The sequence below is a fragment of the Staphylococcus sp. GDX8P80P genome, assembly GCF_017893095.1.
GTDB lineage: Bacteria > Bacillota > Bacilli > Staphylococcales > Staphylococcaceae > Staphylococcus > Staphylococcus borealis.
The window spans coordinates 1-57,671 of sequence record NZ_JAESMI010000081.1 but is presented as its reverse complement, the minus strand read 5'-3'; the positions used below and the strand labels follow the sequence as shown (position 1 = coordinate 57,671).

General features: G+C 33.3%; 54 protein-coding genes and 1 pseudogene (1 of these 55 running past the window's edge). 15 read left to right on the top strand and 40 right to left on the bottom strand.

The genetic code is table 11. The annotated features are described in order from the left end of the window. Positions 1-848, bottom strand: the 5' portion of a protein-coding gene (locus KA858_RS08040; RefSeq protein WP_210135404.1) for an L-lactate permease. The gene continues 754 nt to the left of window position 1, outside the view; the window shows 848 of its 1,602 coding nt (coding positions 1-848); the start codon lies at positions 846-848; its stop codon lies off the left edge, out of view. A 375-nt stretch (positions 849-1,223) separates the two neighbouring features. On the opposite strand from KA858_RS08040, the gene KA858_RS08035 reads away from it, so the two are divergent. After that, on the top strand, positions 1,224-2,912 hold the full coding sequence (locus tag KA858_RS08035) for a CDP-glycerol glycerophosphotransferase family protein (RefSeq protein ID WP_210135403.1): 1,689 nt from the start codon (positions 1,224-1,226) through the stop codon (positions 2,910-2,912). Positions 2,913-2,988: 76 nt separating this feature from the next. Here KA858_RS08035 and KA858_RS08030 read toward each other — a convergent pair whose 3' ends face one another. Then, complete coding sequence (locus KA858_RS08030) at positions 2,989-3,504, bottom strand: GNAT family N-acetyltransferase (protein ID WP_210135402.1); 516 nt, start codon at positions 3,502-3,504, stop codon at positions 2,989-2,991. A gap of 161 nt (positions 3,505-3,665) precedes the next feature. Here KA858_RS08030 and KA858_RS08025 point away from each other — a divergent pair, with 161 nt between their 5' ends. Both KA858_RS08025 and tatC read left to right on the top strand, forming a co-directional pair. Continuing rightward, positions 3,666-3,899, top strand: coding sequence for a twin-arginine translocase TatA/TatE family subunit (locus KA858_RS08025; RefSeq protein WP_107629235.1), 234 nt, complete (start codon positions 3,666-3,668; stop codon positions 3,897-3,899). After that, positions 3,841-4,596, top strand: coding sequence for a twin-arginine translocase subunit TatC (gene tatC, locus KA858_RS08020; protein ID WP_210135401.1), 756 nt, complete (start codon positions 3,841-3,843; stop codon positions 4,594-4,596). Before KA858_RS08025 ends, tatC begins: the two co-directional genes overlap by 59 nt. Positions 4,597-4,662: 66 nt before the next feature. On the opposite strand, the gene KA858_RS08015 is transcribed toward tatC, so the two are convergent. From KA858_RS08015 to efeO, 3 genes and pseudogenes are all read right to left on the bottom strand, one after another. After that, on the bottom strand, positions 4,663-6,408 hold the full coding sequence (locus tag KA858_RS08015) for an FTR1 family iron permease (protein ID WP_210135400.1): 1,746 nt from the start codon (positions 6,406-6,408) through the stop codon (positions 4,663-4,665). Next, positions 6,389-7,615 carry an iron uptake transporter deferrochelatase/peroxidase subunit gene (efeB, locus tag KA858_RS08010; RefSeq protein WP_210135399.1) on the bottom strand — a complete coding sequence of 409 codons (1,227 nt, stop codon included), beginning with the start codon at positions 7,613-7,615 and terminating at the stop codon, positions 6,389-6,391. Before efeB ends, KA858_RS08015 begins: the two co-directional genes overlap by 20 nt. Continuing rightward, positions 7,612-8,471 (bottom strand): annotated as a pseudogene (gene efeO, locus KA858_RS08005) (iron uptake system protein EfeO). Before efeO ends, efeB begins: the two are co-directional and overlap by 4 nt. Positions 8,472-8,804: 333 nt before the next feature. Between efeO and KA858_RS08000 the strand changes: the two are divergent. Next, the gene (locus tag KA858_RS08000; RefSeq protein WP_210135398.1) at positions 8,805-9,800 is read left to right on the top strand and encodes an acrylyl-CoA reductase family protein; all 996 of its coding nucleotides are present in this window, start codon (positions 8,805-8,807) and stop codon (positions 9,798-9,800) included. A gap of 56 nt (positions 9,801-9,856) precedes the next feature. Here KA858_RS08000 and KA858_RS07995 read toward each other — a convergent pair whose 3' ends face one another. The 8 genes from KA858_RS07995 to KA858_RS07960 form a co-directional block, all read right to left on the bottom strand. After that, positions 9,857-10,258, bottom strand: a complete 402-nt coding sequence (locus KA858_RS07995; protein WP_075108086.1) for a GNAT family N-acetyltransferase — start codon at positions 10,256-10,258, stop codon at positions 9,857-9,859. Positions 10,259-10,279: 21 nt separating this feature from the next. Beyond that, the gene (locus KA858_RS07990; protein WP_053028662.1) at positions 10,280-11,311 is read right to left on the bottom strand and encodes an NAD(P)/FAD-dependent oxidoreductase; all 1,032 of its coding nucleotides are present in this window, start codon (positions 11,309-11,311) and stop codon (positions 10,280-10,282) included. Between the two features lie 196 nt (positions 11,312-11,507). Further along, positions 11,508-11,924, bottom strand: coding sequence for a DUF2871 domain-containing protein (locus KA858_RS07985; protein ID WP_107629020.1), 417 nt, complete (start codon positions 11,922-11,924; stop codon positions 11,508-11,510). A 207-nt stretch (positions 11,925-12,131) separates the two neighbouring features. Further along, positions 12,132-12,743 carry a YcnI family protein gene (locus KA858_RS07980; protein WP_210135397.1) on the bottom strand — a complete coding sequence of 204 codons (612 nt, stop codon included), beginning with the start codon at positions 12,741-12,743 and terminating at the stop codon, positions 12,132-12,134. A 14-nt stretch (positions 12,744-12,757) separates the two neighbouring features. Next, the gene (locus KA858_RS07975; protein ID WP_210135396.1) at positions 12,758-14,005 is read right to left on the bottom strand and encodes a copper resistance protein CopC; all 1,248 of its coding nucleotides are present in this window, start codon (positions 14,003-14,005) and stop codon (positions 12,758-12,760) included. A 415-nt stretch (positions 14,006-14,420) separates the two neighbouring features. Beyond that, entirely contained in the window at positions 14,421-15,776 is a 1,356-nt protein-coding gene (locus KA858_RS07970; RefSeq protein ID WP_210135395.1) for an MATE family efflux transporter, read from the bottom strand. Positions 15,777-15,888: 112 nt separating this feature from the next. Beyond that, positions 15,889-16,317, bottom strand: coding sequence for a MarR family winged helix-turn-helix transcriptional regulator (locus KA858_RS07965; protein ID WP_210135394.1), 429 nt, complete (start codon positions 16,315-16,317; stop codon positions 15,889-15,891). 160 nt (positions 16,318-16,477) lie between these two features. Further along, positions 16,478-17,755: a YhgE/Pip domain-containing protein gene (locus tag KA858_RS07960; RefSeq protein WP_210135393.1), complete on the bottom strand. Its 1,278-nt coding sequence runs from the start codon at positions 17,753-17,755 to the stop codon at positions 16,478-16,480. 165 nt (positions 17,756-17,920) lie between these two features. Here KA858_RS07960 and KA858_RS07955 point away from each other — a divergent pair, with 165 nt between their 5' ends. Further along, positions 17,921-18,535 carry a TetR/AcrR family transcriptional regulator gene (locus KA858_RS07955; RefSeq protein ID WP_210135392.1) on the top strand — a complete coding sequence of 205 codons (615 nt, stop codon included), beginning with the start codon at positions 17,921-17,923 and terminating at the stop codon, positions 18,533-18,535. 31 nt (positions 18,536-18,566) lie between these two features. Next, the gene (locus KA858_RS07950) at positions 18,567-19,508 is read left to right on the top strand and encodes a magnesium transporter CorA family protein (RefSeq protein ID WP_210135391.1); all 942 of its coding nucleotides are present in this window, start codon (positions 18,567-18,569) and stop codon (positions 19,506-19,508) included. A 47-nt stretch (positions 19,509-19,555) separates the two neighbouring features. On the opposite strand, the gene KA858_RS07945 is transcribed toward KA858_RS07950, so the two are convergent. Then, entirely contained in the window at positions 19,556-20,998 is a 1,443-nt protein-coding gene (locus tag KA858_RS07945; protein ID WP_107629026.1) for a sucrose-specific PTS transporter subunit IIBC, read from the bottom strand. Positions 20,999-21,178: 180 nt separating this feature from the next. Between KA858_RS07945 and KA858_RS07940 the strand changes: the two genes are divergently transcribed. From KA858_RS07940 to KA858_RS07925, 4 genes are all read left to right on the top strand, one after another. After that, the gene (locus KA858_RS07940; RefSeq protein WP_107629027.1) at positions 21,179-21,556 is read left to right on the top strand and encodes a YbgA family protein; all 378 of its coding nucleotides are present in this window, start codon (positions 21,179-21,181) and stop codon (positions 21,554-21,556) included. An 870-nt stretch (positions 21,557-22,426) separates the two neighbouring features. Beyond that, the gene (gene rsp, locus KA858_RS07935; protein ID WP_210135390.1) at positions 22,427-24,532 is read left to right on the top strand and encodes an AraC family transcriptional regulator Rsp; all 2,106 of its coding nucleotides are present in this window, start codon (positions 22,427-22,429) and stop codon (positions 24,530-24,532) included. 67 nt (positions 24,533-24,599) lie between these two features. Beyond that, complete coding sequence (locus KA858_RS07930) at positions 24,600-25,022, top strand: pyridoxamine 5'-phosphate oxidase family protein (RefSeq protein WP_107629028.1); 423 nt, start codon at positions 24,600-24,602, stop codon at positions 25,020-25,022. A 209-nt stretch (positions 25,023-25,231) separates the two neighbouring features. Beyond that, positions 25,232-25,585 (top strand): DUF4889 domain-containing protein, encoded by a 354-nt coding sequence (locus tag KA858_RS07925; RefSeq protein ID WP_210135389.1) that lies wholly within the window; start codon positions 25,232-25,234, stop codon positions 25,583-25,585. 154 nt (positions 25,586-25,739) lie between these two features. Here the strand turns inward: KA858_RS07925 and KA858_RS07920 are convergent, their stop codons facing one another. Both KA858_RS07920 and KA858_RS07915 read right to left on the bottom strand, forming a co-directional pair. After that, positions 25,740-27,017, bottom strand: coding sequence for a cation:dicarboxylate symporter family transporter (locus tag KA858_RS07920; protein ID WP_107629029.1), 1,278 nt, complete (start codon positions 27,015-27,017; stop codon positions 25,740-25,742). Between the two features lie 162 nt (positions 27,018-27,179). Further along, positions 27,180-27,539, bottom strand: coding sequence for a DUF3139 domain-containing protein (locus tag KA858_RS07915; protein ID WP_053028693.1), 360 nt, complete (start codon positions 27,537-27,539; stop codon positions 27,180-27,182). Positions 27,540-27,821: 282 nt separating this feature from the next. Between KA858_RS07915 and KA858_RS07910 the strand changes: the two genes are divergently transcribed. Both KA858_RS07910 and KA858_RS07905 read left to right on the top strand, forming a co-directional pair. After that, a complete protein-coding gene (locus KA858_RS07910) occupies positions 27,822-28,265 on the top strand; it encodes a MarR family winged helix-turn-helix transcriptional regulator (protein WP_070854657.1) in 444 nt (147 codons plus the stop codon). A gap of 223 nt (positions 28,266-28,488) precedes the next feature. Next, positions 28,489-28,905 carry an Hsp20/alpha crystallin family protein gene (locus tag KA858_RS07905; RefSeq protein WP_210135388.1) on the top strand — a complete coding sequence of 139 codons (417 nt, stop codon included), beginning with the start codon at positions 28,489-28,491 and terminating at the stop codon, positions 28,903-28,905. A gap of 68 nt (positions 28,906-28,973) precedes the next feature. Here KA858_RS07905 and KA858_RS07900 read toward each other — a convergent pair whose 3' ends face one another. From KA858_RS07900 to KA858_RS07810, 19 genes are all read right to left on the bottom strand, one after another. Next, the gene (locus KA858_RS07900) at positions 28,974-30,131 is read right to left on the bottom strand and encodes a nitrate/nitrite transporter (protein ID WP_210135387.1); all 1,158 of its coding nucleotides are present in this window, start codon (positions 30,129-30,131) and stop codon (positions 28,974-28,976) included. A gap of 367 nt (positions 30,132-30,498) precedes the next feature. Next, complete coding sequence (gene nreC, locus KA858_RS07895; RefSeq protein WP_011274985.1) at positions 30,499-31,152, bottom strand: nitrate respiration regulation response regulator NreC; 654 nt, start codon at positions 31,150-31,152, stop codon at positions 30,499-30,501. A gap of 21 nt (positions 31,153-31,173) precedes the next feature. Further along, positions 31,174-32,208, bottom strand: coding sequence for a nitrate respiration regulation sensor histidine kinase NreB (nreB, locus tag KA858_RS07890; RefSeq protein WP_053028697.1), 1,035 nt, complete (start codon positions 32,206-32,208; stop codon positions 31,174-31,176). 9 nt (positions 32,209-32,217) lie between these two features. Then, the gene (nreA, locus tag KA858_RS07885; protein ID WP_107629236.1) at positions 32,218-32,667 is read right to left on the bottom strand and encodes a nitrate respiration regulation accessory nitrate sensor NreA; all 450 of its coding nucleotides are present in this window, start codon (positions 32,665-32,667) and stop codon (positions 32,218-32,220) included. A gap of 23 nt (positions 32,668-32,690) precedes the next feature. Beyond that, positions 32,691-33,374, bottom strand: a complete 684-nt coding sequence (narI, locus tag KA858_RS07880) for a respiratory nitrate reductase subunit gamma (RefSeq protein ID WP_070854659.1) — start codon at positions 33,372-33,374, stop codon at positions 32,691-32,693. Beyond that, positions 33,367-33,942, bottom strand: coding sequence for a nitrate reductase molybdenum cofactor assembly chaperone (gene narJ, locus KA858_RS07875; protein WP_481906470.1), 576 nt, complete (start codon positions 33,940-33,942; stop codon positions 33,367-33,369). Before narJ ends, narI begins: the two co-directional genes overlap by 8 nt. Continuing rightward, positions 33,935-35,488 carry a nitrate reductase subunit beta gene (gene narH, locus KA858_RS07870; RefSeq protein ID WP_204193540.1) on the bottom strand — a complete coding sequence of 518 codons (1,554 nt, stop codon included), beginning with the start codon at positions 35,486-35,488 and terminating at the stop codon, positions 33,935-33,937. Before narH ends, narJ begins: the two co-directional genes overlap by 8 nt. After that, on the bottom strand, positions 35,478-39,161 hold the full coding sequence (locus KA858_RS07865) for a nitrate reductase subunit alpha (RefSeq protein ID WP_210135385.1): 3,684 nt from the start codon (positions 39,159-39,161) through the stop codon (positions 35,478-35,480). The genes narH and KA858_RS07865 overlap by 11 nt, the downstream gene beginning before the upstream one ends. A gap of 207 nt (positions 39,162-39,368) precedes the next feature. Then, a complete protein-coding gene (cobA, locus tag KA858_RS07860; RefSeq protein ID WP_210135384.1) occupies positions 39,369-40,313 on the bottom strand; it encodes a uroporphyrinogen-III C-methyltransferase in 945 nt (314 codons plus the stop codon). Next, on the bottom strand, positions 40,304-40,618 hold the full coding sequence (gene nirD / locus KA858_RS07855) for a nitrite reductase small subunit NirD (RefSeq protein WP_011274977.1): 315 nt from the start codon (positions 40,616-40,618) through the stop codon (positions 40,304-40,306). The genes cobA and nirD overlap by 10 nt, the downstream gene beginning before the upstream one ends. A gap of 3 nt (positions 40,619-40,621) precedes the next feature. Further along, a complete protein-coding gene (gene nirB, locus KA858_RS07850) occupies positions 40,622-43,033 on the bottom strand; it encodes a nitrite reductase large subunit NirB (RefSeq protein ID WP_210135383.1) in 2,412 nt (803 codons plus the stop codon). 248 nt (positions 43,034-43,281) lie between these two features. Continuing rightward, on the bottom strand, positions 43,282-43,998 hold the full coding sequence (locus KA858_RS07845) for a sirohydrochlorin chelatase (RefSeq protein WP_193839007.1): 717 nt from the start codon (positions 43,996-43,998) through the stop codon (positions 43,282-43,284). Positions 43,999-44,204: 206 nt separating this feature from the next. Further along, complete coding sequence (locus KA858_RS07840) at positions 44,205-45,026, bottom strand: formate/nitrite transporter family protein (protein ID WP_075108105.1); 822 nt, start codon at positions 45,024-45,026, stop codon at positions 44,205-44,207. A 142-nt stretch (positions 45,027-45,168) separates the two neighbouring features. After that, entirely contained in the window at positions 45,169-45,351 is a 183-nt protein-coding gene (locus KA858_RS07835) for a hypothetical protein (protein WP_053028706.1), read from the bottom strand. Between the two features lie 59 nt (positions 45,352-45,410). Continuing rightward, the gene (locus KA858_RS07830) at positions 45,411-45,890 is read right to left on the bottom strand and encodes an SRPBCC family protein (protein WP_075108107.1); all 480 of its coding nucleotides are present in this window, start codon (positions 45,888-45,890) and stop codon (positions 45,411-45,413) included. 158 nt (positions 45,891-46,048) lie between these two features. Next, positions 46,049-46,564 (bottom strand): YceI family protein, encoded by a 516-nt coding sequence (locus KA858_RS07825; protein ID WP_053028707.1) that lies wholly within the window; start codon positions 46,562-46,564, stop codon positions 46,049-46,051. 136 nt (positions 46,565-46,700) lie between these two features. Further along, the gene (gene adcA / locus KA858_RS07820; RefSeq protein ID WP_210135382.1) at positions 46,701-48,251 is read right to left on the bottom strand and encodes a zinc ABC transporter substrate-binding lipoprotein AdcA; all 1,551 of its coding nucleotides are present in this window, start codon (positions 48,249-48,251) and stop codon (positions 46,701-46,703) included. Positions 48,252-48,694: 443 nt separating this feature from the next. Next, entirely contained in the window at positions 48,695-49,288 is a 594-nt protein-coding gene (locus KA858_RS07815; RefSeq protein WP_075108110.1) for a DsbA family protein, read from the bottom strand. 22 nt (positions 49,289-49,310) lie between these two features. Next, positions 49,311-49,670, bottom strand: coding sequence for a DUF4467 domain-containing protein (locus tag KA858_RS07810; RefSeq protein ID WP_053028710.1), 360 nt, complete (start codon positions 49,668-49,670; stop codon positions 49,311-49,313). A gap of 254 nt (positions 49,671-49,924) precedes the next feature. Between KA858_RS07810 and KA858_RS07805 the strand changes: the two genes are divergently transcribed. Beyond that, positions 49,925-51,169, top strand: a complete 1,245-nt coding sequence (locus tag KA858_RS07805; protein WP_210135381.1) for an aminoacyltransferase — start codon at positions 49,925-49,927, stop codon at positions 51,167-51,169. 73 nt (positions 51,170-51,242) lie between these two features. On the opposite strand, the gene KA858_RS07800 is transcribed toward KA858_RS07805, so the two are convergent. From KA858_RS07800 to KA858_RS07785, 4 genes are all read right to left on the bottom strand, one after another. Beyond that, positions 51,243-51,974: an amino acid ABC transporter ATP-binding protein gene (locus KA858_RS07800; RefSeq protein WP_210135380.1), complete on the bottom strand. Its 732-nt coding sequence runs from the start codon at positions 51,972-51,974 to the stop codon at positions 51,243-51,245. Next, positions 51,971-52,690 (bottom strand): amino acid ABC transporter permease, encoded by a 720-nt coding sequence (locus KA858_RS07795; RefSeq protein WP_210135379.1) that lies wholly within the window; start codon positions 52,688-52,690, stop codon positions 51,971-51,973. Before KA858_RS07795 ends, KA858_RS07800 begins: the two co-directional genes overlap by 4 nt. After that, positions 52,671-53,471, bottom strand: coding sequence for a transporter substrate-binding domain-containing protein (locus KA858_RS07790; RefSeq protein WP_053028713.1), 801 nt, complete (start codon positions 53,469-53,471; stop codon positions 52,671-52,673). Before KA858_RS07790 ends, KA858_RS07795 begins: the two co-directional genes overlap by 20 nt. A gap of 267 nt (positions 53,472-53,738) precedes the next feature. Continuing rightward, positions 53,739-55,187 carry an MDR family MFS transporter gene (locus KA858_RS07785; protein WP_210135378.1) on the bottom strand — a complete coding sequence of 483 codons (1,449 nt, stop codon included), beginning with the start codon at positions 55,185-55,187 and terminating at the stop codon, positions 53,739-53,741. Positions 55,188-55,354: 167 nt separating this feature from the next. Between KA858_RS07785 and KA858_RS07780 the strand changes: the two genes are divergently transcribed. Beyond that, positions 55,355-55,468, top strand: coding sequence for a putative metal homeostasis protein (locus KA858_RS07780; protein WP_107629047.1), 114 nt, complete (start codon positions 55,355-55,357; stop codon positions 55,466-55,468). 94 nt (positions 55,469-55,562) lie between these two features. Here the strand turns inward: KA858_RS07780 and KA858_RS07775 are convergent, their stop codons facing one another. Then, entirely contained in the window at positions 55,563-56,249 is a 687-nt protein-coding gene (locus tag KA858_RS07775; protein WP_070854671.1) for a 2,3-diphosphoglycerate-dependent phosphoglycerate mutase, read from the bottom strand. Positions 56,250-56,761: 512 nt separating this feature from the next. Here KA858_RS07775 and KA858_RS07770 point away from each other — a divergent pair. Then, positions 56,762-57,283 carry an aggregation-promoting factor C-terminal-like domain-containing protein gene (locus KA858_RS07770; RefSeq protein ID WP_210135377.1) on the top strand — a complete coding sequence of 174 codons (522 nt, stop codon included), beginning with the start codon at positions 56,762-56,764 and terminating at the stop codon, positions 57,281-57,283. The last annotated feature ends 388 nt before the right edge of the window (positions 57,284-57,671 follow it).

Sequence of the window (57,671 nt, the reverse complement as noted above, 5' to 3'; positions counted from 1 at the left end):
TCCACATCTTTTTGCACTCTGAAAATATGTTTTGGTTGGAATTTTCTTGAGAATAAAGCTAAAGCACCCATTGTTACTAATGGTGGGATGATATCAGCTAATTCAGGTCCGTTGAACACTGTTAATAATCCTTGCAATAATGTATAAGTTACTGATACAACTAAGATAGCTGGTAATGTTTCTTTAACACCTTTTAAACCATCAATGATAAAGATAAGTAAGAATGGTATAAAGAAGTTAATAATTGCTAATGTTAATGTAGATGTTTGTGATACACCCATTGCATGAACGCCACCTGGTAAGTGAAGTGTATCTACCACACCAACTGGAATTCCGATGGCACCAAAAGCACCTGAAGCAGCATTAGCTACTAAACATAACATTGCAGCTTGTAATGGTCTAAATCCTAGTTGAGCAAGTAATAACGCACAAATTGCGATTGGTACACCAAATCCAGCTGCACCTTCTAAAAACGCATTGAACGCAAAACCAATTAATAATAATTGGATACGTTGGTCTTGTGAAATACTTGTAATACTATCTTGAATCGTATTAAATTGTCCAGATTCTTGAGTGATTTTGTAAAGTAATACTGCCATCATGACAATATAACCAATAGGTATAATACCTTGATAGAAACCTTCTACAACGCCACCTGTTGCAATACCAAGTGGTAATTTAAAGAACGGGATGGCAATAAATAATGTAACAACCAAAGTTGTGATTGCAGCGTAAATACCTTTCATTTTAAATACAGTTAAGCATAATAAGAATAGAATAATAGGTACTGCTGCGATTAAGCTAGATAATACCAAATTATCAAATGGATCAAATGTTTGAACTAACATAATTTTGACTCTTCTTTCCTTTAGTTTGTATTAATGAACATTCTAGCGATTTAACAATTGAAATGTGAGCATATTTCTAACTGTTATAAGGTTAATTAGTTTGTCGACAAGTTAATCATGCTAGATTTCACAAATTTAAGTCTTGTGAACTTTTTCACAATAAAAATATACCATCTTTCCACTTAAATGACAATACTATATAGTACTTTTTATAAAATTTTTGTTAAATTTTTAACAAATTAAAAATCCTCTTTTTTCAACAAAATTTCCCAAACTTTTTAATTAATCAATGATGCCATTTTTGTAAATATGAATTTTTCTTAGTCACATGGTAAAATATATTTAAGAAATTTAAGAGTTAAAGGACAATGTATGATGATTAAACAAATAAATATTTCAAATATGCGCCATCTTGCATTACAACTAAACAAAGCGAAATCAGCTGGTTATTCACATTTCATTCCTTATTCAAATGATATTAAAATCAATCATGATATGTTGGAAGCTGTAGCTGCAACACATAATTCAATCGCAGTAGACTATACGTTAAATGACTTATATTTAAATGACTGTCGCTATTTTGGCGATGATACATTAACTTTTTTATCATGGATGAAAAATATCAATCATTACCCTAATATCATTTTCAATATTGAACGTGCTTTATTCCATTTATCTAAATATGATATCCATTCTATTATGGATTTAGCCGTCGTTACTGTTTTGAAAGATGAAATCGATATTGATAATCATGTCGTTTTTAATTTTATTCATGAATGTCCGACAAGTAATGCATTTTGGAACTCCTTAGATACATTTGATATTAAAAAAATTAATCACTTTGATTTAAATAAATTAGCCTATATTCATGGACATCCTATTCCATATTCTAAGTTTAAATATCCGGGTAAAGAAGATGAAATGCGCTTTGTAGATAGTTGGCTTATCACTACTAAATTTAAATTACCCAAATGGATTTATAGAAAGATGCAAAATCATGCATTAAAAAAGCATCGTAATCTAAGCTATGTATATGATAAAGATCCTTCAAAAGTTAAAAATCATGTTGTGTTTTTAGGATTTGATTATGGTTATAGAGGTAACTCTAAATATTTATTCAATTATTTTGTGAAGAGAAACCCTACTACTGAAGCTTATTTCATCACAAATGATCGACGTGGACCATACTTCTTACCTACCGATGCAGAAAATAATAAAGAATTAATAGAAACTGCCAAAATTGTCGTTATTGAAAGTTATATGCCCGATGAATTTAAACCAAATGGCACTGTGATTCAATTATGGCATGGAACACCAATCAAAAAGCTCTTCTTAGATAGCAAAGAACCAGACCAAAATAAAAATATCTACAATTATAAGGCACGTAAATATAATAAATGGCTAAAACAAGACTACCTTTTAACAGATTCCGAGGCAGCTACGGGCTTATTTGAAACGGCATTTCCAAATCAACATACGGAACTGATTTCATATGGTTATCCAAGAATAAGTTATTTATGCCACTATCAAAATGATAAAAATCATCAGAAGAAAATTAAAGATGCCTTAAATGTGGATCGAACAAAGCCAATTTTATTATATGCACCTACGTGGCATGCAGATAAAGATGCTACAGAATTAATGACCATCTCTCCAGAATTATTGGAAGCATACCATGTTATTTTCAAAGGTCATGTTGAAGATGATATGATCCTTCCTGAAGGTGCAATTGAAGCACCAAGTCATATTGAAACACAAGATTTATTATTAATATCGGATGTTGTAATTACCGATTATTCTTCGATTATCTTTGATGCTTTAACGATTGGCAAAAAGGTATGCCTTTATACACCAAACCATGCGGCTTATCAACAAGAACGTGGTGTATATGATGATGTTATGAATAGTTTAGCTAAAGTTTGGTATACGGATGAGGCATTATTGCACAATAATTTAATACATCATTCATTAACTGATATTTCTAACCATCCACTCGTAAACGATAATAATATGTCGTTAAAAAAATTAACGCAATTGATGCGAGATATCATTAATCATAAATAAGTATGATAAGGGAGTGGGACAGAATTCTTTTAAATTCGTCGTCCCACTCCCTTATCTAGTTTCAACAAATGCTATGCTAAACCTTTCTTTCCATGATTAAATCTATATCAACGACATCACCAGTTATAAATTCATGTTGCCCAGTCACTTTGAATCCATGTTTCTTATAAAATGACAATGCTTGTTGATTGTGTTCCCACACACCTAACCAATCTTTACTTTTACTGAGTTCTCGAGCTTTATCGAGTGCCAGTTGGATAAATGTGTGCCCTCTTCCTCCACCTTGATAGGTTTTATAGAAGTAAATCCTTTGAATTTCTAAATAGTCCTCACCCATTGTTTCTGTTTGCGCGTCACCAATATTAAGCTTCAAATATCCAGCAATTTGATTATCTACTTTATAAAAGTAATGAAACGAATTAGGATTATTCAATTCATTTAATAATACAGTTTCGTTATAACTTTTCTTAAAAAATTGTTCGAAATCATCCTCAGTGTATTCACCCTCAAATGTATCGTAAAACGTAGTTTCTGCAATTTGTCTTAAATCACTAACATCTGTACCTTGAATCATCGTTATTTGTTCTGTCATCATTCAATCCCCCTCATTCATCATGAATTACGTATTTTTATTGTATAAATTTTCCCTATAATCGTCTCGCTATTCAATAAATTCGTTTAATTTGTGAACGGCGAAAATTCCTATTGATAATATTTATCAATGAGTATAAAGTAAAGATGATATTATTATATATGATGAGTGAGGTTATAAACATGTTTGTATTAGGAATTACAGGACCAACCAGTTTAGTTGTGATTAGCATCATTGCTTTGATTATATTTGGGCCTAAAAAGTTACCACAATTTGGCCGAGCAATTGGTAGTACTTTGAAAGAATTTAAGTCCGCTGCAGAAAATATAGATACAGATGAAAGTCACGATACGCCCAGTAAAGAATCTAAACAACAACGAGAACATACAAAATAGCAATACGCTTTTAGGACACTTTGATGAATTACGATCTCGTCTCGTCAAAGTGTTTATCGCCTTTATTGTTGCAACAATCATTGTATATATTTCATCACATTGGTGGATGAAACCATTTATACATTATATTAAACGCGCACACGTAACATTACATGCCTTTTCTTTTACAGAAATGATTCAAATTTACATTATGATTATCTTTTTTGTGGCGTTATGTTTAATCATACCCATTGTGTTTTACCAATTGTGGGCGTTTATTGCACCAGGACTTCATGCGTATGAACGTGGCTTTATCATTAAATACAGTTTATGGTGTGCGTTATTATTTATCATTGGAGTTGCTTTTGCGTTTTTTATAGGCTTTCCATTGATTATTAATTTCTCTTTGACATTATCTGCCATTTTAAGCATTGAACCAGTTATTGGATTTAAGGCTTACTTACATGAATTAATACGATGGCTACTCATTTTTGGCATTTTATTTCAACTTCCTACGTTATTTATGGGACTTGCTAAATTTGATTTAATAGATGTAAAAGCACTTAAGCACTATCGTAAGTATATTTATTTTGGTTGCTTTGTAATAGCGAGTATTATCGCACCGCCAGACATCACTTTAAATTTACTCTTAACACTACCACTAATCATCCTGTTTGAGTTTAGTATGCTTATTGCCAGACTATCACATCGCGCCTAAACACAAATAAACCTCAAGCCCTTGATACATACAAGACTTGAGGTTTTATTTGATTATTAATATATCTTAATGATGCTCAGAATTATTTTGTTTGTGCTGACGATTTTTGAAAATGAAGAACACAATCAATATAATGTAGATTAATTGCGCTACAATTGACTCAACATTAGGATAAAATCCTATAAAACCAATTGTAGGTAAGCCTTCAATGCCATGTTGTGGTAATGTTCCTAACAATTGAAGTTTTTGAATACTTACACCAAGCATTTTAAATGCCATTACAAAAATCAAAATCGAAAGCACTCTAAAGATGTAATAAATAGGTATAAGTTTGACTATGAATCTAAATAGTAATGCAAAAATGATCAATATAACAATCGCTAATGCAATACCAATCACGAAATCCATCGTCGTAATGCTACCTATCATACCCATATAGAAAATGATAACTTCTACACCTTCACGCAAAACAGAAATCAAACCAATTGTACCTAACAATACTAGGTTGCCATTACTTATCGCATTTTGGTACATATTTTGAATCATGTCATTCCAACGTTTAGCACTTGAACGTCTATGCATCCAAATACCAACCACATACATTAAAATAACTGCAATAATGCCAAGTGTAGCTTCCATGCCTTCACGTAATAAACCATTATTTCCAAGCGTTTGAATGAAGACTACGGCTAAAGTAATACTTAGAATTAATCCCAATATCGCGCCACCAATAACACTAGCTGTACCTTTATTGTCCTTAACATTGCGTGTCATAGTCGTTAATGTCATAATGACTAACAATACTTCTAATCCTTCACGTAAGAAGATGATCATGACATCTACAAATGTATAGCCTTCTTGACCAACAGTGTCTTTAATATCTTTATTAATATCTTGTAAGCCTTCTTTAACGCGATCTTTATTGCTTTGATCTAAAATACTTTGGTAATAAGGTATCTTATCTTCAATTGTCGTATATAATGTGCCATTTTTAGTTTGAATTTTACCCTCTACATACGGCCAAATTTGAACAAATTTAGATAATGCTGCATCAGTTTGATCTAAGTGATTATCTTCTATCCCTTTAATCGCTTTGTCTAACTCATCATTAAGTTGTGTTACTTTATATTTTCCATTATCTGCGCTAGATTGTTTTTGATCCACTGTATCAATACTTGTTTTGAATGTTGTCCAAGCATTGTCTACTTTTTTAGTATCTAATGGTTCTTTTTGAATCGCAACACGTAACTGCATTAAATTAACTTCAATTTGACCGTATTTACCTTCGTCATAATTTCTGATGGCAGTTTCATGTGTTGTCCAAATTTGATTCAAACTATTATTAATTGATTGTAATTCGGCATCATTTTTATGTTTAATCGCCTTCTTGATTGGTTCATCTTTAGCATCAACTTGTTGCTTTAATGTTTTAATTTCACCGCTAATATCTTTCGTAGAGACTGCTTCTTCATAAGCGATTAATGATTTTGTTAAATCAGAAAGTTTGTCAGCTTTCGCTTCAGTTGAAGATGCTTTATCGACCGCTTCTAATTTTGACTTTACGTCTTTACCTTCTTTGTTATCTTTAATATTTAAAGATTTCACTTTTTCTTTAATATCAGCGAGTGCATTTTGCTTTTCTTGATTGCTCTTACCTTTATCTTCTATCGTTGATTTTGCATCAGTTATCGCCACATACACATCACTGATTTTACTATCATCTGCAGCACTAACTTGATGTAGTGGAACCGTTCTAATAACGGTGAGAATAAGGATTAACACAGCGATTAATTTAATTAAATAAGGTTTCACCGATGTAACCTCCCTTTTTGACACCTGGCAATACAAGGAAGGATGCAGAACCTCGATGTGTAATATATTCATTTAGCTTATCACTATGACCTAAATTATTTTGAATATCTATAAACTGTTGTGTTGATTTTTGGAAACAAATGAACATTAAGCCTGTTTCTAACGCGCCAGTTTTCGCATTTGTTCCATCATTATAATTATAGGCACGACGTTTAATTGATGTTTTAACTTCACGTGCTAGACGCGCGTGCGCATTAGGATCGATAACATATTGGCCACTGCTATCTTTCGCATCTAAATCAATATTGTCGAATTCTTTTTTTCCAGTTAATGGTGCACCTGATGCACGTTTACGACCAAATGTTGCTTCTTGTTCTTCTAATGACGTTCGGTCCCAAGTTTCAATATGAATTTGAATACGACGAATAATACAATATGTACCATTTTTAGCCCATCCATCATCGATAAACACATACTTTTTAAGTTCCTCATTTTTTCGTGGATTCACTGTACCATCTTTAAATGCCATTAAATTCCTTGGTGTTTCTTCAAGCTTTCCAGATACAAAGCCATTCTGAGACCACTTCATTTTAACTACATCTCTAAATGGTCGAATCAAGTTGTGAATTGCATGAAAAGTAACTTGTGGATCGTTTGAACATGCTTGAATCATGATATCGCCATCACTGTACTCATCATCTAACTGGTCATTTGGAAAATGTGGTAAGTCCTTAAATCCTGCTGGGATTTTAGATGACATACCGATTTTCTTTAGAAATGATTTACAAATACCAAACGTTAATGTTAATTTACTAGCCCCTAATCCTATTGATTCGCCAGTATCTACGGGTGGTAATAATTCGTTCTGACTATCTTTAGCAGCTGGCGCACCATCTGTCATGTTTACTGACATTTGCGTCCATTTTTTAAACATATCTTTAATTGCATTTTTATCTTTTGTTTTTAAATCTAATGCGACAAAGTTACAATTTTTTTGAGTTGGCGTTGTGATACCTGCTTGTACACGACCATAAAATTCGAAAGCATCTTTGTCTTCATTCTCAGGTGTATCGAACATCGATTTAAATGAAAGGATACTACCTGCGCCACTAGCACCAATCACAACACCGGCGCCACCTATACCAAGCATTTTTAAGAATGAACGGCGGGAAACTTGGTCATTTTGTTTATCATCTACATTACTCATTCTGTAACCACAGCCATTTTACTTAGTGGTTCACCAAGTGAATTGACAGCATCTGATAATGCTTTTCTATCTTCTTTGGTTACTGCACTATAGTCTTTATAACCGTCGCCATCTTTATACTTATCTAGCAATTGATTAACTTTATCGAAATTCTTTTGAATGTCTGAACTTAATTTTTTATCTTTTTTATCCAATTCTGGTTTGAATAATTCATAGATCTTTTGTGCGCCTTCAATATTTGCTTTGAAATCATATAAATCGGTATGAGAATAAATTTCTTCTTCCCCAGTTATTTTAGAAGTTGAAACTTCATTTAATAAATCAACTGAACCTTGTAGCATTAATTTAGGTGTAATATCTAAAGTATCTGCTTTCGCATCTAATTCTTTAGCATCTTTTAATAATTGATCAGCATCTTTTTTAGTTGTTTCATCTATTTTATTGTCTTGATAAAGTGACTTTTCAATTTTATGATAGCCTGTCCATTGATCTTCTTTTTTCTCTTCTTTCATATCTGCTAAACGCGCATCAATCTTAGGATCTAAATCACCAAAAGCTTCTGCGACAGGTTCTGATCTTTCATAATACATACGCACTTTAGGATATAATGCTTTAGCTTTATCCATATCATCTGCTTTAATTGCCGCAACAAATTTTTCTGTGCCTTCTAAGAATTTATCAAGTTGGCCATCCGTATATTTTTCATATTCTTTGGTAGCCTTTTGTAAAGCAGCTTTGTTCTCACCTTTACTGCTTTGTGACTGCTTGTCTTTGCTACTGTCGTCACTGTGACCATTATTGCCCAAGCAGCTAAAAGTAACGATGATGCGAGTAAAATAGTTGGTAATTTTTTCATTATGTATTCACCTCAATATAGTTTAGGCGATTATCATTTGAAGATGATTCGTGTTGGTAACCTTACGCTATATTTAACACCAACTCACAATCATGGTTATAACGTCTTTTATATTCATATAAACACTTATAATTTTCAATTGATAATCATTATCAAATTTATTATAGATTTACCCCCTTGATGTGTCAACAACAATTCAAATACAATTTTAACTTAAATTTTTTTTATTTTTTAAGTTATTAATCTTTACTCATTTAACTAAGAGAAAGTATAGAACAATTGAGATGCGGGTATTATATACTTATGAAGTTTAATATAAAGGAGTCACATAATATGAAAGAACAATTTAAAGCTTTTATAGTAGATAAAAATGAAGATGGAAGTGTGAAACCTGACTTTACTCAAATAACTATGGATGATTTACCAGAAGGTGACGTCTTAATCAAAGTTCATTATTCTGGAATTAATTATAAGGATGCCTTAGCTACAACAGATAATAATCAAATTTTAAAATCATACCCGATGGTACCTGGTATCGATTTAGCAGGCGTTGTAGTAAAATCAGAGGATCCAACAATTGATGAAGGCGAAGAAGTGATTGTTACAAGCTATGATTTAGGTGTCAATCATTATGGTGGTTTCAGTGAATATGCACGTGTAAAATCCGATTGGGTCGTTCAATTACCTGACAATCTGTCGTTAGAAGAGGCTATGATTTATGGTACCGCAGGTTATACAGCTGGATTAGCAATTGAGAAATTAGAAAAAGCTGGTTTTATGACATTAGAAGGCGGTAAAGTCCTTGTACGTGGGGCATCTGGTGGTGTTGGTGCATTAGCTGTTCTGATGTTATCTAATTTAGGATATCACGTTGTTGCTAGTACTGGTAATAAGCATGCTATAGATAAATTAGAAACCTTGGGGGCAAATGAGATTATTGATCGTATTACACAAAACGATGATAAGCCACTTGGTTCGAGAACTTGGCAAGCTGCCATTGATCCAATCGGCGGAAATGGTACACCTTATGTCACAAAACGTATCAATAATAATGGTGGTGTCGCATTGATTGGGTTAACCGGTGGTGTGTCATTTGATGCAACTGTTTATCCATTTATTTTGAGAGGTGTCAGCCTTGTCGGAATTGATTCTGTATTTACACCTATGAAACTCCGTGAGCGTGTTTGGAGACGTTTAGCGACGGACTTAAAATCTAATCAACTACATGATATTAAGCAAATCATCACATTTTCAGAATTACCAGAAGCGATTGAAACCGTATTAAATCATGACAATTTTGGTCGTATTATCATCGATTTTAATGCATAAAAAACAAACACTAGGACAATCAAGTATGATTTGATTCGTCCTAGTGATTTTCATAATTAAAATACGATATACATACCACCTGATTTTGGCTCTGTTGATGTAAACCCGAATTTTTTATAGAGTTGATCGGCTGGGTAATCCGCAATCAAACTAACGTAAGTCCCCTTTTCAGCGACGGAATGTAAATATGACATAATTTGCTCTAATATGATTCTGCCACAGCCTTGGCCTTGATAGTCTGGATCGACGGCTATATCTACAATTTGAAATGCCGTTCCACCATCACCAATGACTCTGCCCATGCCTATCAGTTGTTGGTCATCATAAATGGTAATATTAAAACAACTATTAGGTAATCCTTTGCGCGCTGCAGCTATTGACTTTGGGCTCATACCTGCCTTAACTCTTAAATGACAATACGCCTCAGCTTCTGGTGCTTCATGAGAATATCTAATCATCGTCTTCCCCCTTGGTTAATTTTATAAATATTGTTTAATAACAGCCTTATTGGATTCTTTAAATACGTCATTATGACTTGAAACATATCCTTCTTTGTATGCATCAGGGTCAATATACGTTTTAGCTAGATTCGCTGCATTTCCAGCATCACTAAAAGCACTTGCGATAAGATGCACTTTAGCATCATGGTGTACGATATCGCCACAAGCAAAGATGCCAGGAATACTCGTTGTTGTATTACCAAACCCTTTAACACGATAGTCATCATACAAATCAAGTTTAGATGTACAATCTGTTAATAGTGGATTCTCATGATCAAAGCCATGACTAATAATAACGTCGTCAAAAGCTCGAGTGATTACTTCACCAGTCTCACTATTCTCAAGTGTCACTTCTTTGATACATTCACATTGATTATCACCAATTAACGCTTTAATTTGTGTTTTAGGCATTAATGTCACATTTAATGATTCAAGGACTTGAATCATCGCTTCGTACCCTTTAATATCTGACTTTCTATAAACTAATGTAATTGAATTGGCGATATTTGCTAAATCTCTTGCCCAGTCTAAAGCCGTGTTACCACCACCAGAAATCAATATATCTTTACCTTTAAATTTAGAAAATGATTGAACAACATAATGTAAATTCGTTAAACGGTACCGTTCAGCATCTTTAATTTGAAGTGGTTTCGGATTAATTATGCCACCACCAACTGCAAATATGACAGATTTTGATTCATAGATGTGTCCACGATCTGTTTCAACTTCAAAATGTCTTTCGGCTATTTTACGTATATCTGTGACACGTTCATTTAAATTCACTTTAGGGTTAAAATGTAATCCTTGGTCGATCAAGTCTTTAATAATCTCAAAGCATGGTTTCGGAGCGACGCCACCAATATCCCAAATAATCTTTTCTGGATAGATTTGCATTTTACCACCTAGTTTATCTTGCACGTCAATAATTCGCACTGACATACCTCGTAGTCCCGCATAGAAACTTGCAAATAACCCAGCAGGTCCGCCTCCAATAATTGTTACATCTTGCATCATTTATCCTCCCAAGATTGTGTCCCTTTTCAAATGATAATAATTATCATTATTTTGCCTATATTATACAATATGTGCATATATTATTGAAGAAAATCATATTTTCAAATCATCGTAACAATACTTTATTTATAAAAAAGACTTTTCATACATAACACTCACGTGCTATTTATATGAAAAGTCTCCCTATTATCAATTAATCTCTTGGTTCTTTTAAGGCGGCTTGTCGAATTAAGAAAAATAATAATAATAATCCGGCTAGCATACCTGTATGACCGATACCGGCAAACCCAGCAAATGCTTCCGGGGAAAAGCTTTTTCCTAATACTTGGAAAGTGCCTTTCGTTACCATCATACCAATCGTTACAATGACACTGATGTTATAAACATAGTAGAACCAGTTAAATAAGTAATAACTACTTAATTTGAATACCTTCTCTAGTGGTATAAGAATTAAAAACATAAACATACCTAAAATAAGTGTATGCGTATGTACAATAGATAATTGTGTATCGCCCGTAAAATCATGTGCTTTTGTCAACTCTCTATAGTAGAACCCACTAATGAGTCCTAAAATCATGTAGACTAAAAACGCATATAATAATCGTCGCATAAATAATGCCTCCCTCACACTAATATTATAATTTATTATCATCAACTTTAAAGTGACAATATATGCAATATTGCGTTACATCATTGTCAGTGCAGTAGCGTTTAGGGAGCGGGACTAGAACAGACAAATTTTAAAGTAACGCGCTTAAGTGTTTAGTTAGTTACTTTAAATTGACTAAGTATCCTTTTGTCCTTGACTCACTTAACATTATTTATTTCTTGAATGTTTAAATAATGCTACTAATGATAATATAATGGCAATAATTGAAACGATCCATAAAGCAATTGAACCACCTGAAGATTGTTGCGCATTAGCAGTATCTTGTGATTTTTCATCTTTCGTTTCTACTGCATTAGCATTCTTTTTAACTTCTAACGTTGGCGCTGGGTGTTCACTATCTTCTTTACCAGTCCATTTGACTTTATCATCATTATCATAAGTTTGAATGGCTTTAAATTCATACTTGCCTTCATCTTTAGGACTAGCTACAACAATTGGGAAATCCATAAATTCATCAGGACCAATCCCTTTACCTTTAGCTGTCCAAGTAATTTTAGTGATATTACCTTTTTTATCTTTATCTATTTTATGTTTATAACCATCCACTGGTTGAATATTAACAACTTGTACTTCTTTTGGAACTTCTAATTCCACTTTTTCAGTATGATCTTTTTGTTCTACTGGCACTCTTACATCTACTTTTTCATAGGATTCAGGATCCACTGCTTTAGGATTCAAAGTGACGTGTGCGTCTGCTACTTTAAAGAAACCTAGTGCAAAAAAGAATATGAAACTTGTCGCTAATAATTTTTTAATCATCTTTTTTCTCCTTTTTATGGAATACTAATTTGACTCATAATTACGCCGATCAAAATAAGCACAATACCAATGACAACTTCTATAATAAGTGAAGATTTATTGACTCTATGACGTTTGTTAAGTGCACGTGTTGTTTGCAATAATCCTAGTATCATCATGATGAACGTACCAATGACTTTAACTAATAAGAATACCGTCCACGTTTGCATATTTGTCCAAATTGATAAAATCTTTGTTTGATCAATAGACATTAACACGCCTGAAATAATGATAATCCCTACTGCTGCAGCATTAACTTTAAACAATATTTCACGTAATAAATCTACAGCGTCTTTCTTACGTGTAAATACTGAAATTAATAAATAACATAGTGCGCCTAACCATAAACTGATGCCTGTTAAATGAAGTGTTCTAAGTATAATTGACCATAATGGCACACTTTGTGACCATGCATGACCTGACATACTCATTGCTAAAATCATAGCAATAGAAATCATCCAATACCATGATTTCTCCATATTTCTTAAGACGAATAAGCCACTTAATACGATTAACGCTATGGCACTTAATATATATGGAAATTGCGTTATCACGCTAGGTTGAAGTGATAATATGTCATCTAGCACATCTGAAGATAATGTCATTAAATAGAGTATAAGCGACATTAAATAGGCCATCATCATGATTAAAGATACTGCAATATGTCTAGGAAAAACATCAAATGTTGATAAATTATTACGACGTGCAATACCATTCAACCAATATAGCCCTACAAGTATGATTGTTGCACCTTCCGCTATGTATCTAAATAGACCAAACCAGAAATCAGGTGTTTCATAAAAGGCTGGAGATGTATCGACACCACTTGCTGTCTTTTCACCTACTGAAAATTCAAATCGATCGCTAATCTCATGCCCATCAGTGGATACGGTATGCCATTCTATTTGCTGTGTACCATGTTGAACTTTATCAGTTGGAAATGAGAGCGTTTTGGAATGTCCCGTTGTAGTAGGATCTATATCGCCTACTTTATCCCCTTTATCATTGTATAATGTGATTCCCGAATATTCAGCATTCACTGGCTCATTAAATGTTAACTCTATAGCATCAGGTTGCTTTGATATCACCCCATTTTGTGGTGGTGTTGTTTTTTCCAAAGTTGCATGCGCAGATGCGACATTTTGAAGTGTTGGAATTAACAATAATAAAAACATCATTACCAATGCCAAAGCTACTTTAGAACTTCGTTGTAAATTCACCATTGCCATCCTCCCATAAAATTTTGCTCATTCACTTATAATAAAATAATGTGTGCTATTTAACAATAATTATTCTAATTTGTCACTTTTTATCCAAAATAAAGACAGGAAATGGCCCGGACATAAAAAATATAATGATGCCATTTTAGAAATTCACAGTAGCTGACTGAACTGAAAAGGCGCTTTAAGCAAGCTTTTCTCACTTCTAGTCATCCTTCCGAGTGGGCCCCAGCAAAGAGAATGTCACTAAGAAATGCCACAAGTAAAGCAAGATGGGAGCGGACGACGAATTTTAAAAGCATTCTGTCCCACTCCCTCCTTATTACTAGACTTCTATTAACTCAAATTTCAAACTAAATCTTCATTATAAATCGTTTTATGCACTTGAATTTATATTGTTAATCTTTTAGTCATTTTATTAATCTTCAATTAAAGATGCTGTATCTACTGTTAATCGATTTCTTAAGGCATACACAATAAACATTGCTAACAAAGCACAAACTGTTTCAGCGATTAATAACGACCAAATGACACCAGCTAATCCAAATAAACTATTTAAAACAAATAGAACTGGAATAATAACTGTCCCTTGTGCGATGGCCATAATCGTAGCACCGCGACCCTGTCCTGTAGCTTGCAACATACCTGTAAATAAGAAACCAATACCATTTAGAAGTAATGATGTCATAGTAACTTTTAAGATAAATGTAGCTAAGACGACAATTTGTGGGTCTGTACTGAACAATTGAACGATGGTATGACCAGCTAAAAGAACGACAGTCATACATACGGCAAATATAACTGCAATAGACATGATGACTACTTTAATTGTATCTTTCATTCTTGTTTTATTCGCTACGAAATTGTACGCGATGAGAGGTACAACACCTTCGGAAAGCCCCATAATAATTAATTCAGGAAATTGAACGAGTCTAAATGAGATACCGTAACTTGCGATGGCATAGTTACCATACGTTGCCAAGAATAAATTCACGACCAAACCTGTTACGCCCATCAAGACAACCATTAAGAATGCAGGTATACCAATTTTAAATATTTCTTGCATCATCGCTTTAGTCGGTTTGGCATGTTTAATATTGAGTGATAACGTTTCATTTTTTCTAGAAAAGTAAACAATGAAAAAGATTGCTGCAACCACGTTTGAAATAGCAGTACCTAATGCTGCACCGACGACATCTAAATGTAATCCAAAAATCAAAATTGGATCTAAGATGATATTTATGCCAACACTTGAAAGCATACCAATCATCGAAATAATTGGTTTACCGATTGCTCTAGCAAATTGCTCTAAAACAAAAAATAAAATAACAAACGGTGTACTTAAAAATTCAATTTTTAAATAGTCACTCGTATAGTTTAACGTTTCACCACTGGCACCAAGTATACTAGCAATTTGGTCCGTAAATGGTAGCGTTATGATAGCAATAACAAGTCCCAATACAAAACTACTATATATTGAGAAGCTACTTACATAATGACTTTTAGTGTAGTCTTTCGCACCAAGTAAACGTGATATGTAAGTCCCGCCTCCTACACCAAATAAATTACCAAATGCCATGAGTACTGCAAATATAGGTAATGTTAAAGATATCGCTGAAATCATGTGGCTATTATCTAAAAAGCCAATAAAGTATACATTTAAGATACCGTAAATCACACTTAATAATGAGCCTATCATCATCGGTAATGAGAAATGCATCATCGCTTTAAATATAGATGCTTTCTCAAAGTAATATAATTGTTCGTCTTTCATTCCCATAATCTCCTTATATTAGATATCTAATAATTAGATATCTAACTATATTTCCAAAATAATTGCTAGCTGCTATTCCAACATTACTTTAAATTTCAGCTAGCTTTAATAATCAATTTTCTGTTTTAATATTATTCAGCATGCGTTCAAATAATCTTTTAAGTTGTTGCTTTTCATTCTCATCAAAATCTTTGACAAGTATACTTTCAATATCGTCGAAGATGCTGACAAAAGATTCAACCAGTTGCGTTCCTTCTTTAGTTAATTTTAAATTCTTACGTCTGGAATCCTCAGGATCTACCATCCTATAAATAAGTCCTTTATTCTCCAGACCTTTAAGTATTGAACTTACCGTTGACCCTTTTCGTTTAAATGTCTTTAATAATTCATTTTGTGTTATGCCTTGGTCTTTATGTCTGTAGATATAACCTAACGTATGACTTTGTTCTTGTGTGACATTATACTCATCTAGTTTCCGATCAGCGTAATGTTTCATCTCATGCGCCAACATTCTGACTAAATATTGATAGGTAGCCTCCATCGTCTCACTCCATTTCGTTAGATGTCTAACGAATATAATACGCCGATTCTTATCATAGTCAACCGATATATTAAAGTTTAAATTTTCAGTTTATTTTTATTTTCAAAAAAGCCTCAAATTTAGCACGTTCATGTCAAATTTGAGACAAATAACTACATTCCTATGATGGAATTTCAGTACGTTTATTACTATGTTTTCTTACGATAGCTGCAGTTAAACTAGAAACTGCACCAAAAATAATAAATCCTATCATCATCCACATCGTTGCATTCATTTCAATATGACTACCCATGTAGATAATTTCTCTAAGGGTATTTGTATAATGTGTGAATGGATCAATTTTATAAACCCAACCTTGATATGCTTTAGGTAGCATTTCTTTAGGTAATGTGACTAATTGCATACTAAAGAACATTAAAATGACAAAGATTGGAATAGATTTCATTCCTAACCAGACCATAATACCTAGAATTAATCCGATAAATCCAAGTATTGAAATAGCTAAGAAGAGTGCTACTCGATTTGTATGATTGAAATCAAATCCTAATACACCATGCATGAAGTACACATAAGCGAAACTTGCAGCAAATGCTGTGATTACAGCTAATAACATTTGCCCTAATGATGCGATAATTCTGTGTTGAATTTTAAAGTTATTACTTGTTCTGAAAGCAAAGAATAATAATACAGATGTTACAAGTGATCCCATCCATACTGGCATGAACATTAAGAACGGTGCATTACCGCCACCTTGATGGTCTTTAACTTTATTTAGCTCTTGATTATCCACTTTAACAGGGTTAGTGATACCTTTAATATCTGATGCGCTCACTTTTACATCTTGCTTTTCTAATGTGCTAAGACTTTGTGATGTAATTTGTTTATTCAAGTTATCACCCATGCCATCAAGCACTTTACCAGTAATCGTAGCTGCTTGCATGCTTGCACCTTTATTTACAATCGTTTTAAATGTTGCTTGTTTCACATCAACTTTTTGGTTACCCATTTTTTGTTGCATTTGTTGAACGGCAGCTGCAGGCATTTCACCTGATTCAACTTTTTCTTTCATTTCTGCCTTTTTACTATCCATCACTACTTTTTGTGTTTTACTCATTGCATTTTTAGAAAAGTCTTTATTAAAAATAGCTACCCCATAGTATTCTTCATCTTTAAGACCTTTTTTAATATCTGATTCTTTATCAACTTTAACCCATTTAACTGTATCAGAATCACTATCCATTAATTTATCTTCAATTTTTTTCCCGATATTTACTTTATTACCTTGAATGTCTACACCTTTATCATTGTTTACAACGGCTATTGGTAATTGTTTTGGTTTTGGATTAAACGCTGGATAAAATGCCAAAGAAAAAATAACTAATAATAATATCGCTGCAATAGGTGCAAGCCATAATAGTTTGCTTTTAAAAATATTCATGAAATCTAACCTCCTACAATTTATTGAACAATGTGTTGAATATTTAATACTTTGTAAATTATAATGAGATAGTCAAAAATAAACAATAATCAATTATTCAAATACCGTTTGTTATTGAACAGATTGTACATTTTTGTCTATTTATTATTAGGAGATCGATATTTTATGAAAGAAGATAGGAGAATACGAAAGACGAAGTCAGCAATTAAGCGTGCTTTTACTGACCTTTTAAAGCGTAAAGACCTCGACAAAATTACTGTTCAAGATATTTCAGATCAAGCAGATATTAATCGTGGTACATTTTACTTACATTATGAAGATAAATACATGTTATTAACTGATATGGAAGATGAATGTATATCCCAAATTTGGACATCGACTCAATTTAATCAACTCGATGTTAGTTCACCAGAAAATACCGCTGAAGATTTTATAAATAATGTTTTGACTAAGGTATTACAACATATCTCTGATAACATGGAGTTTTATCATACAATTCTTCAACTTGAACGTAAAAGTAGACTTGAAGAAAAAATTCATTCCTTAATGCAAGAAAATATGCAAAAATATATTAGTATTAATCATGAGATTGATGGTATTCCCGAAATGTATTTTCATAGTTATGTTTCAGGTGCTACCATTTCAATTATCAAATATTGGGTACAGGATGATCATCGACTCTCTGTAAATGAGTTAACCAAACATATTTTTAATATCATTTATAATGGGCCGCTACGTATTATGATTCAAAATCATTATGAACGTACTCAATCCAACTGAGACTAAATGAATATGAAAGGAATCATTAACCATGCTAACTGCATATAAACATTCAACAAACAATGACATCGTTGAAACGACTTTAGACCACTCTGCATCATGGATTAATGTTGTAGAACCTGATAGAGAAGAAATTGAACAATTAATAGAAACGTATAACTTACCTGAAGATTTTATCCGAGATCCATTAGATGCGGATGAAAGTGCACGTATCGAATATGATGATGACACAGGTTACTCACTTATCATTATTGACTTACCCATCGTCAGTTCAACCAATCGTCGCGTCTTATCATTCGTTACCATTCCATTAGGTATTGTTATTGGAAAAGGACTCATTTTAACAATCTGTGACGCTGAAAATGAATTTTTAGAAAATTATGTGCGACAAGATAATGTGAATTTAAATTTCCATAGTCGTTTTGCATTGGATATCTTATTAACAATTTCAAACCACTACAACAGAAATTTACGACTCTTAAATAAATCGCGAATCCGAATTGAGCGAGAGTTAAAAAATAACATTACAAATAAACAATTATATAAATTAATGGAAGTTGAAAAAAGTTTGGTTTACTTCCTTGCCGCTTTAAAAGGTAATGACACTATCATAAAAAAATTATTCAGATTACCTGCCATCAAACGCTTTGATGAAGACGAAGATTTATTGGAAGATTTAGTGATTGAGAACAACCAAGCGATTGAAACGACAGAATTATATACGGGAATTCTGGAGAGTATCACAACGTCATATTCTTCATTATTATCAAACGAAATGAATAATATTATGAAGACACTTACGCTCTTTACAGTATTACTCACTTTACCAACGCTTGTCTTTAGTTTCTTCGGGATGAATGTCCCACTTCCACTCGATGAAAAAAGCTATACATCATGGCTATTTATTGTAGGTATTTCACTTATACTTGTTACAATTGTGAGTATCTTTTTATGGCGAAAACAAAAATTATAACAACACAAAAAACCGGTCTTCTGACACATTCAGAAGACCGGTTTTATTTATTCAGCGGTAGCTCGATAAGCGTTTCGTCGGGATAAAATAAATGTTATCGCTACAGATACAATAAAGGCAATCAGCATACCAACAAAGTAATGTAACCACCCTGCATGTGCTGGATTAATTGAAATAAACCCTGGTAATCCTGCTGTACCTAAAGCGATGGCTTTAACTTTAAAGAATGAAATATAAGCCGAGCCTATAGCAGAACCAATAATTGCGCCAATAAATGGATATCTTAATTTAAGATTCACACCAAACATCGCTGGCTCTGTAATTCCTAACAATGCTGAAACACCTGCTGCTGAGGCAACACCTTTTAACTTTTTATTATTTTTAATGATGATAAATGCTGCGAGTGCCGCACCACCTTGTGCCACGTTAGACATTGTTGCGATTGGGAAGATAAATGATCCACCTGTTTTCGCTTGATCAGCAATTAACGTTGTCTCTACAGCAATAAAACTATGATGCATACCTGTTATAACAATTGGTGCATAGAATAAACCAAAGATAAATCCACCAATGGCACCACCAAAATCATATAACCATGTTAAGCCATCTGATAACCAATACCCAAGTTGTCTAGTTATTGGACCTACAAATAAGAATGTTAGAAAGGCTGTTACTAATATAGATAATAATGGTGTTAATAAATTATCTAATACTGTAGGAATCACTTTTCGTAATCCTTTTTCAATCGTAGCTAAAATGTAAGCAGCCACCAACATTGGTAATACTTGTCCTTGATAACCGACTTGATTAATATGTAGACCAAACAAGTCCCAATGTGGAATGGCTTTACCCGCTTCTACAGCTTTAGGAAAATCATAAGCACTCATTAATGATGGATGTACGAGAATCATACCTAGTGCTGCACCCAAGAAAGGGTTACCTCCAAAGCGTTTCGCTGCACTAAATCCAATTAGTATAGGTAACAGCGTAAACGGTGCATTCGCAAAAATATTAATCATATCTGCTAAGCCAGCAAATTGACTATGAACATCTATCAACGATTGATGATCATAAAAGAGATCAGGTGCAGTTAGTATATTATTAATCCCCATTAATAACCCACCAGCTACAATGGCTGGAATAATAGGAACAAAAATATCTGAGAGCATCTTCACGAATCGCTGTAATGGATTCATATTTTGCGTTGATTTATCTTTTACATCTGACGTTGTTGAAGCTTCTTTACCTGTTATATGTTCAAGTTCATTAAACACCTTATTAACCGTACCCGAGCCAATAATAATTTGGTATTGACCACCCGTTGAGAATGTTCCTTTAACAACATCCATGTTTGATAAAGCATCTTCATCTACCTTACTTTCATCGTTGAGCACAAGTCTTAATCTCGTAGCGCAGTGCGCCATTGCATCTAAATTGTCTTCACCGCCTATAGCCTCAAGAATATCTTCAGCTGACTTTTTATAGTTCATTACTTTCCCTCCTATTGAATGGAACCGGTTCTATTTATTAATTTAATTGTAACCGGTTCCAAAAAATAACGCAATACGCTTTTTTATTTTCACCATTTGTTCATATTTAAGGTTCATGATATAAACTTTCGGGAACGAAATAAATGACGATACAACATTTAGTAAGCGAGGCGATATTTGATGAAAGAACGTGGCTATATCGAAAAATTATGGCGCGAAGAAAAATATAATGTGTTATACCACAGTCAACAACATTATAATGCTATTCGCGAACTGCTTAAACAGTCCCCTACTTTGTCAGACGTTCAGCAGGCAATTGATGACGCACTTAACACAACACCAACACATGGAACGATTATAAATGCTTATGATCATATGTGGGGATATTTCAAACATAAAGCAAATGACCTTGAAAAAGAGCGCGCAGCCAAGCTTAAAGCTGATTTTAATCAAGATATCATTCAGAGCACTGATTTGTTAATATTTTTAAAACATTTAGCCGAAAAATATAATGTGTCCTATTTACAAAATAGTACGCTTCTTAATATAGAAGCATAGCGAATCATGTTGAGCTTGACTAGCGTTACATAGCATTTCAAACTTTTTACCCATACCGTTAACTACGCATGTCCATGTGTCATTCGGCTATAGTTCAAAACACGTTTGTTGTGTTCTTAATTCTATAAAAAAAGTTGAGACGACGTAAATGTTGTCCCAACTTTTTTTAAAATTAATTCTGTTTTTCTGTAAAATATTATTCTTGATGGTTTCACTTATAATTAAATCTGTATATTTAAGGAAAATAGATATAAAAACTGTTGCTTATGCATTAGTGATTTAGTAATTGGGGGGAGTTAGGCTCCTTAATAATATACACTAGCATGCTACTGCTAATACCTGTGCTAATGCCACATATACATTTCTTATTCTATGATGTATAAATCTAAGCTGTGATGTCTGACTGTTATTTCACTTATTCGTGCTCATATTCGGTCTTGTTGTTTGATCGTGCTGTTCATGAGCAAAACTTCTATATGACCTATAAAGTTATAATAAACTTCAATTGTGTAGGATGGAAATTTCATGATGTTATGTCTTAACGTCATATAGTAGTGATAAGTTTAAGTTGTTGATTGTATATGCATCATTAACATGAATGTGATGGCAGATTTTAATCTCAATCATTTAATTATAGGCTTATCTTGATGTATCAATATTTTATGTTGTGATGTCATGATGTTGATACAGAATTAATAAATATATGATTTCGTAATCATTAACTAAATCAATGAGAATAGTAGCAAAATTTTTTTATTTTTAGTTATTAATTTTTTCTTACTTTTAATTTATAATTACTTTTATTATTCACAATTCAATTGAGCCGTATTGTTTAGCACATAAATATAAAAAGCTAGGAGAACAACAAATATGAGTAATTCCCTTCGATTACATGAACATTTAACAACCGCCCCTTTACGTAATATTAATTATGTCATTTTATATTTTTCTTTAACAAATGAATTGACAATCACTATCAATGGTAGCAAGACAGACATTCATAATCATATTGCCATCGTCAACCAAGGGGATTTATTTAATATCAATCATGCTAATGATTTAATTGAGTTAAAGATACCTATCGCTTATTTCTATATAGAAGATAACGATTTCTTTAACTGTTATTTTGATCGGCATTTATTACAGTCAAATCATTTTATAAAATCTCAAATTTTGCAATGTGTTTCTAATTATTCAAACAATGAAACACAAGATAGTGAGACTATGTCTAAAATTATCCGTACATTATATAAAGAAGCTGTAGTGAGAAATGCAACATTATATGTACCAACCATGTCCATCGATAATCAATTATTATCTAACATCGTTCTATATATTAATGACAACATTACATCTCATTTATCACTAATCGATATCGCACAACATGCACTGATTTCAGAATCATATTGTTCTAATCTATTTGCACGCATGTTGAATGTCAATTTCAAAGACTATTATACGAGTTTAAAAGTTAATCAATCCGTCCGATTATTGATGACAACGAATCATTCCATTACAACCGTTTCTGAATTGTCAGGTTTTAGTAGCCACACCAATTTCACTAACCAATTTAAAAAACACCTTGATGTGAGTCCTAAGCAATTTCGTACAAAGTTAAATCAATTAGAACCATTACCTTCAATCGCAATACGTAGTTCAGTCAGTCAATCATTTTTAAATTTAATTTCACAATTTGAATTTACCGATTACTTAACGACAGAAACAACACAAATCAATATGGCCCATTACAATCCGAAAGACCAAACTCAATTTTCTACTGCTTTTATTGATTTTCAAAACATCAATGAACTCTTTCAATTTGTATTTAATGATTATTTTGATATTGATTTATCCTATTTACCTAGACCAGCCATCTTAATTAATGATGTTAGTGACATGGTAGGCCGACATACAAATTTAAATTTATTAAATCGTTGCTTTGAAAAATTATTCGAAAAAAATATTAGACTGGCAGTGACAATTAAAAACAATCAAGAATTTAAGATGATATATCAATTGATTATGATTTTCTTACAAAATAACCGAGATTATAAATGGAATAAAAAATTAGTGAAATTTATGCTTGTATTTGATACTGAAACAATGTCTGTCCATGATATTCACCTTGCACACCTTAAACTTAAAAATAAAAACCGTGCTATCAAATTTAGTTTGATGGTGGACGGTTTATTAAGACAAACAGGTTCATTACAAGAAACCTATGATATTATGCACCGTATGAATTTTGATTTTTATTTTGTAGATATTGAAAATATCGATACCAAAAATGTGTTAATTGATAAACAACGAGGCTTCACTCATTCATCTACACACTTCGAAAATTATTTACGTTTCATAGAAGGATCAAATATACCTTCCACGCAATTTATTTATAGTAATTTATCATTGAAATGTTTCAAATACACCAATAATGGTACACAGTCACTTCAATTATCAGATATCGTTTGTCATTTGTATCAATTAATGAGACATGGTGGCGGCGTGTGTTACAAATTAATAGAAACTGATCCAATGTATATTTCCTTATTTAACAATCATGGTAGTCTGCTACCCATCATGCATTTATATCGTTTTGTCGCTACATTTAGTAATGAGTCATTTCAAATCGCCAACAATTATTTAATGTGCTACAAAGATGGTGATTATCATTTGATACTTTTCAACAAAATTAATGATCGCTATTTATCAGATAGTCAACAGCATTATATTTTTGAAAATGATTTTAAAGAAAATACACTCTTCATAGTCAATACACTTAATAATGAACACGGCTCAATACAACATTTAATTCCTCAAGATAAACGCGATGTGTATATTGAAAAAGATATCATTCAACAACTAGATCAATGCAACCATCCTAAAACAGAATTATTAATTCAAGAAAAGGATTATGCAGCATTTCAAGTAACACTTAAACATGACGAAGTTAAATATATTTGTATTAAACCTTCATAGTATTCACGCTGATATGAGTTTAGACATACGTCATTTAGGATATATGTAAACTAAGGAGATGATGATTGTGGAACAACAACAAGCGATTCAAGCAATTGAAAAAGTGTTAGACACTTCTAAAGTTGGTGTATTGTCTACTGCTTACAACAATAAACCAAACAGTCGTTACATGGTCTTTTATAATAATGAATTAACTTTATATACGAAGACAAGTACTGAAAGCACTAAAGTTGAAGAGATTAAACATAATCCTAGCGCATATATTTTATTGGGTTACAATGAAACAACAAACAATAGTTTTGTTGAAATAGAAGCTAATATTGAAGTCGTGGAAGATCAAAAAGTGATTGACTGGTTATGGGAAACACAAGATAAGACTTTCTTTGATTCAAAAGAAGACCCTAAATTATGTGTACTTAAAGTAGTTCCTAAAACGATAACATTAATGAACGATGACGATGTCGATACGCCTGTAACGATTACTGTGTAATTTAAAAACGTATTATGAATTTAAGCGTGGGACGATGAATTCCAAAATGAATTCCGTTCCACTCTTTTTTGTCAATTTTATTAATTCAACATCTTTGTGTCATTGATATGATTCATTGCGTGTTCAATTTAATATCATTTATTATTTTATTGCAATTTAATACTATTTTCTGTATAAAAGAGATAGAACTTTTTAAAGGAGTCTATAACATGAAAAATAAAAAGGGTTTAGGTATTGGTATTGCACTGATTGCTATCATGCTTATTGTATGTATTGTTCTAGTGGTCATGATGATGACGGGTGGTCAAAAAGAAACCTATTATGGTTATATGAAGAATGACCATACAATTGATAAAATGGTCAATGAACAAACTGAAAAAGTTGAAAAGAATATCGAATTACCTTCTGATAACAAAGCGAATGTCAAAAAAGGTGACTTTGTATTTTTAGTTAAAGAAAAAGGATCAGATAAATTTTCAAGAGTATCTAAAGTCGATCATGATGATGTACCACATGGATTAATGATGAAAATTCATGAAATGCATGATATGAAAGGTATGTAATCGGTCATAGATGACTGTCAATGAAGCATATTGCTTCGTTGGCAGTTTTTTTATGCAATATTTGTGCTCCAATACAAATCATTGATGTTTTCAAGTAGAACAAAAAAAGTACCGAACGCATTCGCTCGGTACAAAAAATGTCAGATTTCTTTTTTTAAATTGATTGTAAATACTTTTTACCTTGTTCTTTGTCATAAACCTTTTCCCATTTAGAGATAACAATAGCTGATAATGCATTACCTATTACGTTTACACATGTACGAACCATGTCTAATAAACGGTCTACACCGATAATTAATGCAAGACCTTGTGCTGGTAAGCCCATCGCACCTAATGTCGTTAATAATACTACGATTGAAACGCCTGGTACCCCAGCCATACCTTTAGAGGCAACCATCAACGTTACCATTAAGATAATTTGCTCTGAAATCGATAAATGGATGCCATACATTTGTGCAACGAATAACGCTGCGATAGATTGGTATAGAGCTGATCCATCAAGGTTAAATGAGTAACCAATTGGAATGACGAAAGATGTGACATCTTTAGGTGCCCCGAATCTTTCCATTTTCTTCATCATAACTGGTAATACTGCTTCTGAACTAGAAGTAGAGAAGGCTAATAATAATTCATCTTTCAAAATTTTAATAATTGAGAAAATACTTATACCGCATATTCTTGCTACAATACCAAGAACGATGATAACAAAGAATACCATTGCGAACACAACTACAAGTACTAATTTTAATAACGGAATTAAAGCAGCTGCTCCAAACGTCATTACTGTTGTACAAATAAATGCAAATACACCAATTGGTGCTAATTTTAAAATTTTATTAATCATCCAGAAAACTGCTTCAAGTGTTCCATTTAAGAAACCTTTTACAGGATCTGCTTTTTCACCTATTGCAGCTAATCCTAAACCAAAGAATACTGCGAAGAAGATGATTGGTAATAATTCACCTTTAGTTAATGCTTCAAATATGTTTGTTGGTACAATGTTTACAATGGTATCAATAAAGTGATTGCCATATGTAGATTGTTCTGCAGCTGATGCAGATGATTGATATTTAGAAATATCGCCTTTAGGTAATTTCGTTGGATCTAAACCAGCACCTGGTTTGAATAAATTACCAATAACAAGTCCTAAAGCAATTGCGATTGTCGTTATAATTTCAAAGTAAAGAATTGCTTTCCATCCATAGCTACCTATCTTCTTTGAATCCCCTAAGTTAGAAATAGATAATGCTAAAGCACAGAATACAATTGGGATGATGATCATTTTAATTAAATTTAAGAAAACGTCACCGAAAGGTTTAATATAATTTGCTATGTTATCTTGTCCAAATAATAATAAACCTACAACTACACCTAGTACCAATGCGATGATAACTTGCATCGGCAAACTAATTTTTCTCTTGAACAGAGCCATGTTGGAACCCCCTTCATCTGACATCGCTTAATTATATCAGATAATTATAAATTGGGATATAAATTTTTTAATAGCTCACGCTACCACACACGCATCCAACAGCATAAAAAAACTGTACATAGACAATGTAATAACGTCTAAATACAGTTTTATAATCAAATGCTATGGTTTAAAATTTTGATCGAAATCATTATATTTCGCATCTTTAATACTTTTTTTAGTTTCAGTATCAAAGCCCTCTGCAAAGATACCTTTACGCGTACCAATTGGTTGAATGACATAAGTCATATGCGGTTCATCTTTAAATACAACTTCTTTGTAATAAACACCTTTTTTGGCACTATAAAGTGTCTCCTCTGATTTGATTTTATCAGTTAAATTCCTTTGCTCTAAATAACTATCAACCGTTTTAATGTTTCTGTGGCCTTGATATGTTTTCATTGCAAAAAAGAAAGCGATTGCTACTACTAATGAAATAGCTAAAATAATACAAATTCTAATCCATTTTTGTTTTTTACTCATTTTGAAACTCCTTTGCACACAACCTAGTCTCAACATATTTAATCACTATCTAAATTATTATGAATGATAGTTAGAAAATTTTAAAGTATTTCTATATTTCTGTAACAAAATAGCCTAACAATTTATCTCTAATTCAAAATAAATCGACACTTATCCCCTTTATGTAGATGTACTTTGAAATAACGTTTAAATGACTTGAAAAGTCCATAGAATACTATGATAACGGGCTTGACAATACTTTTAGTTCATACTATCTTTAAATAAGTTAAGGGGGGGAAATATATGTATGTAAAGGACAGTTATTTAAGTAATCAATTATGTTTTTTATTATATGTTACTTCTAAGGAAGTCATAAAAAAATATACTCACTATTTAAAAAAGCATGATTTAACATATACAAGCTTTATGGTCATCATGGCTATCGAAAATGATGAAAAAATAAATATTAAATCACTTGGACGTCGTGTCTTTTTAGATTCTGGAACACTTACACCTCTCTTAAAGAAATTAGAGAAAAAAGGCTATGTACAACGTATGCGTGAAAAAGAAGATGAACGAAATCTTCAAATTACCCTCACTGAAAATGGTATTAATATTAAACCAACGTTGGAAGCTATCTCTGACCAAGTCTTTGATGATTTTGATATTACACATGAAGAAAACGAAGAGCTCGTTAATAGCTTAAAACATGTTATTTCAAAAAACTTCGACTATACAGCTAACTAATATTTAATCATGGCAAAAGCATGAACGACTTATTTATCGCAATGACTACGCTTTATACATAATAGAACTTTTGCCATGTATTTCTTATTCCACACCACTATCTTCTTCTCCTGTTCTATAATCTCTTTCGCTTTACGTTAATCGTCTCCATTACTATAATGAACTTAAAAAGTAGTATTTTACAACTATACTATGCTTACTTAAATAAAGGAGAGACAATCGTATGAATAATAGAGATTTTTTCGATCAATCCATTTTTAAAAATAACCCAAAAGATGTATTTCGTGATTTAGGAGAACAAGTATTCAATCAATTTTCATCAAAAAGCTTCCCAACAAATATTTATAATCAATCAAGCCAATATGTATTAGAAGCTGAATTACCAGGCGTTAATAAATCAGAAATTGAACTTAAATTTGAGCATTCTGCACTAACAATTAAAGTACAAAAGCATGTATCAGAACAAACAGGTAGCGTCCAATTAAATGAACGTGCAAGTGGCGAGCTAATCAGACATTTCGAATTTAATGATATTGATAAATCACAAATTAAAGCAAGCTATGAAGATGGCATTTTAGTCGTTACTTTACCTAAAGAAGTAAGTGCACAAGATCAGTCGACTACAATTACAGTAGAATAATCAATGATATATTAAAGAGCAATACAAAGCTATCATTAGCCTTGTATTGCTCTTATGAATGTATAAACTTATTTTGCGTATTCTTTTTTATATAAGTGTCCCATTGTAATAAATGCTAAGATACCAAATATTGCTAAAAGAATAAACGCTAAATGACTTGAACCTGTTAATCCTGTTACGTAAGTAATCACTAGTGGTGGGAAGAATCCGCCTAAACCACCCATCATTGAAACAATACCATTAGCTGCACCAGATTCATTTGCAAAGTATGAAGGCACTAGTTTAAATATTAAACCATTACCTAAACCTGCACAGATACTGATTGTTAAACAACCAATCGTAAATAACGCAATATGACTTGAAATGCCTAAAATAACGGCACCTATAACCATAACAATAAAGTCAATCATTAGTACTTTAACCGCGTTAAACTTATCTCCAAGAATCCCTCCGACTGGTCTCAAGAATGTAGCTAAAGCTATAAATACACCTGATCGAATCCCTGCATCTACTTTATCAATACCAAAATTATTTACTAAGTAGTTAGGTAAGAATAATCCAAATGCTACAAAAGCACCAAATGTAATAAAATACCATAGACTTAAATAATATAATTTGTAATTTGATGATAATTTTTTAAATTGAGATGCTAAAGGTACTTTCACTTTTGGTTCATTTTTATCACCCAAAATGAACATTAAAATGGCAAAAATAGCAATGATAATCAAATAGCTTCTTACTGTTGTTTGCCAACCAATAATACCTGCAATCGGTGGTGCTAAGAATGATGATACTGCTGTACCAATGTTACCCATACCATAAATACCATTCGCAAGTCCTACTTTATCTTTTGAGAAATATTTTGGTACAGACGTTACACCAACTGAGAAAATCGCGCCACCAACACCTAAAAAGAATCCTGATAGCATTAACATGCCTGGTGTTTGTGCTTGTCCTAAAAAGAATATTGGGAATAATAGAACGACAAAACTACAGAAGAATACCCATTTTGCGCCGATAACATTCGTTAAATAGCCAAATGGTACTCGTAGTATTGAACCTAATATAACCGGAATTGCCAGTATAATTGATAACTGACCAGGATTAACTTTAATATCTTGTGAGATATACGGCATTAATGGAGAAATGATACTCCACGCCATGAATCCTACTACAAGACTTAACGTTTGTAATGTAAGTTGAAAGCCACCTTTTGTCTTATACATTTTTTCACCTTCATCATTTCATTTTCTTTATCAGTAATTGTTATATAAAAGAGGTCAAAAATTTATATTTCAATCACATTACTGATTACATTTAAATTTTAGTAGATTTGTGAAAAAATGAACATAAGGACATTCCCTTATACTGCCGGGGAATCCCCCTATATTTTCTATCCCAAAATAAACATAAATAAAGAGGCCAGGATAGAATTCTTCTCGAATTCGTCTTCCTAGCCTCTCAAGGATGATTAGATTTGAGAACGACTTAATTTAAGAACCTTCTCAATTCAGTCAGCTACTGCATATTTACCATGTAGCTTAAATGATGTTTTTACCTATAACACATTCGTTTTTAGAGATGTAAATGTAATTAAAAATCCAACAATTTCTTTTTCAATGCATATTCAACTAACTCGGGCTTAGATTTTAAATCCAGTTTCGTCATAATATGTGTCTTATGTGCTTCGACCGTTTTAACCGACACAAACAACTTTTCGGCAATATCTTTATTGCCATACCCCTTAGCAATGAGCGGTAAGATTTCTAGTTCTCTTTTAGACAAAATTTTAAAAGGATCATTCGTAGATACGTCATCTGAATGCTTATGATTCACAAATTCATTAACTAACGATGTCGTCAACTTCATATCTACATATGTTTCACCTTTATAAACTGTGCGAACTGCTAACAATAACTGTTCGTCAGGTGCATTTTTTAAAATATAGCCTTTAGCGCCATTACGAAGAACGTGGAACAGATATTCTTCATCATCATACATCGTTAATATTAAGATTTTAGTTTCTGGAAAGCTTTCTGATATCTTACTTGTCGCTATTAAACCGGATTCACCAGGTGGCATACTTAAATCCATAATTAAGACATCTGGTTTATGTTCCATCACTTTCTGATAAGCCTCTCCCCCATCAGCAGCGGTTGCAACAACTTCCATATCTTCTTGAAAGTTTAATATCATTGAAAATCCTGTTCTAACGACTGCGTGATCGTCTGCGATTACAATCTTCACTTTATATTCCCCTAACCTACTTTAAACTGGTACTTCTAACGTTATAATTGTCCCCTTGCCAATGTGCGTTTCAATGTTCACTGACCCTTTGACAAGTTCTGCTCTTTCGTTCATACCATATAATCCTAACCCAGTGCCTTGTGGTTTCAAATTAGGATCAAAACCATTACCTCTATCAATCACTTCTGCGATAAGACCCTCTGGCGTTTGTTGGACAGACACATCTACTTCATAAACGCCAGCATACTTCAATGCATTAAATATTGCCTCTTGAACCACTCGATAAACGACTGTTTCAATTTCACTATCGAAACGTTGATTTTGAATATTTGATTGATACACAACGTTAAATCCATAATTTTGTTCTAATTGCTTGAAATACGATTTAAAAGCCGCTTCCAATCCTAAATCATCGAGTGATGAAGGTCTTAGTTCAACTGACATGTTTCGAATGTCATTAATTAAATTAGACATTAAAACTTCAATGTGCTCAGATTTCTCGATCAGTTGTGACATATCTTGTTGATATTTTAACAATCTCAACTCAACATCTACATTTAACATTTCTTGAACAACACTGTCATGTAGTTCTCTAGAAATACGTTTTCTTTCGTTCTCCTGTGCGGCAATCGTTTTACGTAACATTTGACGTTGATACATTTTTTCTTGACGCTGAATTTGTGGTGATATGTCTTGTAATGTAAAGGCATAGATTTGAGCCTCTTCATCAATACATTGATAAGACGCTGTAAAAGGTTGAATCTTATTGTCCACAGTCTTCATGAACACTTGGAAGTTCATATCATTCGGCTTTGTTGTATCTAAATAACAATTAATACAACTTTGTAATGCAAATTCATTAGAGTAACCTTCACAACGATTACATATTGCATTCGTCATAGCACTGTAGTTATTGTCCTTTGAAATGATTTCTTCAGCAGCATCATTCATGGCAATAACTTTACCATCTTTATTCACAAAGACGATTTTTTCGTTCGTTTTTTCATAATATTTTTTTAGTAAGTTCTCTAAATCGAGATTATAAACATCCAACATTAGGATCACCTACATTTCTTCTGAAAATGTCCATAGCTTACCATGAATATCTAACGTTTCATAATCAGGTAACGCCTTACCATCTCTTTGACCTAAGAGTAAGACGCCATATACTTGATTGTTGTAACATAATGGAATCGCAACCATTGCTGTCAAGTCTTCAGCAATTAAAATAGGATATTTAATCTTATCTTCAGGTGATAAGCTTGAAGCAACGTCGTCAATAATCATTCGTTTTCCAGTCTTCATAACCATACCCGCTAAGCCACGGCCTTTACGCAAGATAATCATTTTATAACGTTGATTTGTATTGCCTGAGACATAATGCCATTTAATAGGCGCTGAACTATTATGGTGTTCATATAATGCTACACCTGCAAAATCGTAGCCTTCGTTAACCCTTAGATCATTCAATTGTTGTTGGAAATCCTGTTTCTTAAAAACTGGACTGGTCGTAATCACATTTGAATCTCCTCTCATACTCATGAACGTGTTTTATGTTTACGATAAACAATATATCTACGATTAGTATACGATAGTGGCACACTCCATACATGTACTAAACGTGTGAATGGCCAGCAAGCTAAAATTGTAAATCCTAGTAAGATGTGAATTTTAAATGATAATGGCACATCTGTCATTAAGCTTGCATCAGGTGAGAAAGTAAATAAGTGTCTAAACCAGATAGATATCGTTTGACGATAATCAAAGTCACTTACCACCGCATTCGTAACTAATGTTGAATAACAACCCATGAAAATAATTAATATTAATAAGAAATTGACAAAAATATCAGATGCTGAACTTAGCTTTCTAACATTTTTAATTGTAATACGTCGTGCTGTTAAGAGTAACATACCAATAAACGTCATTATACCAAAGATACTACCAATGTATACAGCACCAAAATGATACATTTCTTCACTAACGCCTAGGCCATCAATCCATTTGGCTGGTATCGCAAGTCCTACAACGTGACCAAAAAATACTGGAATGATACCTAAATGGAATAATAAGCTACCCCATTTTAATTGTTTCTTTTCTAGGAATTCACTAGATTTCGCAGTCCATGAGAACTGATCATATTTATAACGTGCAATGTGGCCAACGATAAAGATGGCTACACACAAATAAGGAAAGATAATCCATAAAAATTGATTAAGCATGAGATGTCACCTCATTTGGAATTTCTAAGCAAGCTTTCAATGTATTTCTTAACGCACGTATCACATAAGCATAAGGATTGTTATCTTGCGCTAATTGATTGGCCATTTCATACGTACCATCTTCAATAATCATGATAACCAATTCAATATTTCCTTCAGCACGTGGATCGTTTTGCCATGTTGCTACATGCAAGAATTGCAACATCAACGGTAGATAATCAGATAACTCATTATCTACCATTTTCAAACCAAACATTTCATATAACACTTTAAGTTTGGCTAACATTTGGCCACGCTCTTTTTGCGTATCAAATTTGTTATAAGTCATATAGAGTGGTGAATTTTTATTGAAATCAAATGTATCCGTATAAATCGCTTTAATTTCTGATAGTGTGAATTGATGCATAATTTCTCTATATTTTACTAAATCATCGTAACCAGGATGTGATGGCTCAATCGTTTCTTCAAATGTTTTTGGATGGAACGTAAGTTTCTCAGGAAAATTAAGTTGCTGTGCAATATAGCCAAAGCTTTCTTGATAATAATGAAATTGTTGTAAATTAATCACGGAAAATACCTCCATAGAAATTCTCATTATAAATTTCTTGTCCTGTTTTTCCTGAACCTACTGGAACACCACAGCCCTCACAATTATCACCAAAGTACTCGCCACCGTATCCTTGACTACCTTGAGCATGATACGTATCTAAATAAGTTTCTTTATGAGATGTTGGTACAACAAAGCGGTCTTCATATTTCGCTAAACCTAATAATCGATACATATCTTTAGTTTGAATTTCAGATAATCCAAGTCTTTCTAATTTCGATGTATCAAACGCTTTACCTGTAACTTGTGAACGCATGTAGCTTCTCATCATTGCCATCTTTTGTAGTGATTCCTTAACAGGTTGAACATCACCAGCGGTAAATAGATTTGCTAAGTATTCGATTGGTAAACGCATTTCTTCAATTGCTGGGAAAATCATATCTGGATTTTGACCAGCATTTTTACCTTCGAAATAGCTCATGATTGGGCTCAATGGTGGGCAATACCAAACCATAGGCATTGTTCTAAATTCTGGGTGTAAAGGAAATGCTAATTTATATTCAATTGCTAATTTATAGACTGGTGAGTTTTGTGCTGCTTCAATCCATTCATAGCTTATGCCATCTTTTTCAGCTTGTTCGATCACTGCTTCATCAAATGGATTTAAGAAAATGTCTAATTGTTTTTCATATAAATCTTGTTCATTTTCAGCTGAAGCTGCTTCATGAACTCTATCGGCATCATATAATAAGACACCTAAATATCTCATTCTACCTGTACATGTTTCAGAACAAACAGTTGGTAATCCCGCTTCAATTCTTGGGAAACAGAATGTACATTTTTCTGCTTTATTTGTTTTCCAGTTGAAGTACACTTTTTTATAAGGACAGCCTGTCATACAATAGCGCCAACCACGACATGCATCTTGGTCAACTAAAACGATACCGTCTTCATCACGTTTATACATTGCACCTGAAGGACATGACGCAACACAACTAGGGTTTAAACAGTGTTCACATAGACGAGGTAAATACATCATGAACGTTTCATCAAATTGGAATTTAATATCTTCTTCGATTTTTTGGATATTTGGATCTTCTGGACCAGTAATATGTGCGCCAGCTAAGTCATCTTCCCAGTTAGGTCCCCACTCGAGATTAAGTTTTTCGCCAGAAATCAATGAGTGTGCTTTAGCCACTGGTGAATGTTTACCTTCTTTAGCAGTTGTTAAATGTTCATAGTTATATGTCCATGGTTCATAATAATCTTTAATCAGTGGCATATCTGGATTGTAAAAGATTTTACCTAACGCCATTTTTGTCCAACGACTACCAGATTTAAGTTCTAATTTCCCTTTTTTATTTAAGACCCAACCACCTTTATAATGTTCTTGGTCTTCCCATCGTTTCGGATATCCGACACCTGGTTTTGTTTCTACGTTGTTGAACCACATGTATTCCGCACCTGGACGGTTCGTCCAAGTGTTCTTACATGTTACGCTGCAAGTGTGACAACCTATGCATTTATCTAAATTTAACACCATTGCAATTTGCGCTTTAATCTTCAAGCCAATTTACCTCCTTCATCTTTCTCACTGCTACGTATACGTCACGTTGATTTCCAATTGGTCCATAATAGTTAAAGTGATAGCTAATTTGTGCATATCCACCTACAAGTTGGGTAGGTTTTAAGTGAATTCTTGTTGGTGCGTTGTGTGAACCACCGCGTGTATCAGTAATTTCTGACCCTGGTGTTTCAATATGTTTATCTTGTGCGTGGTACATGAACATTGTGCCTCTTGGCATACGGTGTGATGTGACAGCTCTTGCAGTTACAACACCGTTTCTGTTGTATACTTCTAACCAATCATTATCGTTAATACCATGCTCTTCAGCATCTTCATTAGATAACCAAACGACTGGGCCACCTCTAAATAATGTCAACATACGTTCATTATCTTGATATGTTGAGTGAATATTCCATTTACCATGAGGTGTTAAATAACGTAATACTAATGCATCTTGTCCACCTTTAACTTGCTTATCTCTCGTACCAAATACCATTGGTGGTAACGTTGGTTTGTAAACTGGTAGGCTTTCACCAAATTGTTGGAACACTTCGTGATCGATATAATAACTTTGTCTACCTGTGAGTGTTCTAAATGGTACAAGACGTTCTATGTTGGTTGTAAATGGTGAATATCTACGTCCATTTTTATTTGAACCAGGGAACACAGCTGTTGGTATTACTTCACGTGGTTGTGACGTGATATTTAAGAATGAAATCTTTTCTGATGCACGTTCTTTTGAAATATCTTTCAATTCCATACCTGTTTGATTTTCTAAATCTTCATATGATTTTTGTGATAATTTACCATTTGTCGCTGAAGATATATTCAAGATGGCATCTGCTACTTTTCTAGCTGTATCGATACGTGGACGATTAGTTCTAACTGATTCAGCATCTTCATCATTCCAAGTACCTACCATACTTTTAAGTTCTTCATATTCGTCTTTAACACTAAAGCTTACACCGTGTGCACCAACTTTTCCTTTTTCAAGTAGTGGACCTAAAGTCACATATTTATCATAAATTTTAGTGTAATCTCTTTCTACAACTGCGAAGTTTGGCATTGTTTTACCTGGGACAGCTTCAACTTCACCTTTAGACCAATCTTTAACGATACCGTATTCAGAACCCAACTCTTGTTTAGAGTCATGGCCAAGTGGTGTCGTTACAACATCTTTAAATGTACCTGGTAAATAATCTTTTGCCATTTCAGAAACAGCTTTACTTAATGTTTTATAAATATCCCAGTCTGAACGTGATTCCCATAATGGATCAATAGCTGGATTAAATGGATGAATGAATGGATGCATGTCTGTTGATGATAAGTCATGTTTTTCATACCATGTTGCTGCTGGTAAGACGATATCTGAGTACAATGGTGTCGCAGTCATTCTGAAATCCAACGATACTAGTAAATCTAATTTACCTTCTGTATCTTCACGCCATTGAATTTCTTCTGGTTTGTCTTCTTCATTAGGCTCGGCCATTAATCCTGAACGTGTACCTAATAAATGTTTCATAAAGTATTCTTGTCCTTTAGCAGAACTTGAAATTAAATTTGAACGCCATACAAATAATGTTTTTGGATGGTTCTTTCTTAAATCTGGGTCTTCAATCGCAAATTGTGTTTCTTTATTTTTCACAGATTCGATCGCTCTATTTAAAATGGCTTCATTAGAATCATCACCCGCATCTTTGGCTTCTTCTCCAAATAACAAACTATTTTTATTAAATTGAGGGTATGATGGTAACCAACCTAATCTCGCAGCTGTAACATTATAATCAGCTGGATGTTGATGTTTAATATTATTAGCGAGCGGTGATTTTAATTTATCAACATTTGATTCTTCGTATTTCCATTGGTCCGTTGCAAAATAGAACCAACTTGTACCATTTTGTAAACGTGGTGGTCCTTGCCAGTCTTTAGCAAAGGCTACAGTATTCCATCCTTCAATTGGTCGACATTTTTCTTGTCCAACGTAGTGTGCCCAGCCACCACCGTTCACACCTTGACAGCCACATAATAGAACTAGATTTAAAATCGCACGATAAATCGTATCTGAGTTGAACCAGTGGTTAATACCCGCACCCATGATAATCATTGAGCGTCCTTCTGTATCAATAGCATTTTGCGCAAACTCTCTTGCTACTTGTGTCACTAATTCTGGTTTAATACCTGTTACACGTTGTTGCCATGCTGGTGTATATTTTGAATCTGCATCATCATAAGATGTTGCTTCTAATTCATGGTTAAATCGTTTAATACCATATTGACTTGTCATCAAGTCATATACCGTCGCAACATACACTTCTTTGCCGTTAGCTAATGTGACTTTTCTAGCTGCAATCGGTCTTTCAAAGATGCCATCACCTTGACTATCAAAGTAAGGGAATTGAATCGTTTTGATTTCATATGTGTCTTCCGCCATAGACATTGCTGGATCAATCTTAGAACCATCTTCATTTTCTAATTTTAAGTTCCACTTCTTGCCTTCTTCCCAGCGTTGACCCATTGTGCCATTAGGTACTACAAATTGACGACTATTGATATCGTGAATGACCGGTTTCCATTCGCTATTTTCACTATCCATACCTAAATCACTTGCACGTAAAAATCGCCCTGCTTTATAACCATTATCGTCTTCATCTAACATAATGACGAAAGGCATATCTGAATATTGTTTAGAGTAGTTAATAAACATGTCACTCGGATTATCTTGATAATATTCTTGTAAGATAACGTGTGTCATCGCTTGTGCTATCGCTGCATCTGTACCTGGATTAGGTGCTAACCAGTTATCTGCAAATTTAACATTTTCCGCGTAGTCTGGTGCTACAGAAACCACTTTAGTTCCTTTGTATCTTACTTCTGTCATAAAGTGTGCATCCGGTGTACGTGTAAGTGGTACATTTGAGCCCCACATAATAATATAAGCAGCATTGTACCAGTCACTTGATTCAGGTACGTCTGTTTGTTCACCCCAAATTTGAGGTGACGCAGGTGGTAGATCGGCATACCAGTCATAGAAGCTTAGCATTTCTCCACCAAGTAAATTAATAAATCTCGCACCTGCTGCGTAACTAATCATCGACATCGCTGGAATAGGGGTGAATCCAGCAATTCGGTCTGGACCATCCTTTTTAATGGTATACAAAATTTGTGCAGCGATGATGTCTGTTACATCTTTCCAGTTAGCACGAACATGGCCACCTTTACCACGTGCTTGTTTATACATTTTCGCTTTCTCTTCATCTTCAACGATTGAAGCCCAAGCAGCAATGCGGTTACCATTATTTTCTTCTAATGCAGTCGTCCATAAATCTAATAATTTTCCTCTAATGTATGGATATTTCACACGAAGTGGACTATATTCATACCAAGAAAATGATGCACCACGAGGACAACCACGCGGTTCAAATTCTGGCATATCAGGACCACAACTTGGATAATCAATTTGTTGGTTCTCCCATGTGATCACACCATTTTTTACGAATACTTTCCATGAACATGATCCTGTACAGTTAACACCATGTGTTGTTCGAACTACTTTATCGTGACTCCATCTTTCACGGTACATTTTTTCCCATTCTCTACTTTTGCTCTCAAGAACTGACCAGTTTCCATTAAATTTTTCAGTTGGTTTGAAAAAGTTTAATCCAAATTTTCCCATCTATATGAATCCTCCTACCGTTAAAGGTATTAACTTATTCCGATTTGCCGTTTTACTTTTGAATTTATAATGATTGTACATTTTTTCACATATGATAGGTATTAGGGAATGTCCTAATTTGAATGGGGGAATCCCTAAAAAATAAAAAAAGCAGGCAGTGGTACTTAACTCTCTAAGAATTTGTAGTACCACGCCTGCAAGGATGACTTAACAATTAATATATTTAATTTTATTGTCATTGATAATTTGTTGATGTAAGTGTTGTTGTGTTGGATGGTAACTTTCATCAACGTCTATTAAACAGCGATAACCTGTTTCTGACATTTCTTCTGCTTTTAATAAAGCATCTTCTTTAGAACCTTTTATCACATATAATGTATCATCAACATTGCGTTCATGTTCTTGTGACACAACGTGTGCTTTATCGATATGATCAACAATCGCGCCTAATATACAGATACCTGGTTCACCTTCAAGTTCATGTTGTTGTAATTGATGTTCAATTGTACTTAATTTACCAATAATTACACGTTGGTTATAACACGTTGCATTAAAGACAATTGCAATCGAATAATCTTCAGTTGTATACGCAGTAATTTGTTTGATAATATGACCTAATCGCTTAATTCCCATATAGATAGCTAACGTACCACCATTAATGAGATTACGAATATCCGTTTCTTGATTGATTGAATCTTTGAAATGGCCTGTCGAGAACGTAACACTTGGTGCTACTGATCGTAATGTCAAACCTAAATCCATTGTTGCAACAGCTGCACTTGCCGAAGTGACACCAGGAACAATTTCGTAGTCAATGTCATAGTCTTCTAAAGTATTCACTTCTTCAGTAACACGACCAAATATCGCTGGATCGCCACCTTTAAGACGTATCACCGTTTGATATTGTTTTGCAGCCTCAACGATTTTCAAATTGATTTCATCTTGCTGTATATGTTTCGCATAAGGTTTTTTACCGACATCAATGATTTCAGCGTCAGCTGGTGCATATTGTAGGATAAGCGGATTAACTAAACGATCATACAGAATAACGTCTGCTTTCTTAATGCATCGCTCTGCTTTTTTAGTTAAAAGGTTGGGATTACCAGGACCCGCACCAATCAAATATACCTTTGCCTTCTCATTTATAGACATACATATACGTCTCCATCAATGACTTCCACTTGATATGTTTCAACACATCCCGTATCTGGTTCTTGGACTTCTCCACTTCTTAAATCAACTTTTTGATCATGTAATGGGCAATAAACATAGTCACCACTCACTGTTCCTTCTGATAAAGGCCCTTGTTTATGAGGACAAATATTATTAATTGCATGAATGTCTCCACTTTCAGTTAAGAAAATGCCAATTTCTTTACCATCAACAATTACTTTTTTACCAATTAATGGTGTTAATTCTTCTAATGTCGTTACTTTAACTTTTTCCATAGATTTCATCGTTTACACCCTCTCAACTTCAAAGATTTTTTGAGCTTCTTTATCTTCAACGATTGCTTCCCAAGGTTCGCCATGTCCATCAATCGCTTTTTTAGCATCCATAATTCTATCGAATAATTCTTTTTGACGTTCAGGATCTAATAACACTTCTTTGACGTTTTCAAAGCCTAAACGATTTAACCAAGGTGCAGTTCTTTCTGCGTAAATACCTGTTTCACGATAATATTGCATTAATGCACCACATAATTGGATAACATCATCTTCAGTTTCAACAGTAGTTAATAATTTACCTACAGTAACGTCTGTACCACCGTTACCGCCAATATAAATTTGATATCCATTTTCTACTGAGATAACACCGAAATCTTTAACACCAGATTCAACACAACTACGTGGGCAACCAGATACACCCATTTTAAATTTATGTGGTGTGTCGATATATTCAAATGTTTTTTCTAAACGAATACCTAAGCGTGTAGTATATTGTGTACCAAATCGACAGAATTCTTTACCGACACAACTTTTAACAGAACGTGTTTTCTTACCATAAGCTGAAGCTGAACGCATACCTAAATCTTTCCAAACTTGAGGTAATTCTTCTTTTTTCAATCCGTATAAACCGACACGTTGTGAACCTGTTACTTTAACTAAAGGTACGTTGTATTTTTTAGCAACTTCGCCTAATCGAATCAATTGATCAGCATCTGTTACGCCACCACGCATTTGTGGAATAACAGAGAATGTACCATCATTTTGAATATTAGCATGGTAACGTTCATTTGCGAATCGTGATTCTTTTTCATCTTGGTGATCATGTGGATATACCATATTTAAATAGTAGTTAATTGCTGGTCGACATTTAGGGCAACCATTTTTATCTTTAAAATCGAGAACATGACGCACTTCTTTAGAAGTTTTAAGCCCTTTAGCTCTGATTTGCGTTACAATTTGGTCGCGTGTTAAGTCTGTACATGCACAAATACCAGTTGGTTTTGCTGCTACAAAGTCATCACCTAATGTGCATTGTAATAACTCGCCGATTTGACCTTTACATTTACCACAAGAGTTACCTGCTTTAGTTGCTTTTGTAACTTCGTCAACAGATGTTAAACCTTTCGTAGTAATTGCATTCACAATCGTACCTTTATCGACACCATTACAACCACAAATCGTTTCATCGTCTGGCATGTCAGCAATTGATGTTACCGCTTCTTCGCCACCTTTGTATAATAATGAAACCAATGTATAGTCTTCTAAAGATTCATGTTTTTTCATCATGTTATAAAATCTTGAACCATCATCCGTATCACCGTACAACACAGCTCCAACAACTTGACCATCACTTAAATATACTTTTTTATAAATATTATCTACACTATTGAAAATTTCAATCCCATGGACATTATCATTTTCAACAATTTGTCCAGCACTGTATAAATCACATCCAGATACTTTTAATGAAGTGAATGTTGTAGACCCTTTATAACCTTCTGTTTCTTTGCCAGTTAAATAGTCGGCTAACACTTTACCTTGTTCATAAAGTGGTGCGACTAAACCGTATACTTTGCCATTATGTTCTGAACATTCACCGACAGCATAAATATTTGGATCTGATGTTTGTAAATAGTCGTTAACGACAATACCTCTATTTACTTCTAAGCCAGCGTCTCGAGCGACTTGCGTAAATGGACGGATACCTACTGCCATAACGACTAAATCCGTCTCAATCACTCTTCCGTCTGCTAATCTAATCGCTTCAACATCATCTTTACCTATAATTTCTTTAGAGTTTGCTTGTAACTCGATATTCATACCTTGACGTTCTAAATCTGCTTTAAGCATACCACCAGCTTTACGGTCTAACTGCATTTCCATTAGCCATTCTGCTAAGTGTAATACAGTAACTTCCATGCCTTGGTCCATAAGACCTCTTGCACATTCAAGTCCTAACAATCCACCACCAATGACGACTGCTCTTTTTTTCGTTTTAGCGATGTCAATCATACGTTCAGTATCTTCGATTGTTCTCCAACCAATTACACTTGGTAAATCTGAACCAGGTATAGGTAATACAAATGCACTTGAACCAGTTGCAAAAATACAGATATCGTATTTAACTTCAATACCTTTTGAAGTTGTTACCGTTTGAGCGGAACGATCAACTGTTTCCACTGGGTCATTAACGATTAACTCGATGTTATTTTCTTCATACCATTCATATGGATTCATGATTGTTTCTTCAACAGTCATTTTCTTTTGTAATATATTTGATAACATAATTCTGTTATAATTCGGGTAAGGTTCTTTACCAATAATCGTGATATCAAATTGTGAATCAGAACGTTCAAGAATTTCTTCGATCGTTCTTAAACCTGCCATGCCGTTTCCAATCATTACTAATTTTTGTTTAGTCATAAAATATGCCCCTTTTATCACTTAAAATTTACTTATTTTCCATTTGCAATATTTGTTATTATTAAATGTTTGAATTTATACATTTGTTTCTTCACTGTTATTCTATAACAAATCTCCTTAAAAATGTGATTAAATTCACAAATATTAGTAAAATCGGGGAATTCCCTAATACGTCATTTGCACATAAAATAATAGGAGTAGGACAATGCATTCAATACGAATGGCGTCCTACTCCTTATAATCTGAGTTTATTTATTATCTAATTGTTCTAAACGATCACTAATAATTAATTTTAAAATGTTATCAAAGTTGATAGATGGCGTAATATGCAGTGTACCTTGAATATCCATTTCCGAAATCAGGCGTTTCACTTTATTAACAAGGCGTCCATCATATAGAAACATAGGTACAACAATTAATGTTTCATACTGCTCAGCTAATTGGTCTAAATCATTTCTGAAGGTAATATCACCATATAATGTTCGACAAAAGACAGGTACGTCTTGCTTTAGCTTCTTACCAAAGGATTTCAACTCATCATGCGCTTGCGTATATGAAAAACTACCATGCGCAATAAGAACAATGGCATGATTTACCGAAGCATCCACATTAACGTCTCGAATTCGTCTTTCAACTAAATCGACCATTAAATCGTGTGTGCCAAGTGGTTCACTAATCTCGTAATGTATTTGTGGGTGTGTTTGTTTAATGTGCGCAAGTATATTCGGCACATCTACAATATAGTGCATGGCTGAAAAAATTAATAACGGCACCACTTTAAAATGTGTTTCTCCCGCTTGAATTAAACGCCCTATTGTATTCTCAATACTTTTCTCTTCACTCTCTATAAATGCGAGTTCATATTGATAGGTTTCATCTCTTAAGAGCGACTCTAAAAATGCTTCTAACGCTTGATTTTGGTCACCTTTTCTCATACCATGTGCAACTAAAATATTGGCTACCAATCCTGTCATCCCCCTTTAATCCATGTGCAATCACAATCCATTGAATGCGTCATTAAACTTTAAATGTTGATTAAAATCATATGTTTTTCTACTAATCAAGTCAAGTCTGTTGGTTAATTTGTCACTAATAAAAAAAGTTGAGACAAACATAGGGTAGAATTCCTAATGAATTCATTATCCTAGCCGTTAATCTCAACCAATCCGCCTTATTTATTAATTAAACTATCACGTGAACCATTCAAATAGGCATAAACTAAACCAATAAAGATACCCCCACCGATATAGTTACCAATTAAAGCAAACACAATATTTTTGATAACATCTAACCATGAAAGTGCATCTAAATTATAAAACACCATGCCTGCATATAAACCTGCATTAAAGACAACGTGTTCATAACCCATAAATACGAACACGACAACTCCTGCCGCAATAAAGAACGCTCTTGCTAATCCTTCTTTAAATAACATAGATACATAAATACCAATATTAATAAAGAAGTTACAAAAGATGGCTTTAACTAAAATATTTAGCCATGTTGATTCTACTGTCTTCATATGTACTGTTTTACTTAAACTGGCAATCATTTCCGGCGTCATTATATGTGTCCCTTTCATTAAGAAAAATAAAATAAATCCGCCAATAATATTTCCAATAAAGCAGAATAAGAAAATGAGTAGCATCTTATTAATAGTAATCGCTCTGTAATACCAGCCTACCGTTAAATACATAAAATTACTGGTCAATAATTCTGAATTAGTCAATACAATTAAAACTAAAGCTAAACTAAACGCAATCGCACCCAATAAATTAACTAATCCTTCGTTAGTTCCAGCAAATTGTGTTTTAATTGCTAACATAAATACAGTTACGATTGCTAATAAAAACCCTGACATCATCGCTTTCAAAGCGTATCGTCCAGGCGTTTTCTTTGCCATGATTTCTTTCGTCTGTACTTGTCCAACAGCCGCTTCTACAATATCACGGGTTGCGTGGGTATCTTCAACCGTTTTATTGTTCTTCAACATATGTATGCCCCCTACATCCTTTTCAAGTTATGTTTCAATTATATATTTTTTAAGAAAACATGAATAGATTAAATTTCATACATCAAAAAAGTGAGGTGAGCTCGTGTCGTGTAAACACGATGCCACCTCACTTTGAGATTTACTATTTTTGTGATTTAAGTCTAGATAAATAACGCAATCCTGTAGCAAAGATACCATAGCCTAATGCAGTTCTTAACACATATTTAATTGCACTATTATCAATCGCTTTTGAATTCAATAGGATTGTAGGGATTAAAGTACTAACTGAAAATAAAGCAAGTACTTTCAAATATCTTTCCTTCATTTCATCAACCTCATTTCATCTACATTATAACGTAAATTTAGTGAGATTTTTTGACATCCTTATGACTTTTTACGTTTCAATAGTGCATCAAGTTGGTCTAACGTAGAATTCATTCCCGCTTCTACACCCATATCAAGTGCTTGTTGCGCAGCATCTTTCGTTGGAAAAATTGAAGTTGACGTAACACGCGTGCGTTCCTCTGATTCTGAAGTAAAATCCATGAAAATTTGCATACCAGGTAATGTTGTATCTTTTTCACCTTGAGGCGTAGCAAAGAAATCAAAATATTCAATGTGATGCGGTTTTTCGACTTTTTTATATTCTGTAAGTGTATAACTTGTTTGTTCTGGCATTTCAATCGCAAAGAAAGCATCTCCACCGGCAACCGGATTAAAACGATATACCTTTGTTTTGCCTCCTTGAGGATGGAACCATTGCTCAAATAACGCTTTCGTTGTGTACGATTCAAACACTTCATTGATTGGTGCTTCGAACGTTCTCGTAAATATAATTGTATTATCTTTGATTTGAATTGACATGTTAATCCCCCTACTTTTAAAAATGACTCACTCTGAATTTACCAGTTATTTATTTTTAATACAAAGATATAAAAAAACTCCCTTCAAAATTCACATGATCTCAATGTCTACTTTGAAGGGAGTCTATGCTTATATGTCGTATTTATTGTGACGAATGATTAGTCTTCAAGTGGAAATTCTAAATCGAATTCAACATGTAAGTCTTTGCCTAATAAGAATCCGCCAGTTTCAAGTTGTTGGTTAAATGTAATACCATATTTTTCACGATTAAGATTACCAGTAATAACTAAACCAGCTGTATTTTTACCGTTAAGTGGGTTTAAGCTAATACCTTTATAATCTAAATCAAATGTTTCTTCATGTGTTTGGTCTTTCATTGTTAAGTTACCAGTAACTGATTTTTCATCTACTTTTGTAATTTCAAATTTAATTTCTGGATAGTTTTCAGCGTCTAAGAAATCTGCGCTTTTAAGATGATTATCACGATCTGCTACTTTCGTATCAATTGAATTTGCTTTAACAGTAAACGTACCTTGTAATGAACTTAAATCGTTAAAATCACCTGAGATGTTAGCGTCAAATTCGTTAAAACGTCCTTTAACATTTGATACAACTAAGTGTTGAATAGAAAAGTTAACTCCTGAATGTGCTGGGTCTAAATTTAAATTAGCCATGTTTACATACCTCCAATATTTAAATTATGAAACTACGTAGCTGAAAACCAGTACGATAGTTTGTATAATTATTATACTTAGTATAATAAAACAACTTAAATAGAAATACAAGTAAAACGACTCACATTTAAATGATTTAATGTGCTAACATTTCTTCTTTGATATCATCCTTATCTAATGAAGCAGGATAGTACGTTGGCCAGTGATCCATTTCTTTAAGTAATGTTTCATTGTTATCACCCATAAAGATATGGAAATGTTCAGCTTTCTTAGGTGCAATATTATGATCACTAAATTGAACATATTTCGGTAATGATGGCGTATCATTGTTTGTCAATTTATAAATAAATCTCACACCGCGATTACCTTTCTTATAATCTAAGATTTTTTTACCAACATATTCATACGTTCCAGTTACCTTATTCCCATTTTTTTCAAAAGTAATGTTGTCACCTTCAATATGAATGTTAGAAATATCAGTTTTATAACCTTTTTCATAGTATGCTTTATACTCTTTTGCTGTCATACTGCTATCTTCTTCAGATTTATGTTTCATAACATCATCTAAATCACCATTTTTTAAATAGGGATAAACTGATTGCCATTCACCTTCATAATCTGATAGCGCACGATCTTTAACTTGCTCATCTTTAAAATAACCATCTGAAATTGCTTTGTCATGCTTATGTTCAGCTTTGTCATCTTGCACTTTTATATTGGAATCCAATGCTTTATCTAAAGCTTCAATATTTTTGTTCATTAATGTTTGATAATTTATTGATGTGTCTTTAGATTGTTCTTTATTTAGTGACTCCATATTATAGAATTTTAATGGCTTGGCGTTGGTTTCTTTTCTAATTGTCTCAGTCACTTTATTGGCAACATTATCTTCGTATAATATGTATTTAACATTTTTATCATTAATCTCTTTAACTAATTGTGTAAGTGCTTTTTGAGAAGGGTCTTCAGCGTTCATATTTTGAATTCCCTTTTGAACAATGCCATAGCGATCTGCGAGATAACCTAAAGATTCATGTGAAATAAATACAGCATTACCTTGTTTATCTTTAGTAATGTCTTTTAATTTATTGTCAATGTCATCTAACGATTTTTCTAATTTTTTAAAATTTTTCTCATATTCATTTTTATGCTTTGGATCTTTAGCTACTAACTGATCTTTAATTTCTTTAGCAAAGAGTTTATTTTTCTCAGGATCTAACCATACGTGTGGATCATATCCGCCATGATGATGGTGGTGATGTTCATGTGCATCTGCATGTTCTTCATCACCATGTTCATGCTGATCTGTGAGTAATGTTGAACGGTCTAATTTATCTTGTAATGATACTTTCTTTTTATCATCTTTAATTGTTGCTGCAACTTTCTTAGCGACTGGATCTAAATCGTCACCTGTATACACGAATAAATCAGATTTATTAACCTTTAACATGTCTTTCTGAGTTGGTTCATAATCATGTAAGTCTGAGCCAGCAGGATAAATGGATGATACATTCACATGATTACCACCTATTTGTTCTATAAAAGATTGTAAAGGATAAACGGTTGTAGACACATTGATTTTATCGCCATCCTTTGACTCCTTATTAGAACTATCTTCTTTTCCGCAAGCTACTAAAACACATAACATTATAGATAATAAAACGGTAAGACTTAAAAATCGCTTCATATTGCTCCTCCTAAATAGTAATAATTACGATTTAAAAGTATAGCTTCATTTGTATAAAATTACAATAGTTTTTTTAATTTTCTTATTCATCGTTTTAAAGGAATGACATCGATTAAAATAGTTTTATTATATTAATCTCTCGATACTTGGTTATCATTATTAGAATCAATGCTTTTGAAATTTAAACCTTCACTTCACGCTAGTAGCATGATTTTCTATGCTGGGCCACCCCAGCCTGCTTTGCTTGTTGAATTTCTGGGTGAATTTCTTTTTGCTGAGGGCCCCCACCCCAGCTTGCTTTGCTTGTTGAATTTCTGGGTGAATTTCTGTTTGCTGAGGCCTCGGATGACAAAAACGCCCTTCAAAGTTTCATTTTTCAATGTTTACTTCGAAGGGCGTATATCAATTTTAGTGTTAATGCTTATGACACGTTCATTTCAGCGTTACAAGTATTTCGTCCACTCTTTAACTTTGTATGGATCTTTTACTTTTTTACCATTGATAAAAACAGTTGGAACTGTGTCAATTTTATTATCTTCTGTTAGTTTCTTTTGTTCGTCAGCTTTTTTCCAAGCGTTACTATTTTTAGTTTTATATTGTTTTTTAATTTCTGTTTTCTGTTGACTTGTAATATCTAATTTATCAATTTCTCTATCTAAAAAGTCTTCAGTCAGCCACTTTTTATTTTCGTCTTTTTGGTTGGCAAATACATTACGTTGAAATGTTAAGTATTTATTAGGCGCAACCTCTTGTACTGCATTGCCAGCTCTTGAACCAACTATAGAGTCTTTATCTAGAAAGCCAGCATTTACAAATTGGTACTCGACTTTATTCGTATCAATATAGTCTTTTTTTATTGTCGGCATGACGTTCTCTTCAACTTTTTTACAGTACGGACATTTAAAATCTCCATACTCAACGATTAAAATCTTCCCGTTTTTTGTTTTAGGTGGTTGTTTCTCTTTGTTGTTAGTACATGCACTCATGATGACGATGATAACCATCAACATGCTTAAAATTGAAATGATTTTCTTCATAGATGCTCCTTTTCATTTTGTATTAATTCATGTTTTCTTCTTTATAATCAGCATCATGTGATTCTATATATTGCTTTGTATCGAAGTTATCCAGATATTTTCCTTTTTTCCCATCAAATTGATATGTGTAGTAATGAACTTCCTCATTATTACTTAATGGCTTATAAGCTAAAACAACATACTTACCATCTTCATAAACATAAATATTCGCATCTTTTTTATCAAAGTGCTTAACCATATCGCCTGTATCATGCTTAGCCATTTGTTCTTGCTTTTGATCTTGCATTTTTACAGCTTTATCTATTTTATCTACATATTTATCATTACCGCATGCTGCTAGCAATACGATACCTAAAGTTAACATAACTAATATACGTTTCATACATTCACTCCTATTGCCCAATTCTATAAATTTCACATTATACTTCTGTTGCAAATACTATCATACAATGGTTTTAGATTATGCGCTAGTTCATAAAAATTTAGTTTTGTAAAAATATTTATTATTATAAATTAAATATAAATTTCCATCTACAACTAAAGTACGATGTAATTTAATTAGTTATTATGTGTAATATTTAATGTAATTTGCTAAAATGAAATGTAATTCTTAAAAATACAGAGGAGTAGATGAATATGAAATTCGTAACTTTAACATCGGGGGAATTTGAGAAATTTACGTCCAGTCATTTCTCACATTATACGCAATCACGAATTCACTTTGAAAATAGAAATGAATTAAAGGGTGATGTACACATTGTAGGTGTCAAAGATGACAGTAACAACGTTATCGCCGCTACATTAATGACTGAAGCGCGTGCATTAAAAGTATTCAAATATTTTTATACACATCGTGGACCGGTAATGGACTACAGTAATATTGAATTGGTTCACTTTTTCTTTAAATCATTAACACGCTATTTAAAAAAACACAATTGCCTATATGTCTTAGTTGATCCATATATTTTAGAGAACTTACGTAACGCAGACGGAGAAATTTTAGAGAGCTATGATAATCGTGCCGTAATCAAAACGTTGGAAGAACTGGGTTATAAACATCAAGGATGGTCAGTTGGTTACAGTACAATGAGTCAAATACGTTGGTTATCTATCTTAGATTTAAAAGATAAATCAGAAGATCAACTGCTTAAAGAAATGGACTATCAAACTCGTCGTAATATTAAAAAAACGTATGAAATGGGTGTAAAAGTAAGAACACTTCCTATGGATGAAACAGATACTTTCTTCGAATTGTTCCAAATGGCCGAAGAAAAACATGGCTTCAAATTTAGAGACAAACCTTACTTTTATGAAATGCAAAAAACATACAAAGACCATGCTATGCTAAAACTTGCTTATATCGATTTAAAAGATTATTTATCTACTCTTCAAGAAAAGCATGATACATTAACACAACAATTAGCGGACGTTGATGCAGTGTTGAAAGAAAATCCGAATTCTAAGAAAAATAAAAATAAGCGCACGCAAATACAACAACAAGTTGATAGTAACGAACGTAAATTAAATGAAACGAAAGATAAAATTGACCAAGAAGGCGAAATACTTAATCTAGCCGCTGCTTTATATTTATATAATGACCATGAAGTTTATTACCTATCCAGTGGCTCAAACCCTAAATATAATGCGTACATGGGTGCGTATCGCTTACAATGGGACATGATTAAATTTGCGAAAGAACATAACGTTGATCGTTATAATTTCTATGGTATTACTGGAGACTTTAGCGAAGATGCTGAAGACTTCGGTGTACAACAATTCAAAAAAGGATTCAACGCGAATGTGTATGAATATATTGGTGATTTCATCAAACCTATCAAACCTTTCGCATACCGAGTTATGCAACTTTTAAATCGTAAATAAGCACGATAAAAAACATTTCAACTAAAAAACACTTCCTAAAGCACATGTGAGTACTTTAGGAAGTGTTTTGTTATTAGTCTTCATTGATTACATTTAAGAAACGACGTAATTCTTCAGTCTTTGGATGATTGAACATCTCGTCTGGAGAGCCTTGTTCACCTATACGTCCTTCATGTATAAAGACGATTTTATTTGAAACTTGACGTGCGAAACGCATTTCATGCGTAACAATGACCATTGTCATTCCTTCATCAGCTAATTCTTTGATTACACGAAGTACATCATTCACTAATTCTGGATCTAAAGCAGATGTCGGTTCATCAAACAACATCACTTGTGGGTTCATTGCTAACGCTCTAGCAATGGCTACACGTTGTTGTTGACCACCTGATAGCGCATGTGGGCGTTGATCTTTAACACTTGTTAAACCAACTTTTTCAAGTAACCCCATCGCTCTTTCTTTAGCATCTGCTTTATTCATTTTCTTAACCGTCACTAAACCTTCCATAACATTTTCCAATGCTGATTTATGCGGAAATAGGTTATAACTTTGAAATACCATACCCGATTGCTTGCGTACGCTTATTTGAGACTTTTTATTGTTAGCTGTGTAGCTTTCACCATTAACCGTTACGTTACCTTCAGTTGGAATTTCTAAAGCATTAATCATACGTAGTAATGTCGTCTTACCTGAACCAGATCGTCCAATCAGTGTCACGACTTCCCCTTTATCTACATTTAAATCAATACCTTTAATGGCTTCTTTATCATTGAACGATTTATGGATACCACTTAATTCAATCATGAGTTATACCCTCTTTCAATATATGATTCATAGAAGCTTTGAATAACTGAAATGATGAAACATACTACCCAATACATAATAGCTACAAGTATATAAATTGTGAAATACTCATAAGTTGTAGAAGCGACTTCTTGAGCTTTACGGAACATTTCTGCTACCAAGATAAAGCCAAGTAATGATGTATCTTTAATTAAACTTAAGAATGTATTACCTAAAGCTGGAATTGAAACACGAATCGCTTGTGGCAATATAATTCTTTGAATGGTTTGTCTATAGTTCATCCCTATAGAATAAGCCGCTTCAGTTTGACCTTTAGGTATTGAAATAATTCCACCACGTATAATTTCTGATGCATACGCACCAACATTAAGAGATAAACCAATGATAGCTGATACAACGGATGATAATGTCCATTGTTCATCAGCGTTACCCGTTAATAAACGCCCTAGTTCAGGAATACCATAAAAGATAATGAATAATTGAACGATCATCGGTGTACCACGAATAATTGACACATAAACACGTGCAATACCTTTTAAAACTTTACTTGTTGAAATACGCATTAACGCTGTAAATAAAGCAATGATCAAACCTAAGATAAATGTAACAATGGTAATTGGAATAGAATATTTTAATAATCCTTCCAACATCGGTCCAAATGCTTGCCCTGCCGCATCTAATGCATGTTGTTGTTGACTATTTAGGCTCAGAAACATTTTCACCGAACCATTTCTTACCAATTTTTGCTAATTCGCCATTTTCTTTTAATGTTTTAATGCCATCATTGAAATCAGATACAACTTTTTCATCAACATCTTTATTAAATGCAAATGCTGATTTACTTTGTTCTGCATTACCTTTGATTGCTTTGATTTTAGCATTTGGTTTTTGTTTTTTATAGTCTAAGTAAGATAAGCTATCGTTAAATGTACCATCAACACGATTAGATAATAATAAGTCCATCGCTTGGTTAAAGCCATCAACTTTCGTAATATCTGCGCCTTTATCTTTAGCTAATTGACCATAGTTTGACGTAAATGTTTGTGCCATTTTCTTACCTTTAACATCATCAAATGATTTGATATCTTTTTCATTTTCACGAACTACTAAAACTGCGCTTGAATACGTGTAAGGTGTAGAGAATTTATATTTATTCTCTCTTTCTTTATTTACACCTACTTGGTTAGCAATCACATCAAAACGTTTAGCGTCTAAGCCAGCAAACATTGAATCCCATGATGTTTCATTGAATTTAAGTTTGTAACCTTTTTCTTTTGCAACTGCTTTGATGACATCAATATCGTAACCAGTTAATTTGTCTTGTTTATTATGGAAAGTGAATGGTGCATATGTACCTTCAGTTCCTACTTTCAGTGTTTTACTATCACTATTGCTACTACTTGATTTAGAATCACTATTTTTATCTGATGATCCTCCATTTCCACAAGCAGCTAACACAAAGATAAGTGCTAAAGCAACAAATAAAAGTCTTTTCATCTACCTTGTCCTCCATATTCCTATTAGATTAGTCAGAATAAATTAATTCTAATCTCATAGGTAGGAATAGTCAACATTATTTTTATGTTTAATTAAGTGTTCAGAATGTTTGGATATTAATGATAAAGAAAAGAGACCAAGACATAAAGCGTTTATGTTTTAGGAAGACATGGATGACATTCCTAAAGCTACATTGGAATATCAAGTATTTTCCAAATCACGCTCGTCTTGATCTCTTATCGTGTCGTGCAATAGATTATTAACTTATTAATCTTGCAACTTCGCTTCAGCCTTTACTTTTTTCTTGCTTTTAATTAAAAATGTAAGCAATAAACTAATAATCGTAATGATTACAGCAAACATAAACCCTGAATGGTAACCATGAAGCATAGCATCAATCTGTATTTGTCCTGCCGTTTCAGTTTTATTCATACCGTGATAATCACGCATTGTCGGTTGAAAGTTTTTACTTGCTGTACTTAATATCGTAATCAAGCCTGCTGTTCCAATTGAACCGGCAATTTGTTGAATGGTATTTGTCATTGACGAACCATGTGCATTAAGTTCTGGTGTTAGTTGATTCATTGTATGTGTCATAATTGGCATTAAGCCCAATGCGATACCAATCATACGAATCGCATAAATCGTTGCTAACATAATGGTTGACGTATGCTCGTCCATCACTACAAAGTACGATGTCGTTACCAGTACAATAAACATGCCTATAATCGCTAATACTTTAGCCCCAAACGTTTCATATAACCATCCTGAAATAATCGACATGATGGCCATCACAATGGCACCTGGAAGTAAGATAAGTCCTGAGTCAATCGGTGTTCGACCTAACAAGTTTTGTACAAACATTGGCAATACTGTTTCAGAACCAATCATTGAAATCATGGTTGCAGCCATTATCGATAACCCAACTGCAAACTCTTTATTCTTAAATACTTTAAAGCTTAATAACGGATTATCAAGTTTTTCTTGGCGCCAAATAAACAAACCTACTAATATTAAGCCACCAATAATCGTGGTTAAGACAAGCGGATCATCCCATCCATCACTCGAAATAGAACTTACACCGTATAACAATCCACCAAAACCTAGTATTGATAATGTGATAGAAATGAGATCGATAGGTGTTCTAACGGTTGTTCCTACATTTTTAATAATTTTTAATGCAATCAGAAATGTGATTGCTGAAATCGGTGCAACGACATGGAACAGTGATCGCCAATTAAAATATTCCACTAAATAACCAGATAATGTAGGTCCAATGGCTGGAGCAAGACCTATAACGAGTCCAAACATCCCCATATATTTACCACGTTCATGCGGTTGAAAGATATCTAGAATGGTCGTCATCATCAATGGCATCATAATACCTGAGCCTAAAGCTTGTATAATTCGTGCAATTAAAAGTATCGTAAAGTTCGGACTAAAACCACCTAGCATCGTCCCAAGGAAGAAGATGACAATTCCAGTTAAGAAGACTTGTCTCGTAGAGTATCGCTGTATAATAAATGCAGATAACGGAATAACAACGCCATTAGTGAGTAAGAATGCTGTTGTTAACCATTGAACTTGTGAATATTCAATATTGAAATCTTTCATGATACTCGGCAATGCTGTAGTAAGTAATGTTTCATTAAGTAATCCAAAGAATCCACCTAATAACATCGTAAATATCATTGCTAATTTTTGTTTATGTGACATACTATTCCCCTTCTATCTATTTATGCGCTCAATAGAACCATTTGACTATTATACATATCTTTTTTTGATTTTCATACAAGATATTAATACTATTTTAATAAATCGTAACAATTCCTATTTACATTTTTACCATTTTCCTTTATGCTTTTAAAAAGGAGGAATCAAATATGAAACTAGATTTACAAACAGCACGTCGTAATTTGAACAGTCCTAATATCAAAACGCGCAAGCGTGCATTAAAAATCATTAAACAACATAAACGCAATCGTAAATCAGCTTAATACAATCCATTTCTTCCATAAATAACTCCTAAAAAGGAGTAGCACATGTAATCTATCGCATAGCATTACTTGTACTACTCCTTTAATTTATGAATTATAAATAATAATGATCAATGACATTTAAATTGTCATCTAATTCGTAAATTAGCGGTGCACCTGTTTTAATTTCATATCCAATAATATCTTCATCAGATACATGATCCAAATATTTAATTAACGCACGAATTGAATTACCATGTGCAGCGACTAAAACCGTTTCTCCATCTAATAGATGTTGAGAAATTTTATCTGTCCAAATGGGTACCACTCGTTCTAATGTCGTTTTTAAACTTTCTGAATAAGGCATCATGCGATGATCTAAATGTCTATAACGACGATCTTTTAAATAAGATTCACGTTGTTCTTCAGTTTGTGCAGGTGGTTTAACATCATATGAGCGTCGCCATTGATGCACTTGTTCTTCACCAAATTCTTTACGTGCTTCATCTTTATTAAGTCCTTGTAATTTACCATAATGGCGTTCATTTAAACGCCAACTCTTATGGACTGGAATCCATTCTTGATCTGATTCAGCTAATAAAAACTGAGTTGTTTCTAATGCTCTCGTTAATAATGAAGTAAACGCTACATCAATTTCAATGCCATTTTCTTTTAATTTACGCCCAGATGTTATGGCTTCATTACGTCCCTGTTCAGATAGTTGAACATCTTCCCAACCTGTAAATAAATTTTTAGCATTCCATTCACTTTGACCGTGACGACATAAAATTAATTTTGGCATATAAAACACCTTCCTATACGTTAGATCGATTGTATGATTTCATTTAGCATGTCATCAATCAATGCCTAACTTCTAATTTAAAATTTACTTCCCTATGCTTTGCAACAAGTGACTTACTCTTTTTCTATTACATTTATTATAAAACTATTTCGCCAAATTTCATAATATCTAAGATTCAGTCCCTTAATGCCATAAATGACGTCATTTTGTCATGTTCGTTATCTTCAGTACATCTTTGATATGTTTTTTTGATTTTGTAGTAACCTATGTCATCAATTAAGGTGCTATAGTGAATCTACCGTAATCAACAGCAAGACATATTGGGATACCGTGACTAAATGCTATTAATTCAAAGCGCTGACTAAAATTGTGCATCGTTTCGTTTAAGTCCCTATACATTTAAGTCAGCTACTGCGAATACTTTGGTTAATTCATAATATTGTATTACCTTAGCCTAAATTTAGTATTTTTAGTTACATTACAAAAACCAATTTTAAAGGAGATTATTTAATATGAAGAAATCAATATTTACGTTAATGACGATGGTATCTTTAGGTGCCGCAGGATTGCAATCAGGTCAAGCGCACGCAAGTGAAATGACACACAACCAACAACAATCATGTCAATATAATCAACATACACAGTTACAACACACTCAACCTTCACAACAAAATCAATATTCAAACGTAGCATCAGCAGCAACTACAACTTCAAATACTACTGATACTTCATCAGAAAATACTGCATCAACAAGTAATACTACAACTTCTAGTGATGAAAGTTCATCTTCAGTATACAAACAATTTATCGCAGCTGGAGGAACGCAAGAACTATGGGAGAAAATTGTCTTACCTGAATCCGGTGGAGATCCTAATGCGTCTAACGGACAATATCATGGTTTAGGACAAACCAATCAATCTTGGGGTTATGGTTCAGTTGAAACTCAAACTAAAGGCATGATTTCATATGCTAAAGAACGTTATGGTTCTATTGAAGCTGCGATTAGTTTCCGTGAATCAAACGGATGGTGGTAACATCCAATATAAATAAATGAACATATATTAAGAAAAGTCTGGGACAATAGCAAAAATGCCAGTAAATGAGTTTTTTATAAATTCATTTACTGGCTTCTTTATTTACAATACTCTGTATTGTTGACTCGCTTGCCTAGGGGGATGGGTCGAGCCGCGGTCTTGTAAAATAGTTCTTAGATAGATAATCACTCACATAAGTTGCTTCGCGTTCCTGGGGTGCTATCTCTAAAGCAGCTCTTGGATGGATAATATTCTTTGGTTGCGACGCTTTCCTGTGGGAAAGGCTCTAAAGTAGTTCTTTGATTTTAATCATTAGAACTACTTACTTAAGTGTTTAAACACTTAAGTTCCTCGACCCCAACTTGCTTTGTTTGTAGATTTTCATATT

Coding starts and splice junctions, on each gene's coding strand:
- KA858_RS08035 (WP_210135403.1), top strand. CDS start 1,224: ATGATTAAACAAATAAATATTTCAAATATGCGCCATCTTGCATTACAA.
- KA858_RS08030 (WP_210135402.1), bottom strand. CDS start 3,504: ATGACAGAACAAATAACGATGATTCAAGGTACAGATGTTAGTGATTTA.
- KA858_RS08025 (WP_107629235.1), top strand. CDS start 3,666: ATGATGAGTGAGGTTATAAACATGTTTGTATTAGGAATTACAGGACCA.
- tatC (WP_210135401.1), top strand. CDS start 3,841: ATGAAAGTCACGATACGCCCAGTAAAGAATCTAAACAACAACGAGAAC.
- efeB (WP_210135399.1), bottom strand. CDS start 7,615: ATGAGTAATGTAGATGATAAACAAAATGACCAAGTTTCCCGCCGTTCA.
- KA858_RS08000 (WP_210135398.1), top strand. CDS start 8,805: ATGAAAGAACAATTTAAAGCTTTTATAGTAGATAAAAATGAAGATGGA.
- KA858_RS07995 (WP_075108086.1), bottom strand. CDS start 10,258: ATGATTAGATATTCTCATGAAGCACCAGAAGCTGAGGCGTATTGTCAT.
- KA858_RS07990 (WP_053028662.1), bottom strand. CDS start 11,311: ATGCAAGATGTAACAATTATTGGAGGCGGACCTGCTGGGTTATTTGCA.
- KA858_RS07985 (WP_107629020.1), bottom strand. CDS start 11,924: ATGCGACGATTATTATATGCGTTTTTAGTCTACATGATTTTAGGACTC.
- KA858_RS07980 (WP_210135397.1), bottom strand. CDS start 12,743: ATGATTAAAAAATTATTAGCGACAAGTTTCATATTCTTTTTTGCACTA.
- KA858_RS07975 (WP_210135396.1), bottom strand. CDS start 14,005: ATGGTGAATTTACAACGAAGTTCTAAAGTAGCTTTGGCATTGGTAATG.
- KA858_RS07970 (WP_210135395.1), bottom strand. CDS start 15,776: ATGAAAGACGAACAATTATATTACTTTGAGAAAGCATCTATATTTAAA.
- KA858_RS07965 (WP_210135394.1), bottom strand. CDS start 16,317: ATGGAGGCTACCTATCAATATTTAGTCAGAATGTTGGCGCATGAGATG.
- KA858_RS07960 (WP_210135393.1), bottom strand. CDS start 17,755: ATGAATATTTTTAAAAGCAAACTATTATGGCTTGCACCTATTGCAGCG.
- KA858_RS07955 (WP_210135392.1), top strand. CDS start 17,921: ATGAAAGAAGATAGGAGAATACGAAAGACGAAGTCAGCAATTAAGCGT.
- KA858_RS07950 (WP_210135391.1), top strand. CDS start 18,567: ATGCTAACTGCATATAAACATTCAACAAACAATGACATCGTTGAAACG.
- KA858_RS07945 (WP_107629026.1), bottom strand. CDS start 20,998: ATGAACTATAAAAAGTCAGCTGAAGATATTCTTGAGGCTATAGGCGGT.
- KA858_RS07940 (WP_107629027.1), top strand. CDS start 21,179: ATGAAAGAACGTGGCTATATCGAAAAATTATGGCGCGAAGAAAAATAT.
- rsp (WP_210135390.1), top strand. CDS start 22,427: ATGAGTAATTCCCTTCGATTACATGAACATTTAACAACCGCCCCTTTA.
- KA858_RS07925 (WP_210135389.1), top strand. CDS start 25,232: ATGAAAAATAAAAAGGGTTTAGGTATTGGTATTGCACTGATTGCTATC.
- KA858_RS07920 (WP_107629029.1), bottom strand. CDS start 27,017: ATGGCTCTGTTCAAGAGAAAAATTAGTTTGCCGATGCAAGTTATCATC.
- KA858_RS07915 (WP_053028693.1), bottom strand. CDS start 27,539: ATGAGTAAAAAACAAAAATGGATTAGAATTTGTATTATTTTAGCTATT.
- KA858_RS07910 (WP_070854657.1), top strand. CDS start 27,822: ATGTATGTAAAGGACAGTTATTTAAGTAATCAATTATGTTTTTTATTA.
- KA858_RS07905 (WP_210135388.1), top strand. CDS start 28,489: ATGAATAATAGAGATTTTTTCGATCAATCCATTTTTAAAAATAACCCA.
- KA858_RS07900 (WP_210135387.1), bottom strand. CDS start 30,131: ATGTATAAGACAAAAGGTGGCTTTCAACTTACATTACAAACGTTAAGT.
- nreB (WP_053028697.1), bottom strand. CDS start 32,208: ATGTTGGATGTTTATAATCTCGATTTAGAGAACTTACTAAAAAAATAT.
- narI (WP_070854659.1), bottom strand. CDS start 33,374: ATGCTTAATCAATTTTTATGGATTATCTTTCCTTATTTGTGTGTAGCC.
- KA858_RS07865 (WP_210135385.1), bottom strand. CDS start 39,161: ATGGGAAAATTTGGATTAAACTTTTTCAAACCAACTGAAAAATTTAAT.
- cobA (WP_210135384.1), bottom strand. CDS start 40,313: ATGTCTATAAATGAGAAGGCAAAGGTATATTTGATTGGTGCGGGTCCT.
- nirD (WP_011274977.1), bottom strand. CDS start 40,618: ATGAAATCTATGGAAAAAGTTAAAGTAACGACATTAGAAGAATTAACA.
- nirB (WP_210135383.1), bottom strand. CDS start 43,033: ATGACTAAACAAAAATTAGTAATGATTGGAAACGGCATGGCAGGTTTA.
- KA858_RS07840 (WP_075108105.1), bottom strand. CDS start 45,026: ATGTTGAAGAACAATAAAACGGTTGAAGATACCCACGCAACCCGTGAT.
- KA858_RS07835 (WP_053028706.1), bottom strand. CDS start 45,351: ATGAAGGAAAGATATTTGAAAGTACTTGCTTTATTTTCAGTTAGTACT.
- KA858_RS07830 (WP_075108107.1), bottom strand. CDS start 45,890: ATGTCAATTCAAATCAAAGATAATACAATTATATTTACGAGAACGTTC.
- KA858_RS07825 (WP_053028707.1), bottom strand. CDS start 46,564: ATGGCTAATTTAAATTTAGACCCAGCACATTCAGGAGTTAACTTTTCT.
- adcA (WP_210135382.1), bottom strand. CDS start 48,251: ATGAAGCGATTTTTAAGTCTTACCGTTTTATTATCTATAATGTTATGT.
- KA858_RS07815 (WP_075108110.1), bottom strand. CDS start 49,288: ATGAAGAAAATCATTTCAATTTTAAGCATGTTGATGGTTATCATCGTC.
- KA858_RS07810 (WP_053028710.1), bottom strand. CDS start 49,670: ATGAAACGTATATTAGTTATGTTAACTTTAGGTATCGTATTGCTAGCA.
- KA858_RS07805 (WP_210135381.1), top strand. CDS start 49,925: ATGAAATTCGTAACTTTAACATCGGGGGAATTTGAGAAATTTACGTCC.
- KA858_RS07800 (WP_210135380.1), bottom strand. CDS start 51,974: ATGATTGAATTAAGTGGTATCCATAAATCGTTCAATGATAAAGAAGCC.
- KA858_RS07795 (WP_210135379.1), bottom strand. CDS start 52,690: ATGTTTCTGAGCCTAAATAGTCAACAACAACATGCATTAGATGCGGCA.
- KA858_RS07790 (WP_053028713.1), bottom strand. CDS start 53,471: ATGAAAAGACTTTTATTTGTTGCTTTAGCACTTATCTTTGTGTTAGCT.
- KA858_RS07785 (WP_210135378.1), bottom strand. CDS start 55,187: ATGTCACATAAACAAAAATTAGCAATGATATTTACGATGTTATTAGGT.
- KA858_RS07780 (WP_107629047.1), top strand. CDS start 55,355: ATGAAACTAGATTTACAAACAGCACGTCGTAATTTGAACAGTCCTAAT.
- KA858_RS07775 (WP_070854671.1), bottom strand. CDS start 56,249: ATGCCAAAATTAATTTTATGTCGTCACGGTCAAAGTGAATGGAATGCT.
- KA858_RS07770 (WP_210135377.1), top strand. CDS start 56,762: ATGAAGAAATCAATATTTACGTTAATGACGATGGTATCTTTAGGTGCC.